This window comes from Halobacillus naozhouensis (assembly GCF_029714185.1).
In the GTDB taxonomy this organism is placed as follows: domain Bacteria; phylum Bacillota; class Bacilli; order Bacillales; family Halobacillaceae; genus Halobacillus_A; species Halobacillus_A naozhouensis.
Map to the genome: position 1 here is coordinate 173,015 of NZ_CP121671.1, position 57,671 is coordinate 230,685.

A 57,671-nucleotide genomic window follows, 5' to 3' on the forward strand; every position below is an offset into this window, starting at 1 on the left:
GAGCAGCTGCTTGGTCCTTTGAAAAAAATTCGCTTTCCGGTTCATGAGCTGGCGCTTATGATGTCAATTTCGCTTCGGTTTATTCCAACACTCATGCAGGAAACGGAAAAAATCTCAAAAGCTCAAGCTTCAAGAGGAGTAGACTTTCGCACAGGATCATTTAAAGACCGTATAAAGGCTGTTGTTCCACTTTTAGTACCTTTGTTCGTCAGCGCCTTCAAACGCGCTGAGGAGCTTGCTATGGCGATGGAGGCAAGAGGCTATAAAGGCGGGGAAGGTCGGACGAAACTGAGAGAACTTCAAATTAGCCGAACGGACTATTATATTTATATTCTATTTGCTTTAGTAGTGATTGGTTTATTTTTAACAAGGAATTAGGTGGAGGAGATCCAAATGCAGCGGTTGAAATGCAGAGTGGAATACGATGGGACAGCCTATGCCGGTTATCAAGTCCAGCCGAACGGTGTGACCATTCAGGCAAAAATTGAGAACGCACTGACCCAAATGCACAAGGGTGAAAGAGTTAAGGTTATCGCGTCAGGTAGGACCGATGCCGGTGTGCATGCAGTCGGTCAGGTCATCCACTTTGATACGAACTTACACATTCCTGCCTCTAATTGGAAAAGAGCATTAAGTTCGATGCTTCCCAGCGATATTCGTGTCGCAAATGCAGAACAGGTTTCCGAAGATTTCCATGCCCGTTACGATGCAAAAGGGAAAGAATACCGTTATTACGTATGGAATTCCCCTGAAGCTAATTTGTTTCGCCGGCTTTATACGTATCATATTAGAAAACCACTGGATATAGAATCTATGCGGGAGGCGTGCAGGTGGGTAGAAGGAGAGCATGATTTTACTTCTTTCTGTTCCCCCCGAACTGATTTGAAAGGGAGCAAAGTCCGCACCATTAGAAAAGCGGCGATTGAGCAGCAAGGGACGGAACTTGTTTTTATTTTTAAAGGAAACGGCTTTTTATATAATATGGTACGGATTCTAGTAGGCACGATTCTTGAAGTAGGACTTGGTGACCGAACGCCTGATGAGCTTAAAACGATGCTTGCAGCTGGAGACCGGAAATCAGCTGGGAAAACAGCACCGCCTCATGGGTTGTTTTTATGGAATGTAGACTATTGATCCTGGTTTTACTGAGCTGAGCTGCCTATATATGCAATTCACGATAGCTTTCGCGCAATTAAGCCGTAAAATATGCAATCATCGAAGATCCCATGAAATAATTTTAAAAAACAACGATTCCTGGTGTGCGAAGACTTGACATTGGGACAGAGAGTGTTATATTATATTCTATGGCATTTTATTTCTAGACCACGGTTAGCCCCGGAAACTAATCGTATTTGAGATAAATAATAATGAAGCTATGTGAAACTAACAATTCAGGAGGGAAACCGATATGCGCACAACTTTCATGGCAAATGAAAACAACGTGGAACGCAAATGGTTTGTTGTGGATGCTGCAGGGCAGACACTTGGCCGTTTGGCAAGCGAAGTTGCTGCGATCCTTCGCGGTAAAAATAAACCAACGTATACACCACACGTTGACACTGGTGACCATGTCATCATCATCAATGCAGGAGAAATCGAACTAACTGGTAACAAAATCAATGATAAGATTTACTATCGTCATTCTAATCACCCAAGTGGTTTGAAATCTCGTACAGCTAACGAAATGCGTACAAAATATCCTGAGCAAATGCTAGAGCTTGCTGTAAAAGGTATGCTGCCTAAAGGAAGCCTAGGACGCAAAATGGGTAAAAAACTTCATGTGTACGCTGGATCTGAGCACAAACATGAAGCACAACAACCAGAAGTTTACGAACTTCGTGGATAATTAAAGGAGGTAATCGATAGTGGCACAAGTACAATACTCCGGTACTGGACGTCGTAAAAAGTCGACAGCTCGTGTTCGCCTTGTTCCAGGAACTGGTCGTGTAGTAGTAAACAAACGTGATGCTGAAGACTTTTTCCCATATGAAACACTTCGTATGATTCTGAAACAGCCTCTTGCTGTTACAGAGACTGAAGGTAACTATGATGTTTATGTAAATGTTGATGGTGGAGGTTTCACTGGTCAAGCTGGTGCAATCCGTCACGGAATCGCCCGTGCGCTGCTTCAAGCAGATCCAGAATACCGTACACCACTTAAACGCGCAGGACTACTAACTCGTGATGCACGTATGAAAGAGCGTAAGAAATACGGTCTTAAAGGTGCACGTCGTGCTCCACAGTTCTCTAAGCGTTAATATTACTTTTCTAAAAGCCCCTTATCCTATGTCGGATAAGGGGCTTTTGTTATATAAACTTGTTTTACCTATTTGATTAAGCCATGTTTTTGCCCTTCAAGGTAAGGTTTGAGATCCTCTCATGACAGTTCATTGATATTCCCCTTTACAATGCTCACATTTTAATTCGTTATTTTTGAAGTATTTCCATAGATACCTAATACCTCATAACTCCACTCCGATCTATCGCTTTATTTTAAATGCGCCTTCCGATTTTAGGATTGCTGTGACAGCCTTTTTCATAGATGATTCCCCTTTAAGTTTTTTCTAACAGAAATAAATCGTCCAGCTATATACTTCTTGACACAATTAAATTACTAATATACACTTACTTACATAAAGTAACTAAATTATAGAAAAGGATGTAATACAAATGATAGCAAGAGGGGAAATAGGCGCCATAATTCTAAGATTATTTTTAGGCTTAACGTTCTTTATTCATGGGTTGGCTAAATTTCAAGGTGGGATTGGCAATACCGCTAGGTTCTTTGAAAGCTTAGGGATCCCGGGATTTGCTGCCTATGTGATAGCGGCCATCGAGTTAATCGGAGGTCTGGCGGTAATCGTGGGTATCGCAACAAAAGTGATATCTGTTTTATTTGCACTTATTATGGTAGGAGCTATTATGCAGGCGAAGTTTGCAGCAGGCTTTCTAGGGGGATACGAACTGGACTTAGCTTTACTAGTGATTTCCGTTTTTATTGCATTGTCGAATCGAAACATTTGGGCACTAGATAATGTGATTTTTTCCAAAAAGCAAAGTTAGATTTTTTATTCACACAGGAGGTAAGAAAGGTGGAAGTACAATTTTTTCAAGAACCCAATACATTTGTCGGACATGTCGAATTAAAAGTACAAAATTTAGAAGCATCTATTAAGTTTTATAAGGAAGTACTCGGATTTCAAATTCTAGAACAATCTGAAAGAAGAGCATCATTAACAGCTAATGGTAAAAGGCCACTACTGACAATCGAACAACCTCAGCCAGCAGGACCGAAGGAAGCTAATAGATCTGGCCTGTATCATTTTGCGATACTACTGCCTAATCGGTTAGAATTAGCGAAAATATTAAAGCACTTTGCTGAGCAGAACCAACAGCTGGGAGCATCCGACCATCTTGTGAGTGAAGCTCTTTACTTGAACGACCCCGATGGAAATGGTATTGAAATTTATACGGACCGTGAATCTTCCACATGGAACTGGCAAAACAATGAAGTGATTATGACGGTAGATCCATTAGATGCTGAAGATATTCTTGCCGAGCTTGAGGGTGAGAGCTGGGGAGGAATGCCGGAAGGGACAGTCATGGGTCATATTCATTTACATGTATCGGAATTACAGAAAACAGAAGAATTTTATAATAAAGGACTTGGCTTTGATGTAGTATGCCGATTTGGCAAGCAGGCACTGTTTATGTCTACGGGGAACTACCATCACCATATAGGCTTAAACACATGGGCTGGAGTTGGTGCTCCGGCGTCGTCAGAACAAAGTGCAGGCTTGAAAGTATTTTCTCTCGTATTTTCAAGTGAAGAAGCTAGACAAGAAGTAATTGAACAAGTGCAGCGCCTGGGGTATGAAGTTAAAAACGAAGACGGCTCTTTTGTTACGAAAGACCCTTCTGGAAATTTGATTAAGCTGACAGTTTAGAAGTGAATAATTATACAAAAACTTCCACCTCATGTCTTCCATCATTTGGATTAAAGTGGAAGTTTATACCATTAGAAAAAGGACAACCAGACTCAACTGGTTGTCCTTCTCTGTTATTTATAGAGCAGGTATTCTTCCCTTACTTTCTTAAACTCATTTAAATCCTCTTGCCATCTCTCTTGCATTTCCTCAACAGACTGACCACTTTCGATGGCTTCACGAACCCAGCCGTTTCCGATTAAGTTATCGAAGAAGGAAACGCCTGCACTGTTCTCTGCTCGGAATTCAAAGTCTTCAGGATAGAGGTCGTGTATTGTCTTAACGATGTGTAATCCCGCAATAACTGGTTTAAAAGCATCTTTATCCGTTACATGGATTTCGATGCCGTGGCTCAACGTACCACTATGCTTAGAAAACTGTGGTGTGAAAGAGGCGGCACGGAACATTACACCAGGGAGGTTTTTTTCGTTTAAGGCAGCCGCAAGCTCTGTGCTGTTAATAAACGGCGCCCCAATCAACTCGAACGGCTTGGTCGTGCCACGCCCTTCAGAGACATTTGTTCCTTCAATCAGGGCAGCGCCAGGATAAACGAGTGCCGTATCTAGTGTCGGCATATTAGGCGATGGGGCAATGAATTGCAGCGGTGTTTCATCATAGTACATGCTGCGTTTCCACTTGTTCATTTCGACAACCGTCAAATCTGCTCCGATATCAAACTCCTCGTTAAATAATTTAGCAAGTTCTCCTACCGTCATGCCATGACGAAGCGGGATAGGGTAGTTGCCGATAAATGATTTGTATTCCGGATTTAAAACCGGACCTGCTACGACCTCGCCACTCAGCGGGTTCGGACGATCTAGGACAATAAATGGAATATTATTTTCTTGGGCAGCTTCCATAGCGTAAGCCATTGTATAAATGTACGTGTAAAATCTTGTACCTACATCTTGAATATCAAATAGAAGAACGTCAATGTTCTCCAGCATCTCAGGGGTAGGCTTTCTTGTTTCACCATACAGACTATACACTGGTAATCCTGTGTTTTCATCAATATAATACTCCACATATTCTCCAGCCTGGGCACTGCCGCGGACTCCGTGTTCTGGTCCATATAAGGCTGTTAAATTAACGTCTGGATCATTGTGCAGAAGATCTACTATGCTATTTAACTCCTGGTCAACGCCAGTTGGGTTAGTAATCAAGCCAACACGTTTACCTTCTATCAGTTCTTTTTCTTCTTCTAGCAAAACTTCTACACCTAGTTTGAAGTTTTTATATTTACCTTTTTGCTTTCCGTTGTTGTCCCCTTTATCTGCAAAAACAACGGTAAAGGTTGATAGGACTAAAATGAACACGAGCAATATGATGGCAGGTTTTCTTTGCATTTCATCCACTCCCCATTTTATTTTGACCGAGGGGGAAATCATTCACCCCTCGGTTTCTCCCTAACTAATAGGATAATCCGTGACCGTACTCATAAAGAGGCTCACCATTCTCCCCAGGAATGGTTACGGGTAGCAATCCAGACGGGTTATTTTTGCCAAATAGGGTGGCAGCCGTTGCTTCAAAGCTTGCTTCCCTGAATCCGTATTGAGCTAAATATCCATCGATTTCAGGGTAGCCCATGATGTCGTATGGATTACGAATTCCAACACCAATTACAGTTACATCCAGCTCCTCAACAAGTTGATTCACTAACTGCATCTGTGAACTGTTTTCTGAGCGACCACTGACGTTATAAGTGTAAGTGCCTGCTATGATCGTATCTGCGCTTTCTAATTGATTGAGTTGTTCCATACTTAACGGCCCAGAAGCATCAATCAATTCGGTGTTCCCATGGTGGCTGAGAACAGATTGATACAGGCTGTTAATATATGTGTTTCCAATGACGACTATTTTGTCATCGGATGCAGAGTTAAGTGGTAAGCTACCATCATTTTTCACGAGAGTAATGGATTGTTCAGCGGCTTCTTTTTCAACTTGTTTGTGTGCATCGGATCCCACAACTTGCCGGGCATTTGCTAAAACCTCGTCCATATTTGTTGCGGTCTCAGATTTAATCACCCCGCGATTCAGTTTAAGGGTCAGGATTCTTTCTACAGACTCTTCGATACGATCTACACTGATTTCTCCAGATTCTACTGCTTCAAGCAATCCTTTGACGACCTGTTCAAGGCCAACAGGCATGAGCACAATGTCAGTACCTGCTTTGACTGCCCGAATGACAGCGTCTACGGAACCAAAGTGTTCTGTAATAGCATTCATGTTTAGGGCGTCAGTAATGATGACCCCATCATATCCCATGTCCTCTCGCATTAAACCAGTGAGTACTTTAGGAGAAAGCGTGGCAGGCAAGGAAATTTTTGTGCCATCCTTTTTAGAAATCACCTTGGTATCATCGATTTTCGGAAACGTAACATGTGCTGTCATAATGGCATCAATTCCAGCGTCCATTGCTTGTTGGAATGGGTATAACTCAACTTTCATTAGTCGTTCTTTATCGTAAGGAACTTCAGGAAGGCCGAGGTGAGAATCAACTGCCGTGTCACCGTGACCCGGGAAGTGCTTAGCAGTTGCAGCTACTCCTGTACTCTGAAGCCCTTCAGTGTAAGCAACACCGAGGTCAGCGACCAGCTCAGGTGATTCGCCGAAAGAACGAACACCAATAACAGGATTATCGGGATTGTTGTTAACATCTAATACGGGTGCAAGGTTCATGTTAATCCCTAAGGCACTTAATTCTTCCCCAATGGCCTGCCCAACATCATAGGAAAGTTCGCTTGATCTCGTTGCTCCGAGTGCCATATTACCAGGCATGTCTGTCCCGGATTGTAAGCGAGTTACAATGCCGCCTTCCTGATCAATGGCCATGAGTAGGCCGTATTTTTCAGCCGCTGCTTGATAATCTGCAACAAGCTTAGCTGTTTGTTCAGTCGTTACAACATTTTCACGGAAAAGTATGACCCCGCCGAGATGGTACTCTTTTACGATTTGTTCAATCTCAGGGAGCATTTCCGTAACATTTTCTCCTTCCCATTTTCTGAAATCAGGCATGAGCATTTGGCCAATCTTTTCATTGATCGTCATATTTTCAATGGCTTGCTCGATAATGTCATAGCGTTCACCTTGTTGCTTAACGACCTTTCCTTCAAAAGAAGGTTTTTGCTTTAGTGTCGGCTTAACCGGTTTATGGTCAATAGCAATTCGGTCTTTATAAACGCCGTCAGAAACGGTAATGAATGTGCGGCCATTGTGCCCAGAAAGAGTGACCTCACCATCCTCAACTACAGCTACATTTTTATTCGTGGTGGACCAGGTAAGGTCTTTTGTTACCTTTTCAAAATGACCATCTTCATAGATGTGCAGGGCCGTGAGACTTATTTTATTATCGGTAATTTGGTCTTCAACCTGCGGGACATTTTCTAGGAGTATAAGATCTTTTACTGCTGAATGATCCTCTGCAGCAACGGTGTTCGGCATAAGCGGTACCAGTAAGGCGAGTATGATCATGAGCATGGTAACGGGATTACGTATTGGCTTCATCGCATCGTCCACTCCCTTTAGAATTAGTAGCTTCGTTTCTCCCATTGGCTATTTGTAATATTTACAAGTGACGCCTCGTTATTCCCACTTGTAAGCTTTAGGTTTGTCACATACCATCCTCTTCCGTTCGTACTTCCGTCTGTCTCGTAGCGAAAGCGGACAAATTGTGTACCTTCAGGGATGGTCACCTTTTTAGACTGCCAGGAGACGCTTGTCCCTGTATAAAGCTCGTTAGTCTGCGACCAGTTTACTCCGTCGCGGGACACTTCAACCATGCCGAAATCATATCCTTGTTCGATCCGATACCAGGAATCAAAGGTTAGGGTAGCAGTTTCGTTAACAGAGACCCTGGCTGTTAATGTTCGGTTTAGCTGGTCACCATATCCTGAGAACCAAGCATCTTCTTTCGATGGCATATGGACAGGAATCGCATCAGCTACTTTTCTGGCAAATTGCCGACGTGCCGGGTTAGTCGATACAGTCTCCCGGGTAGGGTGAACCCGGTTTGTTAGTAAAATGGCTATCGTTTCATTGTTAGGGTTGAGAACTATAGATGTCCCTGTGTAACCGGTGTGTCCGATCGATGAGGCTTCAGATAAAGCGTCCATGTACCAGCCTTGGGCAAGTTCCCAGCCTAGTCCGTGCTCATTACCCGGGAACTCTGGAATTTGATTTTTTATCAGTAACTCCACAGTTTCCGGTTCGAGGATTTGCTTGTTGCCATATCGTCCCTCGTTTAAAAACATGTGTCCTAACTTGGCTAGGTCCTTTGCCGTAGAAAAAACACCAGCGTGACCTGCCACGCCTCCTAGTGACCAGGCATTCTCATCATGTACTTCTCCCCAGACGAGACCGCGGCCTGTCCAAGGCTGATATTCAGTTGCTGCAATTCGTTGTTTTAATTGTTCGGGAGGGTTATACATGGTATCCGTCATGTTGAGAGGTTCCGTGAGGTTTTCTTTGACGAAAGTATCCAGGCTCTGACCTGAAATGCGTTCAATAATAGAAGCTAAGGTAATCATGTTGAGATCACTGTAGGTGTATGTAGTTCCTGGTGGGTTAGCTAATGGATACTGATAAACATATTGCAGCCGCTCTTCTTTACTATCCCCAATCGTATACAGAGGTATCCAGGCTTTAAATCCCGATGTATGGGTCATCAGCTGTTTAATCGTTACATTTTCTTTACCGTTTTGAGCAAATTCCGGAATATATTTGGCTACCGGGTCATCTAATTCGAAAAAACCTTGCTCATAAAGCTTCATAGCTGCTGTTGTTGTGAAAATTTTGCTAAGAGAGGCGATATCAAAAATCGTATCTTTCTGCATAGCAACAGGCTCGTCCACCTTGTTGCCTTGATCATCTTTGTACAAAACTGCTTTTCCGTATGCTTCACGCTGAACGATATGCCCACGGCGGGCTACAAACGTCACTGCGCCGGGCATCACTCCATCTGCAATCATTGATTCCATGACAGAATCAATTTCTCGTAATGGGGTTACCCTCATGCCTGCTCCTTTAATGGATCCAGGATGTAAGATAGGGGAAGATGGTCCTGAATTCCCCCAGGAAAAAGCAGGATGAGCCCGTTCCTGATTCCGTTTCATTTCTTGCTTTTCAATCGTAGGTTTGTTTTTTTCGCTCGCAATCACACTCCTTTCAGAATTTGCCGGGAACATAAATGAAACAGATAACATAACTAAAATAGTCAACATCGATGTTTCCTTTTTCATATGTGCCTCCTTTCAAAACTTGTACACCCATATTGAAAAGGCTTTCATTGCTTGTTTTCATCATAAGTTAATGACAATATAGTTGTCTATACCACATAAGTCGCATTAATGGTTTGAATAGTGTGAAAACTAATAGAAAAGCAGTAGGAAAATAGTTACATGAATTCTAGTTAAAGGAATAGCGGGTTTGCATTTTATACATAACTGAATGTCTTGTCCCATATAGTTTAGATAGGTGATGTAAGGGGAGTGGGGAGATATGATACGGCGTATGAAAACAGCTGGATGGTTACTTGTAGTAGTCGGGGTTGTTTGTTTGATTTCCTATCCTGTGCAAGAGGTGAAAGATGCCTGGCAGACATGGTCTTCGCCGCTTACGGGCAAAGTGATTGTATTAGATCCAGGTCATGGAGGACCAGATGGCGGTGCAGTTGGGGAAAATGGAACCGAGGAAAAAGAAATTACGTTGCAAATCTCTGAAGATTTACGGGATTATTTGCAGCAATCTGGAGCCATTGTTTATTTAACGCGTGAGGATGGGAACGATCTATCATCTGACGAAGCAGGCAGTTTATCACGGCGTAAAGCAGAAGATATTAGAAATCGAGTTGATTTTATTGAAGATCAAGAGGCGGACTTTTTCCTAAGCTTACACTTGAATGCCATTCCCTCCCATAAGTGGCGGGGAGCTCAAACCTTTTACAATTCAAAGAATGAAAAGAGTAAAAGCCTCGCAAAGTTTATTCAGTCTGAAATCCGAACCAGTCTTGATAATACGACAAGAGAAGCGATGGGGCTGAATAACATTTATATTCTCAAACATACAGAAGCGCCCGGGGCATTAGTGGAGGCGGGTTTTTTATCGAATCCTGATGAACGGACTTTACTTGAGAGTAATGAGTATCAAAGAAAAATGGCTGAATCTATATATAGAGGAATTTTACGTTATGTCACAGAACTGGAATACCCCGATGACTCTGAAGAGTAAGCATATTGCTTAGAAAGCGGTTCATGTATGTTATACTTGCACTGATGAAACATTTCTAAGGAAGGTGACATTTTTTGCTTACACAAGAGGAAGTACTGAATATTCTCCATTCCGTCGAAGATCCGTTTTTACATAAAACGTTAGAAGAGACGGGTGGAGTTGAGGAAATAAAGATTAAGGAAGAGAAGAATCATGTCAGTGTCAAGGTTTTAATTGCTAAAACTAACACAGCGGAACAAATGGAACTGCAGCAAAAGATCGTCAATTCCCTTAAAAGTGGTGGAGCGGCTACTGTTGGACTTCGCTTTGATCAGCTGCCTGACGAAGTAATTGAGAAATTCCAGCCGGCTGCTGAAGAAGCTCAGGAAGCTTCATTGCTTGATGGGAAAACAGGCACGAAATTCATTTCGATCGCAAGCGGGAAAGGTGGCGTAGGGAAATCGACCGTAACCGTTAACCTTGCCATCGCTCTTTCGCGTCTAGGGAAAAAGGTCGGTATTATTGATGCTGATATTTATGGGTTTAGTGTACCGGATATGATGGGAGTAGAAGAACGCCCGGTTGTTCGTGGAGAAAAGATTATCCCTGTTGAACGGTTTGGTGTGAAAATTGTATCCATGGGCTTCTTTGTTGAAGACAACTCACCCATTATTTGGCGTGGCCCAATGCTTGGGAAAATGCTGACAAGCTTTTTCAAAGAGGTGGAGTGGGGAGATCTGGATTATCTCTTGCTTGACCTTCCTCCAGGAACTGGAGATATGGCGCTGGACGTACATGCTATGCTTCCATCCTCAAAAGAAATCATCGTTACAACGCCACATCCTACAGCTGCATTCGTAGCGGCTCGTGCCGGGCAAATGGCGATTAAAACAGAGCATGAGATTCTAGGCGTTGTTGAAAATATGGCTTATTTCGAAAGTAAAGAAACCGGTAATAAAGAGTTCGTCTTTGGCCGTGGCGGCGGTGCAAAATTAGCAGAAGAGCTGAAGACTGATATTCTCGGTCATGTTCCACTGCAACAGCCTTACGAAGATGAGGACGTATTTGCACCTTCTGTATATCAGTCAGATCATCCGATCGGTGTCACTTACAGAAATATGGCAGCTAAAATAGTCGATAAATATTAATAAAAAGCACGCAGCTAGTTGTTTTAAGCTGCGTGCTTCATTGATAGTTAAGCACCTTGTCCGGACCCGGATTGTGATTGCCCTTGTCCACCCTGTTTCTTCTGCCCGCCACTTTGTTCACCGGTTTTCATTTTCTCTGCAGCCTGAAGCAAAGTTTCCGTCATTTTAGCTTGAAACACAGGGCTATTTAAGGTTTCCTGAATCGTTTTCTCTAAGTGGGCCCTAAATTTCTGCCCTTTCATAACTTCGAGCATCTGTTCCATCATTTCTGGGTTTTGATAAAGCTCTATAAGTGATTTCTGATACTCAGGGTCCTTCATTAACCCCTTCATCAATGTCTTTTGCTCTTCTTCAATCACTTTGCTGAATTCCTGGACAAATTTTGGATCTGTAAAAAGCTTACCCCAGAATTTCTTACCTTTTTCTGAAAGCAGGGTTTCAATTACAGCTTGTTTGACGACTTCAGAGTCCAAAGCCATGGCCTGTTGCATCTGCTCATCGGTTAGCACCTCTGTCATCGCTTTTTTACCATCGTCTGTTTTTAATATATCCACCATCATTTTTTTAGTGGTTTCGTAATCCGCTTCCCCGCTGGCTCCCGAAGTACCGCCGCAGGCGGCTAAGAAAACAACGAGTAAAACGGGACATATCAAGCGTAATATGGACATAAATTATGTCCCCTTTCCTTTTGTTCTCCTTGCTTTACTATTTGCATTTCGACAAAAAAATATGCGGACTTGAGGAAAAATTGCACGCTTCATGATAAAATACGAAAGGGTAATTTAATGTAATTTAGGAGGACGTAAAGTGACCAGTAGAAAATGGGTGAGGATGTTTCTAACTACACTATTAGTCGGTGCAGTATTGACGTTATTCACCAGTTTTGTTGTAAAACCAGACTCCTACCTCAGGGTGCTGCAGCCACTTCAATTAAGTGAACTGTTAGGAGTGCTGTTATTTTTCCTTGGGTTTGGGCTTATTTTTAGTGTCATCAGCCAAATGGGCTTTTTTGCATACTTAACGGTTAACCAATTTGGACTAGGGGTTTTTCGAAGCTTTTGGCCGACGATTCAAGCCTTCTTGGTGGCCTTTACGCTATTTGACCTCATCTATTTCCGCTATCGCGCGGCAGAAGAAGCGTCGGTTTGGCCCTTTTTATGGACAGCCCTCACTATCCTGTTGTTTTCGTTAATTGTCGCTTGGGTAAAAGCCAAAGAAACGAATGAAAAGGCGTTCACCCCAGCGTTATTCTTTATGGTTGTCGTCACAACAGTTGAATGGGTTCCTGCATTACGTGCGGAGGGAAGCGATTACGTATGGTTAATGATTATTCCTCTGTTCGCCTGTAATGCTTACCAGCTGTTACTGCTTCACAGGTTAACCGCGAAATCTACATAAAAGTAAGCGGCCTCTGTGAGCCGCTTATTTTTCATTCCTCTTTATTTTTTGCCTGCCCACCGTTTACTAATTCCGTAATCGTAACAAATTCAAGATCTTTTTGTTTAAGTCCAGGAATGATTACTTCCAGCGCTTTGGCCGTTTGCTTAATTGAATCAGATGCATGAAGTAATATAATATCTCCCTTTGAACTATTTTCCATGACTTGATTTATGATTGCGTTTGTACCAGGATTTTCCCAATCACGCGGGTTTAGGCTCCACTGGACTGTTTCGAGCCCTTCCTTTTCAATGGCTGATAATACTTCCTGGTTTAAGTGACCGTGTGGCGGGCGCAAATAATTGATATCCTCAAACCCTAATTTTTCAAAAGCTTCTTTAGCCTTCTGGATATCTTTTCTTATTTGCTCAGGCTCCATCTTAGAATAGCTTTCATATTCATACCCCATCATAGCAATTTCATGTTTACCTTCATGGATATCTTCTACAATATCCGGATGCCGCTCTGCCCAGTTTCCACTTAGAAAAAATGTAGCCTTCGCCTGGTGGGTTTTTAATTTTTCCAAAATATCATGAACCTTTTCATTTCCCCAGCTAATATTAAAAGTTAGTGCGATAAATGGCTGGTCACCATTTCCCTTTGATAAAGCTTTAGCCTCGCCATCATTAGAAAAAACAGGGAGTTGACTTCGTTGGCCGATCCACATCATGAATGCACAAAATAAGGCAAGTATAATAATGACACTATAACGTTTGATTCGTTCTATTTTCCACGTATAAAAACTCACGCTACAGCAGCTCCTTTTTACCTCTATATAGTCCATCCTTATGAAAAATATGGACAAACTATGCTAAAAATCACAAAAACAGGGTAAAAATAAAAAGAGTTACTTGAAAGAGGTGGACGAACAATGTACGGATTGATGATAAACGATAATGAACAGCTTGAAATAGAGTACTTGTTAAAAAGGGAGATGGAGGAGATCACGTTCGATTTGGGAGATCATCGGATAGATTCTGAAATAAAGGCTGCCATGGAAGAAAGGTATGTTGTGTTGTTTCAGTTATTTAGAAGGTTTGCAAGCCGGGAAGAATGCTTGCAATACATGCCGAAGAAGAAAAAGCAGAACTAACTTTGTATGTTATATTCACGCTAATACAGAAGGGAGAGTGTGAATAGATGAAACATATAAGCACGGTCATTTTTGACCTGGATGGAGTAATCACAGATACGGCTGAACATCATTATTTGGCTTGGAGTTCCTTGGCAGAAGAATTAAACATACCATTTGACCGCGAATTTAATGAAAAGCTAAAAGGGATGAGCCGGATTGACTCCTTAAATATGATTCTTGAGCACGGCGGCCTGGAACTTAAAGAGGAAGAAAAGACACAGCAGGCCATTAAGAAGAACGAACATTATCAGAAAATGATTAAAAATATTACACCTGAAGATTTATTGCCTGGAATCATCGACTTTATGAAAGGGATAGAACAGGCTGGATTAAAAACAGCATCGGCTTCCGCCAGCCGAAATGCCAAGCTTGTTGTAGAGTGATTACAGATTATTGAACAATTGGATGCCATTGTCGATGTTTCCAGGATCACAAAAGGCAAGCCGGATCCAGAGATTTTCCTGACTGCAGCTGAACAACTAGGTGTAGATCCTAATAATTGTGTAGGCGTAGAAGACGCGCAATCGGGGGTGGAAGCTATTAAAGCAGCCAACATGTACGCAGTTGGAGTAGGTGATCCGACTTCATTACGCGCGGCTGATTGGGTCATCGCTGACACGAGGGAGTTGACGTTACCTTAGTTAAAAAAACGAGCTCTGTCATAATCATCTTCCAAACAACTCGGAGCTTACCTATCGAGTTTTTTACATAATCAATTCTCTTTATGTTTGGGTCGTTTATAAAAAAGGTAAAAGAAATAAGAGAAATTCTTAAAAAGTTATTGCGCTATCATTTCATTCTATGCTATATTATTAATCGTTGTCGGGAAAGGACGAACGGAAACAATGACGGCCTTTCAGAAACCAACAACTTCATTAAAAAAAGTTGTTGACTTTATTACACAGACGAGATACAATAATTCTTGTCGCCAAAACGACAGCATAAACATTTGATCTTTGAAAACTGAACGAACCAACCAGTACGTCAACACATTCTTTCTATTATATAGAGGGAATACAAACAAGCACATTCGGTGTGCAAAGAGTCAAAGGATCTTCAACTAGGTTCGCAACGTCCTGTTGCAACGTTGGAGGCAGTGCATCCGTGCACAAGCAAACTTAACTTTTATGGAGAGTTTGATCCTGGCTCAGGACGAACGCTGGCGGCGTGCCTAATACATGCAAGTCGAGCGCAGGAAGCAGGCAGATCCCCTTCGGGGGTGATGCCTGTGGAATGAGCGGCGGACGGGTGAGTAACACGTGGGCAACCTGCCTGTAAGATCGGAATAACTCCGGGAAACCGGGGCTAATGCCGGGTAATCTTTTCCCTCGCATGAGGGAGAAGTAAAAGATGGCCTTTGGCTATCACTTACAGATGGGCCCGCGGCGCATTAGCTAGTTGGTGAGGTAATAGCTCACCAAGGCGACGATGCGTAGCCGACCTGAGAGGGTGATCGGCCACACTGGGACTGAGACACGGCCCAGACTCCTACGGGAGGCAGCAGTAGGGAATCTTCCGCAATGGACGAAAGTCTGACGGAGCAACGCCGCGTGAACGATGAAGGTCTTCGGATCGTAAAGTTCTGTTGTTAGGGAAGAACAAGTACCGTGCGAATAGAGCGGTACCTTGACGGTACCTAACGAGGAAGCCCCGGCTAACTACGTGCCAGCAGCCGCGGTAATACGTAGGGGGCAAGCGTTGTCCGGAATTATTGGGCGTAAAGCGCGCGCAGGCGGTTTCTTAAGTCTGATGTGAAAGCCCACGGCTCAACCGTGGAGGGTCATTGGAAACTGGGGAACTTGAGGACAGAAGAGGAGAGTGGAATTCCACGTGTAGCGGTGAAATGCGTAGATATGTGGAGGAACACCAGTGGCGAAGGCGACTCTCTGGTCTGTTTCTGACGCTGAGGTGCGAAAGCGTGGGTAGCAAACAGGATTAGATACCCTGGTAGTCCACGCCGTAAACGATGAGTGCTAGGTGTTAGGGGGCTTCCACCCCTTAGTGCTGAAGTTAACGCATTAAGCACTCCGCCTGGGGAGTACGGCCGCAAGGCTGAAACTCAAAGGAATTGACGGGGGCCCGCACAAGCGGTGGAGCATGTGGTTTAATTCGAAGCAACGCGAAGAACCTTACCAGGTCTTGACATCCTTGGACCACCCTAGAGATAGGGTTTTCCCTTCGGGGACCAAGTGACAGGTGGTGCATGGTTGTCGTCAGCTCGTGTCGTGAGATGTTGGGTTAAGTCCCGCAACGAGCGCAACCCCTAATCTTAGTTGCCAGCATTCAGTTGGGCACTCTAAGGTGACTGCCGGTGACAAACCGGAGGAAGGCGGGGATGACGTCAAATCATCATGCCCCTTATGACCTGGGCTACACACGTGCTACAATGGATGGTACAAAGGGCAGCGAAGCCGCAAGGTGTAGCAAATCCCATAAAACCATTCTCAGTTCGGATTGCAGGCTGCAACTCGCCTGCATGAAGCCGGAATCGCTAGTAATCGCGGATCAGCATGCCGCGGTGAATACGTTCCCGGGCCTTGTACACACCGCCCGTCACACCACGAGAGTTGGCAACACCCGAAGTCGGTGAGGTAACACATTATGTGAGCCAGCCGCCGAAGGTGGGGCCAATGATTGGGGTGAAGTCGTAACAAGGTAGCCGTATCGGAAGGTGCGGCTGGATCACCTCCTTTCTAAGGAACTATGGAAGGCGGACACAACCTTCGGGTTGATGGATGCTGATCCATACGGAAGACGCACTGGTTGGTTGTTCAGTTTTGAGAGATCAAAAAGTATAATGATGATCCCAAATGAATGGGCCTGTAGCTCAGCTGGTTAGAGCGCACGCCTGATAAGCGTGAGGTCGGTGGTTCGAGTCCACTCAGGCCCACCATTCAATGGGGCCTTAGCTCAGCTGGGAGAGCGCCTGCTTTGCACGCAGGAGGTCAGCGGTTCGATCCCGCTAGGCTCCACCATATAAAATTTCCTAAAACACAACGATACTATTGTGTTTTAAAAGCAACCCTTTGAATGGGGGATGAACCTTGAAAACTGGATAAGATATTTCAGAACGTGTTTGATCGCAAGATCAACACGGGATGACAAGACATCAAACATCAATTTTTAAACGTCTTTTCACAGATAGTTAAGTGAATAAGGGCGCACGGTGGATGCCTTGGTACTAGGAGCCGATGAAGGACGGGACTAACACCGATATGCTTTGGGAAGCCGTAAGTAGGCTGTGCACCGAAGATTTCCGAATGGGGAAACCCCCTGCTCGTAATGGAGTAGGATCGTTTACTGAATTCATAGGTAAACGAAGGCAGACCCGGGGAACTGAAACATCTCAGTACCCGGAGGAAGAGAAAGCAAACGCGATTTCCCGAGTAGCGGCGAGCGAAACGGAATCAGCCCAAACCAGAAAGCTTGCTTTCTGGGGTTGTAGGACACTCCATTGGAGTTACCAAAAAAGAAGATAGATGAATCGATCTGGAACGATCAGCCAGAGCGGGTAAGAGCCCTGTAATCGACATCTTCTTTTCTCCGGAGTGGATCCTGAGTACGGCGGAACACGAGGAATTCCGTCGGAATCCGGGAGGACCATCTCCCAAGGCTAAATACTCCCTAGTGACCGATAGTGAACCAGTACCGTGAGGGAAAGGTGAAAAGCACCCCGGAAGGGGAGTGAAAGAGAACCTGAAACCGTGTGCCTACAAGTAGTCGGAGCCCATTGATGGGTGACGGCGTGCCTTTTGTAGAATGAACCGGCGAGTTACGACTGTATGCAAGGTTAAGCATCAGAAGCGGAGCCGCAGCGAAAGCGAGTCTGAACAGGGCGCGTGAGTATGCGGTCGTAGACCCGAAACCGTGTGATCTACCCATGTCCAGGGTGAAGGTCAGGTAACACTGACTGGAGGCCCGAACCCACGCAAGTTGAAAATTGCGGGGATGAGGTGTGGGTAGGGGTGAAATGCCAATCGAACACGGAGATAGCTGGTTCTCTCCGAAATAGCTTTAGGGCTAGCCTCAGAATAGAAAGTCTTGGAGGTAGAGCACTGATTGGACGAGGGGCCCCTACCGGGTTACCGAATTCAGTCAAACTCCGAATGCCAACGACTTTGTTCTGGGAGTCAGACCATGGGTGATAAGGTTCATGGTCGAGAGGGAAACAGCCCAGACCGCCAGCTAAGGTCCCTAAGTGTGTGTTAAGTGGAAAAGGATGTGGAGTTGCTTAGACAACCAGGATGTTGGCTTAGAAGCAGCCATCATTGAAAGAGTGCGTAATAGCTCACTGGTCGAGTGACTCTGCGCCGAAAATGTACCGGGGCTAAACACACCACCGAAGCTGCGGATTGATCCGAACGGATCAGTGGTAGGAGAGCGTTCTAAGGGCTGCGAAGTCAGACCGTAAGGACTGGTGGAGCGCTTAGAAGTGAGAATGCCGGTATGAGTAGCGAAAAAAGAGTGAGAATCTCTTTCACCGAAAGCCCAAGGTTTCCTGAGGAAGGCTCGTCCTCTCAGGGTTAGTCGGGACCTAAGCCGAGGCCGAAAGGCGTAGGCGATGGACAACAGGTTGATATTCCTGTACCGCCTCCTTTCCGTTTGAACGACGGGGGGACGCAGGAGGATAAGGAGAGCGCACCATTGGATGTGTGCGTCCAAGCAGTAAGACGGTCGAGGCAGGTAAATCCACTCGGCAACGTCAAGCTGTGATGGGGAGGGAACTAAAGTACCGAAGCTCCTGATTTCACACTGCCAAGAAAATCCTCTAGTGAGGAAAGAGGCGCCCGTACCGCAAACCAACACAGGTAGGCGAGGAGAGAATCCTAAGGTGAGCGGGAGAACTCTCGTTAAGGAACTCGGCAAAATGACCCCGTAACTTCGGGAGAAGGGGTGCTCCTCTGCCGAGGAGCCGCAGTGAAAAGGCCCAAGCGACTGTTTACCAAAAACACAGGTCTCTGCGAAGCCGTAAGGCGAAGTATAGGGGCTGACACCTGCCCGGTGCTGGAAGGTTAAGGGGATGCGTTAGCGCTTTTGGCGCGAAGCGTTGAACCGAAGCCCCAGTAAACGGCGGCCGTAACTATAACGGTCCTAAGGTAGCGAAATTCCTTGTCGGGTAAGTTCCGACCCGCACGAAAGGTGCAACGACTTGGGCACTGTCTCAACGAGAGACCCGGTGAAATTATACTATGCGTGAAGATGCGCATTACCCGCGACAGGACGGAAAGACCCCGTGGAGCTTTACTGTAGCCTGATATTGAATGTTGGTACAGCTTGTACAGGATAGGTGGGAGCCTGAGAAACCGGAGCGCTAGCTTCGGTGGAGGCGCTGGTGGGATACCACCCTGGCTGTACGGACATTCTAACCCAGGACCGTGATCCGGTTCGGAGACAGTGTCAGGTGGGCAGTTTGACTGGGGCGGTCGCCTCCTAAAGAGTAACGGAGGCGCCCAAAGGTTCCCTCAGAATGGTTGGAAATCATTCGCAGAGTGTAAAGGCACAAGGGAGCTTGACTGCGAGACTTACAAGTCGAGCAGGGACGAAAGTCGGGCTTAGTGATCCGGCGGTACCGTATGGAAGGGCCGTCGCTCAACGGATAAAAGCTACCCCGGGGATAACAGGCTTATCTCCCCCAAGAGTCCACATCGACGGGGAGGTTTGGCACCTCGATGTCGGCTCATCGCATCCTGGGGCTGTAGTCGGTCCCAAGGGTTGGGCTGTTCGCCCATTAAAGCGGTACGCGAGCTGGGTTCAGAACGTCGTGAGACAGTTCGGTCCCTATCCGTCGTGGGCGTTGGAAATCTGAAAGGAGCTGTCCTTAGTACGAGAGGACCGGGATGGACACACCGCTGGTGTACCAGTTGTTCCGCCAGGAGCATGGCTGGGTAGCTACGTGTGGACGGGATAAGTGCTGAAAGCATCTAAGCATGAAGCCCCCCTTGAGATGAGATTTCCCCTTACGCCAAGTAAGTAAGATTCCTCAGAGACGATGAGGTCGATAGGTCCGAGGTGGAAGCGTGGTGACACGTGGAGCTGACGGATACTAATCAATCGATGACTTAACTATATCAAAAAGCGGAGACGACCTTTATGGGAGTCAAAGCTAGATTATGAAACGTAAACATGATGTTTGTCTTGCCCCTCTTATCCAGTTTTGAAGGTTCACCCTTCCTAACAGAATGATGTGGTGGCGACAGCGAAGAGGTCACACCTGTTCCCATGCCGAACACAGCAGTTAAGCTCTTCAGCGCCGATGGTAGTCGGGTTGATCCCCGTGAGAGTAGGACGCGGCCACGTCATATCTTTATATTTATTCCACCGTAGCTCAGTGGTAGAGCAATCGGCTGTTAACCGATCGGTCGTAGGTTCGAATCCTACCGGTGGAGCCACTTGCTTCCATAGCTCAGTGGTAGAGCACTTCCATGGTAAGGAAGGGGTCGCCGGTTCAAGTCCGGCTGGAAGCTCTGAAGAAGTATGTAATGGCCCGTTGGTCAAGTGGTTAAGACACCGCCCTTTCACGGCGGTAACACGGGTTCGAATCCCGTACGGGTCACCACTGATTTTCACTTTTATGAACCTTGGAGGATTAGCTCAGCTGGGAGAGCACTTGCCTTACAAGCAAGGGGTCGCAGGTTCGAGCCCTGCATCCTCCACCATTCATCGCCGGCCTAGCTCAACTGGCAGAGCAACTGATTTGTAATCAGTAGGTTGGGGGTTCAAGTCCTCTGGCCGGCACCATTAACACTTGTATAACAATGGAGGGATAGCGAAGTTGGCCAAACGCGGCGGACTGTAAATCCGCTCCCATCGGGTTCGCAGGTTCGAGTCCTGCTCCCTCCACCATTTACTTTTTTAACTTTTAACGTATAAGATGTGTTAAACAGTACATACTAATTTTTGTAATGTTGGGCCATAGCCAAGCGGTAAGGCAACGGTTTTTGGTACCGTCATGCGCTGGTTCGAATCCAGCTGGCCCAGCCATTTTATCTCAATAGGGAAACAAGGCCTTTTTTATTTGCAGTAAATACATAAACGTCCTGTTACCGATTCATTAGTGAACAAGCATTACTTACAAACGCACGAGAAACACTCTTAATTACGAGCCATTAGCTCAGTTGGTAGAGCAAGCCAACTGCTTGTGTTACTTCCTTGCAGGCTTGCGAGGAGTGCAGCTTCACTGTTTATACTTGCAACACGACGAGCATCACCTAAAAAAGTACGAGAAACACTCTTAATTACGAGCCATTAGCTCAGTTGGTAGAGCATCTGACTTTTAATCAGAGGGTCGGAGGTTCGAGCCCTCCATGGCTCATCCCGAGAGACGGATATTGTATAGGCAATTCCGTCTTTCATTAATATAGGGGCCTTAGCTCAGCTGGGAGAGCGCCTGCTTTGCACGCAGGAGGTCAGCGGTTCGATCCCGCTAGGCTCCACCAATACATATAAGGTCAAGCTGATATCATGATAGATATCAGCTTTTTTTGATAGGACATATCTGAAAATTCCTTTCATAGAGGAGAGAAAACTAGTGAAAGCTATCTTTGTTGATCGTGATGGAACTATGGGTGGTTCGGATAGAATTGAGTATCCAGGTGAATTTCAGTTGTACCCGGGGGTCCAAGCCAAGTTTCGTGAGGTGCAGGAGAACGGTACAAAGTTATTCTCCTTTACAAACCAGCCTGGAATTGCTGAAGGGGAAGCAACAATGGAAAACTTCCGAAATGAATTAAACAGCTTTGGATTTGATGGAGTCTATGTCTGTCCCCACACGCCAGCAGCAAAATGCAAGTGCCGAAAACCGGGGACGAGAATGATTGAAAGGGCCTGTAAGGAGCATGGGTTACGAGCAGAGGATTGTTTTGTAATAGGTGACCGGTTGACAGATATGCTGGCAGCTACACGTGCTGGTTGTGAAGGAATCCTTGTAACTACTGGCGCTGGAGAGGAATCACTAAGACATTGGCAACAATCAGACGATCAACTAGATATAAAGTGGATTGCCGAAGATATTATTCATGCATTAGATAGGCTAATGGCGGGCAAATAACGTATATATATGCAGAAAGTTGTGCAGTTGAACCACTGGTATGAAAACGTCTACAATTAAAGAAACAAAGGAGGACACTGCTTATGAATAAACAACTATCTATTATTGGAGTACCTATGGACTTAGGCCAAATGCGCCGAGGTGTTGATATGGGACCAAGTGCTATTCGTTATGCAGGCATTGTTGAGCGCCTGGAAAATTTAAAATATACCATTGAAGATCTTGGAGATATTGATATCAAACGTCCTGCTCAAAAAGACGATAATAAGCTGGATAATCTCCGTAATTTAAATGAAGTTGCAGAAGGTAATCACCGTTTAGCCGAAACGGTAGATGAAGTTGTAGGCAAAGGGGACTTTCCACTTGTTTTAGGTGGCGATCATAGTATTGCTATGGGTTCATTAGCTGGTATTGCTAAGCATTACGATAATCTAGGGGTCATCTGGTATGATGCACACGGCGATTTAAATACAGGAGACAGTTCTCCATCTGGTAATATTCACGGAATGCCATTAGCAGTAAGCCTTGGAATTGGGCATGAAAAGCTGACTAATATTCTTGATTATCAACCGAAAATTAAACCCGAAAACATTGTAATTATTGGGGCCCGCTCTTTGGATGAAGGAGAAAGAATTCTTATTAAAGAAAAAGGCATTAAAGTGTACACCATGCATGAAGTGGATCGTATGGGAATGTCGGAAGTAGTAGAAGAAACGATTGAATACTTAAAAGAACGTACGGACGGAGTTCACTTGAGTTTAGATTTAGATGGGTTGGATCCTGAGGAAGCCCCGGGTGTCGGGACACCTGTAATGGGAGGGTTAAGCTATCGGGAGAGTCATTTAGCGATGGAGATGCTATTTCAATCCAAAATGATCACGTCAGCAGAGTTTGTAGAAGTAAACCCTATCTTAGATGAGAAAAATAAAACAGCAAATATGGCGGTGGGCCTAATGGGGTCACTTTTTGGAGAAAGTTTAAAATAATGGGAATGTTAGGAGCAGCTTATCTTTTGCGGGGTAAGTTGCTTTTGTTTTAAAGTTTCAAACTCGTTTAATAAATGATCCAATTTTACACTTATGCGAACCACCTCTGCAGATGTTAAGGCATTTTCGTCGGCTAACCTGCTCATTTCTTTCCTGCAAAATTCAATTTCCTCGAGTAAAGTGAACTCTCGTTTCATTTTCCTCACCTCCTATGGAAATTATTTCATCCATTTTTCTTATACCCATTTTACTATATAATAAACATTATACTAGGAAAAATAAACGGTTATAAAATTTTTGAAACCTTTTACTCCTCTCATTCGTATGAGGAGAACAACCGCATGGATGGCGGAGGTATAGTAAATGGAAACCATGATTATGAAAAAAATTAAAGAAGTAAAGAAGGGTGACCAGTCTGCCTTTGAAGATATCGTTTCTTTTTATCAAAATAAAGTATACCATATCTGTTATCGGATGATTGGGAATGCTTATGAAGCAGAGGATCTTGCTCAGGAAGCATTTATTAGGGCTTATACTAACATTCACACGTTTGACGAACGTAGGAAATTCTCTACTTGGTTATATCGTATTGCAACGAATTTAACGATCGATCGGATTAGAAAGAAGAAACCAGATTATTATCTCGATGCTGAGGTAAGGGGGACGGACGGATTAAACATGTACTCCCAGCTGGCGGTTGATCAGGCGTTGCCAGAGGAAGAGGTGGAAAGCCTTGAGCTGCAAAGTTACATTCACCGTGAAATTCTCGCCCTGCCCCCTAAATATCGAAGTATTATCGTACTCAGGTATTTAGATGAATTGTCCCTTCAGGAAATTGCTGAAGTATTGGATATTCCTATAGGGACGGTAAAGACAAGAATTCACAGAGGCAGGGAAGCCTTACGTAAAAGGCTTCGTCATGTGTAAAGGAGTTGAGAGGGAATGAATTGCAATAAAGAAGCTGTGGCGCTTATGCATAAGTATTTAGATGGCGACCTGATAAAAGAAGAAGAGAGACGACTGCGTGACCATTTACAAGTATGCCCAGCCTGCCAGGCTCACTTTCATGAGCTGAAGCGGTCTATCACATTAGTTAAAAATTCTGGGCCCGTGACAGCACCTTCGAATTTCACATCAAACGTAATGGCCAGCCTGCCAAAAGAGAAAAAGAGAAAAAACTATGTTCGCTGGCTGCAAAGGCATCCAATTATTACAGCAGCTGCTGTGTTTTTCATATTAATGTTTAGTGGGATTTTTTCTGCCTGGAATCAGGATCAGCAAGTAACCGTCTCAAAACAAGATGATTTAGTGATTCGTGATAATACAGTGATTGTTCCCGAAGACGTAACCGTAGAAGGTGATCTGGTTGTTCGAAACGGTAACCTTAAGGTAGATGGCAAGATTAATGGTGATATCACGCTGATTAATGGTGACCTGGTTAAAGAAAATGACCTTGACGATATTACAAATGGTAAGAAGTATCAGGCGTATGTCAGTGGTGAGATTCATGAGGTTAATCAAGTATTTGAGTGGATATGGTACCATATGAAGAAATTCACCACGGAGTTGTTCTCCTTTGACTCAGACGAGTAATGAAGGGACCACTATGAGTGTTCATAGTGGTCTTCTCTTTTAAAGTGAAAAGTTTTGCCTATCCCTTTCGGGGACTGAATAAGCAGGCTTTGGATTTTTAATTTCCCCATTCCTAGCAATATTCGTAAAAGTAAAAGTATGATATAATAACACAGGCTATGGCAATTTTTTATAAAAGGGAAGTGTAGGCATGCTTGATGGGGGAAATGATGTATTAGATTATCTATTAATAGCTATTGATATCGCCCTTGTCTGGTTTGTTGTATATAAATTAATCATGCTTATCCAAGGCACGAAGGCCGTTCAGTTGTTGAAAGGGATATTCGTTGTTCTAGGTGTATGGTTACTGAGTAATTTAACTGGACTGAGCACTCTCAGGTGGCTGATGTCACAAGCGATGACATGGGGTTTTCTCGGGATTATTATTTTATTTCAGCCCGAATTAAGAAGAGCCCTGGAGCAATTAGGGCGTGGAAGCTTCTTTAGTCGTACCACTACGGAAGAGGAAGATACAGAAAAATCAATACAGGCCATTATTAAATCCTGTAACTACATGGCTAAACGGCGCATTGGCGCATTGATTACGGTCGAACGTGAAACAGGAATGGGTGATTACGTGGAAACGGGTATTACTGTTGGCGGTCACCTGTCGAGTGAACTTTTAACGAACATATTTATTCCGAACACACCGCTCCACGATGGGGCCGTGATACTTAAGGATAATGAAATAGTTGCCGCGGCCTGTTACTTACCTCTGTCGGAAAGTCCGTTTATTTCTAAGGAACTAGGAACACGGCATAGGGCGGCGATGGGAATAAGTGAAGTAACAGATGCCCTGACAATTGTTGTTTCAGAAGAGACAGGAGCTATCTCTTGCACAAAAAGCGGCGAGCTTCATAGAGACTTAAGTCAAGAGACTTTAGAAAATATCCTTAGAAACGAATTAGATTTCGGATCCAAAACCCCTGCCTCAAAATCCTGGAATTGGAGGGGGAAAAAGAATGGATAATTTATTTAGGAATCGCTGGTTTATCCGAATTATCTCATTGCTTTTAGCTGTGCTCCTCTGGGTGTCGATTAATATTGACGATAGTATGGATTCAGAGGATCAATGGCTTAGTGAGGGATCTTCTGATATGGAAATTATGAATAACATACCGCTCGAGGTACGGTTTGATAGTGAACAATACGTTGTAAGCGGTCTGCCTCAAAACGTAGTGGTTTCCGTTCAGGGTCCACAAGGGGCCACTGCTCCTGTAGTGAGACAACGGAACTTTACCATATATGCAGACTTGACTGAGTTAGGGCCAGGCACGCATGAAGTTTCTCTGCAGCATACAGGTATAACAAGCAATTTAACTGTCAATATTGAACCCAAAACGGTGGAAGTTACGATTGAAGAAAAAGACAGTAAGGATTTTAATGTCAGTGTCGATTATATCAACGAAAGTAAGATTGAAAATGAGTATGTCATTGGGGAACCGAAAGTCGAGCCAGAAAAGGTGACCATCACCGGAGCAGCCAGTGTGATAGACCGCGTAGCCCTTGTTCAAACCATTATAGACGTAGGGTCTGCAGATGAGACAATCGAAAATCTTGAGGCTCCTGTGAAAGTTTACGATGCACAAGGGAACGAATTAAATGTTCTCTCAGATCCTTCAACAGTGGAAGTAACCGTACCGATTATGAAACCTGAAAAGACAGTTCCTATATCGGTGGTACCTCGGGGAAGCGCACCTGAAGGAGTAATTGTGGACAGCATCACCACAGAAACGAAAGAAGTAGTGATTAGTGGATCTAAGGGTATATTGAGTGAAATAAATAGTCTTGAGGAGATCCCTGTAGATATGACAAATGTTACAGAAGACCAGACAAAAGAGATCGAAATCCCGCTTCCTGAAGGGGTCGATAGTGTCGAACCAAATACAATTGAAGTAGATATAAATGTGGAGAAGCAAACGTAATCGGAATAGTAAATTACGATAAAATGATCTTTGGGGATTAGGAAAGAGAGGTTACTATATATGGGTAAATATTTTGGCACGGATGGAGTTCGAGGTGTTGCCAATAAAGAGCTCACACCTGAATTTGCTTTTAAGCTTGGCCGTTTTGGCGGTTATGTCCTGACTAAAAACGTTCAAAGACCGAAAATATTAATTGGACGAGATACGCGTATTTCAGGTGAGATGTTTGAAGGGGCTCTAGCTGCCGGACTTCTATCCATTGGAGCAGAGGTTATGCGATTAGGAGTGATCTCAACTCCAGGAGTGGCTTATCTGACGAAAGCTCTTCAGGCTGAAGCAGGAATTATGATTTCCGCCTCACACAACCCTGTGGAAGATAACGGGATTAAGTTCTTTGGCCCTGATGGATTTAAGTTAACAGATGATCAAGAAGCAGAAATAGAAGCACTGATCGATGGGGAGGAAGATAAATTACCTCGTCCAGCAGGTGCAGACCTTGGTCAGATTAATGACTATTTCGAAGGCGGTCAAAAATATATGCAATACTTGAAGCAAACGGTAGAATACGATTTTGAAGGGTTGCATATTGCCCTTGACTGTGCACATGGCGCGACGTCATCACTGGCTTCTCACTTGTTTGCTGACTTGGAAGCGGACATTTCATCCATCGGTTCTTCGCCTGATGGGCTTAATATTAACAAAAACGTTGGGTCCACTCATCCCGAAACACTTCAGAAACTTGTGATTGAAAAAGGTGCCGATATCGGACTAGCCTTTGATGGCGATGGCGATCGTTTAATCGCAGTTGATGAAAAGGGGAATATTGTCGACGGGGATAGAATCATGTACGTTTGTGCCAAATATATGAATGAAAAAGGAACATTGAATCATTCGACTGTTGTTTCAACTGTCATGAGTAACCTTGGCTTTTATAAAGCTATTGAAATCCACGGAATGAAAAGTGATAAAACAGCAGTTGGTGACCGTTATGTCATGGAAGAAATGCGCCGGGGGGGCTATAACCTTGGTGGTGAGCAGTCGGGGCATATTATTTTCCTTGATCATAACACGACAGGGGATGGCATGCTGACCGCCCTGCAGCTTGTAAATGTCTTAAAAGATACTGGGAAGCCATTGTCAGAACTTACAGCTGAAATGAAGAAATTCCCGCAAGTATTGAAAAATGTTCGTGTCATTGATAAGCAAAGGGTACAGACTCATCCTCGAATTCAAGAAGCTATTCAAGCCGTAGAATCAGAAATGGGTGAAAGTGGACGTGTGCTCGTAAGACCTTCGGGGACAGAACCACTCGTCCGAATCATGGCAGAAGCCCCAACAGAAGAACTATGTGAAGAATACGTTCAAAAAGTTGTCACGGTCGTCGAAGAAGAATTAGGAATGAAGGAATAGACTTGTATATGCGCAGGAAGCACAATGTGGCTTCCGGCGCATATGTTATTACAACCAATTAACAATCCTATAACGAAGTAAGATTTTTATTGACCAATTTATCTACTATCGGGTAGAATGAAGAATGTCTCTGAAAAATTTAACAGAGCCTGCTTGGCCTGTTAAGATTGGGACTTTATTCAAATACATGAAGGAGGAAAGCAGATAGTATTATTTCCTAAAGCGCCAGGGCTGTGTAAAGAAATGATTTGCACAGTTGACGAGGAGGAGGATCATCGAGCGTTCGGCGGATGTCTCCCGGTTGTTGCACTTCAACCGAATGTCCATGTGATAAACCAAAGAGGCGACTCTTTGTCCAAACCACATGCACAAAGTGAAAAAAATTTGTTAACGGGGAAGGGGCAATCGACTGCCCCTGAATATACGCATCGGTTGCTCCTTTCTTATAATAGGAGGACACCAATTATGTGTGGAATTGTAGGATATATTGGACAACAAGATACGAAGGACATTTTGCTAAGTGGTTTAGAAAAACTTGAATATCGCGGATATGATTCTGCAGGGATCGCTGTGCGTAATACAGAAGGGGTCCATGTTTCCAAAGTAAAAGGGCGGATTGCGACTTTAAGAGAAGCAGTAAATGAAAACGTCCATGCCACAATGGGAATTGGACACACTCGTTGGGCGACACACGGAGCACCAAGCCGTGAGAATGCACACCCTCATCAAAGCTCAACAGAGCGCTTTACAATCGTTCATAACGGAGTAATCGAGAACTACATGGACATACGTAATCAGTACTTGCAAGATGTGGAGCTTCAAAGTGAAACAGACACAGAAATCATCGTGCAACTGATAGAAGTTCTTTATAACGAGCTTAACGACGTAGCAGCAGCTTTCCGTAAAGCTATCGAGTTATTGACAGGTTCTTATGCAATTGCTCTAATCGACAGTGAAGATAGTAAAACCATTTATGTAGCCAAGAACAAGAGCCCGTTGCTAGTTGGTCTTGGAGATGGTTTTAATATGGTAGCCAGTGATTCCATGGCTGCACTCCATGTCACAGATCAGTTCCTTGAGTTAATGGATAAAGAAACTGTTATCCTTCGTCGTGAAGAAGTAGAGATTATCGATCCTGATGGGCAACAAGTAACACGTGAACCATTTACGGCTGAAATTGATGCAACAGATATCGAAAAGGGCACATACCCTCACTTTATGCTGAAGGAAATCGATGAGCAGCCATTTGTTATTCGTAAAATCATCCAAGAGTATCAGAACGAAAATGATGAAATTAAGCTGGATCCACAGATTAGGAAAGCTATGAAAACATGTGACCGCATTTATATCATTGCAGCAGGCACAAGTTATCATGCTGGTCTCTTAGGGAAGCAGTTTATTGAGAAATTGGCAAATATCCCGGTTGAAGTCCATGTAGCTAGTGAGTTTTCTTACAACATGCCACTTCTTTCTGAAAAACCATTATTTGTTTATATCTCCCAAAGTGGGGAAACCGCAGACAGCCGTTCTGTTCTAGTTCAAACGAAAAAATTAGGTCATCCAGCGTTAACGATTACAAACGTTCCTGGATCTACCCTTTCCCGAGAAGCGGATTACACCATGCATTTGCATGCAGGGCCGGAAATTGCCGTAGCCTCAACAAAAGCTTATACAGCGCAAATGGCTGTACTCGCAATTCTAGCCGTTGATACGGCACGTGCAAAAGGAATCAACTTGGATTTTGATCCTATGCAAGAGCTTGGAATTGTAGCAAATGCCATGGAGGCTTTAACAGATCAAAAAGAAGACCTTGAAGAATTGGCACGCGACTATTTGTCAGTGACACGCAACTGTTTCTTCATCGGCCGCGGCATTGACTATTATGTAGGTTTAGAAGGATCGCTTAAGTTAAAAGAAATCTCCTATATTCAAGCCGAAGGGTTTGCAGGAGGAGAGCTTAAGCACGGAACGATCGCTTTAATTGAAGAAGGTACACCTGTTATCGCACTAGCTACACAAGAAAACGTGAATTACTCTATCCGCGGAAACGTCCAAGAAGTTGAAGCGCGTGGTGCTAACAGTATGATTCTCAGCATGAAGGGCCTTGACAAAGAAGGAGATGCATTCGTCATCCCTCACGTTCACGACTTGCTTACACCGCTAGCATCGGTTATACCGCTGCAACTAATTTCCTATTATGCAGCGCTTCACCGTGATTGCGATGTCGATAAACCAAGGAACCTTGCGAAAAGTGTGACTGTTGAATAAACAATAAACTCTCGATTGACATATTTGATCCGTTACAATAGAGTTGAAATTGAAAAGGATCCTAACTTAACGGTTAGGATCCTTATTTAAAAAGGAAGATAGTATGCTCAAGGAGTAAAAATTTTTTGAATAATTGTCTCGATTTCGTAATAAATTAATTAGAATATACAATTATAAGCGACTTAAGCGTAAGAAAGGTAGTGTGAGGTCGAGTTATCGATTTAATGGATACTGCTACAATTCTTTTATTGCTTCGACAGTTGATTTCCATGCTTCATTTGATAACATTTTTAATTTGATTCAGAATAGCTGCGAATCTTATGATAAGATAAGTAGCATAGTAAATAATGACGATTGAGAAAAATGGTCAAGAGAGAAGATGTGAACTTTCTCAGAGGGGTGGAGGTATAGTGAAGAAGTTTGACTTTCCAACAGGAGAACGTAGAGAGCATTGGGTTAGGGAGCGGAATAAGAAACTTGAGGAGATGGGCCAGTATTTCCAAAGGTACTTCCATTTAACAAAAGTTAGAGAGAATGAGAGCAGCTATGAAGTCCAGGGTTACGTTTATCATCCAGGTTATGGTGAGATTAGAATGGCGTTTGAGTTTACCTATGATAATGTAGCTAAATTCACAGACTTGTTTGAGAATGTAGAGAGCGAATAATCATGTAAGAGTAAAATTGACCCCAGTTACCATTTTCATGGAACTGGGGTCATTTATTTTTTTATGCTTAAGTTGCATTCTTATCTATATCATAAAACATATAAGAAGTGACCAGTAGAAATGTCCACGAGGGCAAGTCTCTTTACGGGACTGTTCACCGAAATTGTAGCCATTTTATGGTATTACATGGTCCCGGGTGCGAATGAGAACATACTAATGAATATTGTGGTTGTGAGTTTATCGGTATTTGTAGGTGCCTTATTAGGTGCAATAATATTCCCTTACAAAAAATAGTTGTGTGAAGTACCATAATAAAAGCTAAAAATTGCTAAAGTCGATAAAAAACTTCTATAATAAAATTAGATTTGTAACCAAGTTAAAGTCACCATTTTACTCAAAAAAGGGGAATTGTACCGTGGTACTAGATCCGCAAGTGAAAGTGTTACTTGAACAACTGGAAGCAAATGGAGCACCGCCTTTGGAGAGTCTGCCTCCGGAATATGCCCGTCAGGCCTTTGAGGCTTTGGAAGGGAACGCCGGGGAAGCACAAGAGCCTGTAGAAGGGATTGAGGAGCGTTCGATTCCAGGGCCAAATGGGGCCATTGACATAAGGTTATACACTCCAAGAGGTACAGGGCCTCACCCTGCACTTATTTTCTTCCACGGTGGCGGATGGGTGGTTGGCAGTTTGGACACTCATGATAATGTTTGCCGTGCGCTGACAAACTTGGCTGATTGTGTAGTTGTTTCAGTTGATTACCGACTTGCCCCTGAACATAAATTCCCTGCAGCGGTAGATGATTGTTATACAGCCGCAAAGTGGATAGCCGATCATCCTTTCCCTTTCAATATTGACCCTTCTCGAATTGCTGTTGGAGGGGATAGTGCCGGTGGAAATCTTTCAGCGGTGATTTCCCACTTAGCTAAGGAACGGGGAACACCTAAGCTTGTTCATCAGCTTCTCATTTATCCATCCACTGATTTTACGGTTGAAACGGCATCGATGAAGGATAACTCAGAAGGGTACTTCCTTACCAGAGGCAGTATGGTTTATTTTCGCGACCATTATCTACGAACACCAGAAGATGCTCAAAACCCGTTGGCGTCACCGTTTCTCATTAACAATCTTTCAGAGTTGCCGACTGCAACTGTAATTACGGCAGAATATGATCCTCTCCGTGATGAGGGGGAAGCCTATGCAAGACGTTTAAAAGAAGCGGGTGTGCCAGTGGTTCTTAAACGATATGAAGGTATGATTCATGGATTCGTAAGTATGGCGGATAAGCTTGATCAAGGAAAGCGTGCTTTAGAGCAGGCAGCAGGCGAGTTGCGTTCTTCCTTTAAGAAATAGAGACACAGGAGGGATACTATGTTTAATCGAATCCTATTAGCATCGGATGGGTCAGATCATGCTGAACGGGCCACACATATGGCAGTGAAATTAACAGGCCCAGAAAGGCAAGGGAAGGTCACTGTAACCTACATCATTGACGGTTCTACATCAAAGGCCGATGTGTTATCAGAAGAGAACAGCGTTATTCTTCAGGCCAAGCGGAGAGAGAGGCTGCAAAAAACAGAGACCATCCTGCAAGATGAAAAGGTTAATTATGAGGTGAAAATGATTAAAGGGGATCCAGGTCCTGCGATTGTCAAGTTTGCCAATGAGAAAGGTTTTGAGGTAGTGGTGGTCGGAAGCAGAGGACTAAATAGCCTCCAGGAAATGGTTCTTGGCAGTGTCAGTCATAAAGTGGCGAAACGTGCAGAGTGCCCTGTAGTTATAGTGAAGTGAAGTATAAGGAAAATAGTACGATTCAGCAAACGTTTGTGCTCCCTTTCGATGATGAATAGTTGTTGGTCAATTTTCAAAAGCTATTCATATAAAAGGAAGGAGGAACAATCCAATGTCTACCCCTAAAGGACCGAAGCAGCAAAAACAACCGAATTTGCCCAAAAGTCCGGACCAACCTTATGGAGAACCCATGAGCGGATCCCATAAAGTTAAAAATGCCAACCATTCCCGCCAGAATCAAAAATCTCACCACGACATGTAAGATCTTAAGAGAGAGGACTAATCCCTCTCTCTTTTAAGGTTCAATAAATTGGACAGCCTATAGAACAGGGAGGTTTTGCACATTCGAAAGCACGGGCCCCGCCATTTTCGCCTCAGTCTGCATAACATTCTACATAAGCAATCCTAAACGGGTAATAACTGAATCCTGAATGAATAAAACAGAGTATGTCAACAATTAATCGTATAACCGATTGAAACGGGAGGTTAAAACATATGGGATTAATTGAAATAGCAGCCCTAATTGTAGCAGCGATATCACTCGTGCACTTATGGGTAGTACGAAAATCACACCATCATAAGGCCTTAACGATTATGGAACAAATTGAAACCGATGATAACTTGAAAAGAACTCTTGCAATGGGAATTTATTATAGGTTCAAGAATAAGGGGACAGTACAAACAGGTGAAGGAGAAGTTGTAGAGGAAAAGTACTCCAAGCTATTTATCAAGGAAGACCCGGTCAGTTTTGAGAGGTTTGTGGCAAATATTTTTGAGAAGAAATTCAATGGCACTGCCTGGGTCACGAATCCTTCCTGGGATTTTGGCGTAGATTTTGATCTTACTGTAAAGGATGAGAAATATTTAGCACAGGTAAAATGCTATAAAGACGATATGGGCTATGAACCAATTGCTTTACTTCATTCAAATGTAGTGAAAGAAGAAGCGGCAGGAGGTTACGTCATTACCACCGGGTCTTTTAACAAAAATGCGGTGAATTATGCTCATTCACTTAAGAACATCCATCTTATTAATGGAGTGGAACTGGTAGAATATTGGCTGGAAGGTGTGAAAGAAGTGGATAAGGAGTTAGTAGGTGAAATGGAAGAAGCCTAATCTGTTTTCTTTTATTTAACAACCATCCCGGTAAATGACCAAGAGTTGAAAGATTCACAACAAATGATTGACAATTAGTTCTAGGGAGTGTAAATTATAGGATAATTAAATAAAAGATATTTCTTATCCAGAGAGGTGGAGGGACTGGCCCTTAGAAGCCTCGGCAGCAGACTGCAACAGTACTGTGCCAATTCCAGCAAGCCTTAATGGTTTGAAAAGATAAGAAGAGCAAAGTGATCGGATACTTAAACCTCTTCTTATTTATGAGAAGAGGTTTTTACTTTGCCAAAGGTAAATGTCAGCTACTGGGGCTGCTAAAGGGATTACTTAGAAAAAATAAAAGGAGGATTAAATATGGCAGAAATTGATGAAAGAAAGATTAAGGATATTGTGTCGAGGTTGGAAAGGTTAGAATTCGGTTCGTTGGTGGTTACTGTACACAATGGGGAAGTGACTCAGATTGATACCACAGAGAAACAACGTTATACACTGGATAAAGGTGGGACTAGCAATAAATAACATACATAAATAAAAGAGTACCATTCTATTCGAAGTAAGCGAATAGAATGGTACTCTTTTATTTATATATGAGAGAAGAAGCTGTTATAGCAGCTTTCTTCTCTCTCGATTTTTAAAATTTATTCGCCCCTTACTGTCGACTTTCTATTTCATGTTTAAACTCCCAGAATCCAGGGGTGCTTTCAATATCGTATTGACGTATAATTTCGATCGTTCTAATTGTCAATTCTTGATAAAGATCTTCTTGTTCCTGGGGAGTAGTTTGTTTCAAAGAATATTTAATTTTAGGTTCGAATAATTCAAGGATAGCTTTCATTGCAGTTGTATCATTATTTTGAGCCTGCTTGGCCAATTCAATAAGTCTGGTCATAGTGACCTCTCCTTTCTAAGTTTTTGTGAATTCCTTGTGTACAGAGCAGAACGTAAAACCATATCAGATCGTTTTGTCTTGAACCATTAATTTAATTTTTGATAAGGCCTTCCTTCGTGTTTTTGTAATAAATTGTTGTGAAACACCCTCCTGTTCAGCGATTTCCGTATCCTTCAAGTTAAATAGATAAGCCGCTTCTAAAATGTAACGCTGGCGTGGTGTTAGCGAACGAATAGCAAAATATAGAGTGGGACTCTCAATTTGATTTTCTAACTGATTGGATTGTTCGATAACTAATTTATCGATAGGCACGGCTATGTTATCTGCTATGAGATCCAGATGTGTAACAGTATCACTGGCATAATCAAGGGGCTTATCCAAAATTAATAAATGATGTTGATTATCTTTGTTTCTTCTTTGGTCAAATCGAATAGCGTGTCGTCTTATGCTATGGGATAGTTGGCTGGTTAATCTAATCGTAGCGTAATACTGCTTGAAGGCAGTATTTAAAGCTTCGGCTGCCTTCTCAGAGTGGCAAATCGTTCTCTCAAGTAAGTATTGGTGTTCGATTTTTTGAAAGAATGATTGAACCAATCCATTGGAGAAAAAATCTTCGTTTTCCTGGATAAGCGGCACCAAATCTTGATATTTAATTTGAAAACCTTGGGAAAGGTGGCTGCGGTCCATCCTATCACTCCCCTTTCTATTGTATAAAGGCAAATTCAAAGGTAATAGTACAACCTTTTGACGAACATTTGTTCGTGTTTATTATATTAAATAATTGTTCGAAGTGCTAGAGTTAGGATGAAATTAAGTAACTTTTTTTAAAAAGGGTTGTAATTTGGGGCGATTGCTTGCCTTTATAAAGCAGCAGGACACAAATAGAGCCTGCTAGGGATCCCATCACTGAAATATTATGCAGGAGGTAGATTATGTTCTAGAAAATCTGTTTGTTAAAAATTTATTGTCAAACAGCAAGTTCATAAGAAGAAGGATTTTAAATGAGGGAAGGAGAATATGAATGAATAACAATTTTTCAAGAGGAAACGGGGAAACACTTGCATCTTTAATTAAAAGGGGACTTGCACCAGTGGATGGTACGCTGACAGCATCCAAGGCACCTGTGTTTAAAGGGAATCCGTTTCAATTAGGTGTAGCCTCTGGAGACCCGCTTCCTGACGGTGTTGTGCTATGGACAAGACTTGCGCCAGAGCCATTAGCTGAGGATGGACTAGGTGGGATGCCTGATCGTAAGGTTCCTGTACAGTGGGAAGTGTCTGAGGATCAGAATTTCCGCTACGTGGTGCAGCATGGAGTGGCATTAGCTTTGCCAGAATTGGCTCATTCAGTACATGTTGAATTGGAGGGGCTTGAACCAAATCGCTACTATTATTATCGTTTTAAAGTAGGCTCTGAAGTCAGCTCTACGGGCAGGACAAAAACAGCCCCGTCTGCAGGGACGCCGATTTCTTCTTTATCCTTTGCAGTCGCATCTTGCCAGGCTTGGTATCATGGCTATTACACGGCGTATCAACATATGACGGCAGATGATTTGGATTTTGTTCTTTTTTCAGGCGATTATATTTACGAATATGCGATAAATTCAAATAACCTCGTTCGTCCTGTAAAACTTTCGAGTGCGCACAATGTGAAAATTGTTACCCTTGATCAATATCGTCTTAGATACTCACTCTTTAAAACGGATCCTGACCTCCAAGCTGCCCATGCCGCTTTTCCTTGGATTCTGACATGGGATGACCATGAAGTAGAGAACAACTACGCAGATGAAGATTCCCAGTATGGTGCATTTACTTATCAATTTCTTCAGCAGCGGGCTGATGCTTATCAGGCTTATTATGAAAACCTTCCGCTCAGGAGTACTGCTATTCCTACGGGACCAGACATGAGACTATACCGCAAGTTTACTTTTGGAGATTTGGCTGAATTTAACGTCTTAGATACACGCCAGTACCGGGATGATTATACTTCAGTAATTGTGAGCGGGTCGGATGTGCAGCAGCGTCTAGATCCGGACCGAACCATATTAGGGGAAGAGCAGGAGCAATGGTTGATAAGTAATCTAAAATATTCACAAGCAACATGGAATGTCCTGGCTCAGCAGGTTGTCATGGCAGAAATCGATCGGGATACAGGAGAAGGTGAGGCTTATAGTATGGATCAGTGGGATGGTTTTGCGGCCGAACGTGAGCGCGTTTTTTCAGCATTAAAGGAACATAACGTTCAAAATCCAATTGTTCTCTCTGCCGATATCCACCGTCATGTGGCAGCTAATCTTAAAGAGGATTTCAAGAACCCTGATTCGGCTACTATTGGTACTGAGTTCGTAGCTACTTCCATTGCTTCTGGAAAAGACGGGGCGGAGACAGATAGTTATGGGCCCGTTTGGCTCGGGAATGAGCATGTGAAGCTGTACAACGCCCAGCGTGGATATTTACGCTGTCATGTCACTCCTGATCAATGGCGAACCGACCACCTTGTTATGCCTTATATCTCTAGTCCAGGGGCCCCTATGAACTCCTATGCTACTTTCAATGTGGAAAATGGTAAGCCTGGATTACAGGGAGATAGCATAATGAACCAAGAATTGGAAAGACAAAGCCTGGTAGATTAGATTTTGATGAAATTAGATGAGAGACTAGCAGTGTCTTTTTAAAGAAAGCTTATCAGTAAACAAAAAAAGTGGCGACTCCAGAGTGAGACGCCACTTTATTTGAAAAAGGAACCGACAAATGAGTATACAATTATCGTAGAAAATAGAATCGTTAAATGGTTTAGAGAGAAAATGAACATGGTTTTTGCCCATTTTTCAGGTGCCATTTTTCTATAACCAACAATGCTTACTACGAGCCATGCTGTACTTAATAGTAAAGCTACCAGCATAATACCTGTAGAAAGTGAAGCTAATAAGAAACTGGCGGCAATAAGGGCAACTAAATAAATATTCGTTTGAATATAGGTGCGTTTAAGTCCTTTTACCACAGGGAGCATCGGCACTTTAGCAGCTTTATATTCATCATGGCGGCGAATGGCAATCGCATAAAAGTGAGGCATTTGCCAGAGAACCATAATAACAAATAAGCCAATTATCCCAGGGTTAAGCAGGTTAGAAGAAATTGCTGCCCATCCGATCAGTGGCGGTACGGCCCCTGACAAGCTGCCGATTTCTGTATTGTAAATCGTTTTTCGTTTTGACCACATGGTGTAGGGAACAACATAAATAAATAACCCAATAAAGCCAAAGACTGCAGCAAGCGGTGACGCCAGTGCAAGAATGATAAGGCCTAACAATGTCATGGATATTCCAAGGGTGAGGGTAGATTTCAGTTCCATCCTCCCCGTTACAGTTGGGCGATTCTTGGTCCGGTCCATGATGGCATCAATATCGCGGTCATATAAATTATTAAAAGCTCCTGCTGCACCGATGACAAGAGACGAGCCAATCAAGGCAAAGATGACCTCTGGCAGCTTCGTAAGCGGGCTGATTCCATTCACATATAGAGCCAGAGCAAGACCTGCAAACATGGCAATCACATTTGATTTGACAATCCCTGTTTTAATCGTTTCAGCTAGGACTTTTGACAAAGCCTGCTTTGGTATAGGAAGAGAAGACTCTTTAATGCTTTTGTCCGTCTTTACATTACTTCTCATAGTTTCCCTCTTTTCTTTTGCATTACACTATCTAAGAGAATTCTATCATATTAATTTAGAAATAGCCTGTTAACAGGTTAAATTTCGGGAAAATGTCAAGAAGTTATGAACGATTTTTGACAAGAAGTATTAGGTAAAATCAGGGCTGCAGACTACTTTCAAGATCATATACACATTTCAAGTATGTTAAAAATTGGAACCAACAAACTGTTCAACGGCTGAGGAGGGAGAAGATGACTCAGAAGCTTGCTGTTGCTATTCTACACGGTGCCGGCACTCCAGAAAAGAACTTTGCAGAAGACATGATCGGTAAAATTTATAAAGGGTTTACTAAAGAAGTGAAAGTCGACCACCCCGAACAAGAGCTGAAGATCGAGCCAGTGTATTGGTCCTCCATATTTGAAGCAGAGGAAGCAAGGCTTTGGCGAAAATTACAAGGTAGTGCGGACCTCGATTATCTAAGACTGCGTCGATTTGCCGTTGAGTTTCTGGCAGATGCTGTGGCTTATCAACCTTCGTCTGCAGAGGATAATAATTATGATAAAGTACACGCTGTGCTGGCCCAGGCACTGAACCAATTGAAGGAGAGAGCGGGTTCAACTGCTCCGTTATGTATAATCAGCCATAGTCTTGGATCAGTAGTAGCAAGCAATTACTTTTATGACCTGCAGTTTAAACATGAGAATATAGGTATCCATACGAAAAAATACAGCAGCCAGACACCACTGGAGAAGGGGGAAACATTAGCGTTATTTTATACGTTGGGTAGTCCTATGGCCTTGTGGTCTTTGCGTTTTATTGATTTCGGTCTGCCTATTAGAGTCCCCTCTCCTATGGTCAAAAAATATTACCAGCATCTTCAAGGTGAGTGGCTTAATTTTTATGACAAGGATGATATTCTCGCCTATCCTTTAAAAGGTTTAAATGACCATTATCAAAGGGCTGTTATGAAAGATGTGCAAGTTAATGCTGGCGGGCTTTTAACAGGGTGGAACCCTTTCTCCCACAGCCGATATGATACCGATCAGAGTGTAATTGCTCCAATTGTAGAGGGATTAGTCAGAACGTGGCGGGAAGTGAATAAGCTGTAAGAGGTTTGGTTTCGTGATAATGACACACCAAAGAGAAATTCGAATAAGATAGTACATACGTTTAATACCTAATTCGGAAAAGAGGTATAGTATGATTTTACTATCGGGAAAGCCATTTCAACAAAGCGATATGTGGCCGTCTAATAGTATGGAAGATATCATCCTTGAGCGGATGCAAGGGGATCAGGTTATTTATTCTTTTTCATCCTATGACCAGTTAGCGTTTGCGCTTCAGCTGCGAAAGCAGATCATCTTAAGTGCAAAAGCAATGAACCAAAGCGAGATGGAGTTCGCAGTGTTTGCAACTTCTCGCTGTAATCCAGAGTACTGGCGTTTGACAGAATTAGGCGGGTTTCAGTTAAAGAGGGGGGTAAAACCTTCGGCGGCGATTCAGGATTTTTACGAGAATAGCTCGCTGTATGCCTTTGAGTGTGCAGGGGCAATGCTGATTATTTATTATCATGCAGTTCTTAATGCCATAGGTGACGACGCATTTAATTATTTATTCCCTGACCTTTATATTTACAGCTGGCACTCAGACTCTGATCTTGGAATTCATTCAATTTATACTCATGACTTTTTACCAGGCGATGTTGTTTATTTTAAAAATCCGGACTTTGATCCAAATGCCTCACAGTGGAGAGGGGAAAATGCTGTGGTTATGGGAGATGGAACGTATTTTGGTCATGGTTTAGGGAAACGCACAGCTGAAGAAATGATAGAGGCATTAAATAAAAATAGAAAACAGGGATCAAATCAATCAGCTTTTCTAATGAGCGCAGCTAAAAGGCTTTCATTTAAGCATTTGGCGGAGTTCTCTGTACCGCAGCGACATCATCCTAAACACAAATATAAATATCCTATTATCCCTCATAATAGGAATTCACTTCAGTTCGAAGACTATCTTCTCTTCCTTTATACCATGTGCAGTACTCCCTAACAGGAGGAGCGGATGGCAGACTGGTTATGAACTGTACTCACCTACATTCCCCGAAGAAATGGAAGGAGGTGAGTACATCTTAATTAGTTGGCAGCAAGCGGTTCCTTGTGAAATTTATGAAAGTTTAATGGTGCACTCTCCTAAGTCTTGCTCACCCCACAGCAAGGAGAAATGATCGTTGTTTGAGACAGCCCCTACCCCTTGTGGAGTGCCTGTGAAAATAACATCACCCTCGTGAAGGCCCACGTGGGAGGCACAATAATCAATTAATGTTTGTAAGTCAAAAATTAAATTCTGGATATTACCTTTTTGCACCTGTTTTCCATTTAATAAAAGCGAAAAACTTCTTTTTTGGCACTCTTCAACACCCGGGAAAGCTATAAAATGGCTCAAAACCGCTGAGTTGGGAAATCCTTTAGCTAATAACCATGGGTGGCCTTTCTTTTTCAAATTATCTTGAACATCTCGTAAGGTAAAGTCTATGCCGATAGCCATTTGATCCACAATCTCATCAACACTGATGCCTTTTTTATAAGGTTTTCCTATTTGGATGACTAATTCAGCCTCATAGTGGACGACCCCACGTTCTCGAGGCAAATAAATATCAGCCCCATTTGCCTCAGCGAGCGAATGAAGCGGTTTTGTAAACAGCAGCGGAGAGTCTGGGACTTCATTATTTAATTCCTTCGCGTGACGTACATAATTTCGGCCCACACAATAGATCGTACCTATTTGGTTCATATTATACCTCCCTTTGAAATTTGAATGTATTTAATAGAACCTTATCATATCCCATGAAAAAGTGCCGAAGTGTCGCTGTGTTGTCAGCGATGTGAATGTCATATAAGCTAAAAATTAGGGTAATAGACCTGGATAACCTCTGGAGGTGCATGGTATGAATAATGTTCAAACACTTCAAGAAAAAATTAATTACGATAAAACATTTGATTGTGTTCAATGTGGATATTGTCTGCCGGTTTGTCCGACGTATGAAACGATGGAGAGAGAAACTCATTCGCCTCGCGGACGCATTAATCTTGTGAAGCTTGTCGCAGAAGGGAAAGCATCTGTTGAGGATTTACAGGAGCCCATTGAAAAATGCCTTGGTTGCATGGCTTGTACAACGGTGTGTCCTACTAATGTTCAATACGGGCAAATTTTGGAGGGAGCGAAAGAAGTCATAGAAGATCATCAGGTGAAATCCACGTGGCAGAGGAAAACAGAAGATTTTATGTTTGGTTCTTTTTTTCCCTCTGGCAAGTGGATGGAGACATTAGGTAACTTCACCTGGTTTTATCAAAGAACTGGCATGCAGAATCTGGTGAACTCTTTATCTCTGACAAAAATAGCCCCTCTGCACCTGGATCAATTTGAACAGGTTCTTCCCACACAACCTTCCCCGAAGAAACGTTCTAAACGGTCGAAGCGCTACATACGCCATAAACCAGCAGTAGCAAAGGCGGCTTTTTTCACGGGGTGTGTAATGGATAGTGTGTTTTTTGAAACCAATGAAAACACGATCGAATTGCTGCTGCGGAGCGGTTTAGAAGTAATCCTTCCTGAGCAGCAAACTTGTTGCGGAGCTCTGCATGCGCACTCTGGAAAAGTAGAGAACTCCCGGGAATTAGCTAAACGCAATATTAGAACTTTTGAGGAAGAAAATGTTGATTATATAGTGAATAATGCTGGAGGCTGTGGAGCTCGGTTGATAGAATATCATCATTTATTTGCCACAGGAAGCTCCTGGCACGAACGAGCTAAAGTATTTGTCTCCAAAATTAAGGATATTTCAGAAGTTCTGGCAGATGTTGAAGGATTGGAATTCACCAAACCCACTCATCGAACCGTTACCTATCAACCCTCATGTCATATGACAAATGTCCAAGGTATAAAAAGTCCCCCTTTGGAGTTAATTAAAAGGTTGCCAGGAGTTACCTTAAAGGAATTAGAGCGCCCTGATTTTTGTTGCGGGTCAGCAGGTATCTATAACATGATTCATTACGATGAATCGATGGATATATTAGATTTGAAGATGAAAGATGTATGTGAGATACAACCGGAATCGATTATCACTACAAATCCGGGATGTCTTCTGCAAATGAGACTTGGAATTGAGCGTGAGGGGGTAAGTCATGCAATGGACGCTCTCCATCTCGTAGATTTATTATTAGAAGCGGATCCAAGGGTGAAAAGTGTGAGATCGTAAATCTACTGCTTCCTGCTTGTTCGGAAAATCAATCTGCCCAACATAGTGTATTAGCCCTTGCTTAAAGGGGCTTTATTTGTATAGTGTTTCCCAACTCGAAATTGAAGGAATTTCCTCATATTCCGCTGAATGGTAACAGTAACCCTAAAAAGGAGGAATTGTGATGAAGTTCAAAGTTTTAGCAACATTGTCGCTCGCTGTTTCGCTGGCCATTTTGCCGAATGTTGGGGATGTTTCTGCCGAAAGTCAGGTTAAAGTTCCGGAAAGGTCGAAGGAGGTAAACACCCAGGTTGACAAAGGTAGTTATGTCAAAGGGGAAGTCATTGTTAAGTTCAAGGATAAGAATTCTAATAAAGTACTTAAAGGTTTAAATGCGAATGTTCTTGCTGAAAAGGACCCTGTAGATTCGAACTTTAAGGTGTTAGAAGTTGGGAATGTGGAGGCAGCCGTAAAGGCTCTGAATAAAAATCCTAATGTAGAATATGCGGAGCCTAATTACAATTTTAGTGTAACGTGGACACCAAATGATTATTACTATAGCAGTGTACAATATGGACCACAGAATACTTATACTCCTTCAGCATGGGATTATACGAGAGGAAGCAGTAATCAGGAGATTGCTGTAATTGATTCAGGTGTCGATTATACACACTCTGATTTGGATGGCAAAACCATCCGAGGCTATGATTTTGTAGATGATGATTATTATCCAATGGATGAAAACGGTCATGGTACACACGTGGCAGGTACGGCTGCTGCTGAAACGAATAATTCAATGGGGATTGCGGGTATGGCTCCCAATACTAGTATTCTAGCTGTTCGCGCTTTAAATGCCAGTGGAAGCGGATCACTTGCAGATATCGCCGATGCTATTCGTTATTCTGCTGACCAAGGCGCAGAAGTTATCAATCTATCATTAGGATGTAACTGTGATACGCGAACCTTGGAAAACGCTGTGAATTATGCTTGGAATAGTGGGTCTGTCGTGATTGCAGCTGCAGGTAATGATGGGGTCTCAACTACATTTGAACCGGCTTCTTATGCCAATGTTATTGCAGTAGGTGCCGTAGACAGCCGGGATAATGTAGCTTCATTTTCTAATTATGGCACATGGGTAGACGTAACGGCTCCAGGGGTACAGATTGCATCAACTGTTCCAAATAATGGATACGCTTACATGTCTGGGACTTCCATGGCTTCACCACATGTGGCAGGCCTTGCAGGATTGTTAGCGGGTCAAGGCAAAAATAACGATCAGATTCGTGCCGCTATTGAAAATACAGCTGATCCAATTAGCGGGACAGGGTATTACTTTGAGCACGGACGCATTAACTCCTTTGATGCTGTAAGGTATTAAGAATGACTGAAGAATTTATATCATAAGCATTGAAAAAGGCTCTCCGTATCAGGAGAGCCTTTTATTTCACCATTCACTTAGTGTCGCGTTAAGTTTTATAGAATTCCGCCAAGAAGGCTATCTTCATCTTCTTCATTTTCTTCAAAATCTTGTGATTCCTCATCTTCTAAAAGATTGTCTGAATCAAGACCACTTTCCAGTAATACACCAAGGCCTGCATCAAGGTTCACACTTGAAGAATCTTCTTCGCTTTGAACAACAGCCTCAACGTTAGTTCCAGCATTTACGTCTGTATTTACATCTTCTTCTGCTGAAACTGATCCTGCGCCAGCTATTCCAAGTCCGAGTGTAAGTGCTAATCCAGTAGTTGCGATTTTGTTAAACATGATTTGATCACGCCTCCTAAATAGTTTTTCAAGCTTTATATCAGCTTGTACAAAACACTACCCGGGGTATATGGGAGGTGAAACATGGATCAGGATCTCTTAATTGTTTTGTAATCTTATTAATCTAATTGTAATAATTCCGTGTGTTTGCAGAACCTAAAGTTTTTTACAAAAAAAGAGAGGCACATGGCACTCTCTTTGTTAATAGTAAGGATAGTATGGGTAATAAGGATAATATGGACGATAGTAAGGATACAGAGCTAAACCTGCTAAAGCTGCAAGCGGGAAAGCAAGCCTTCTAAAGCGTCTTGCTCTGCGACGGCCATACCCATATCCAAAATCATCATATTGCCTGCTCTCGATTTCATCTCCGTTGCTATCCACCATAACATCCTCGCTTACGAGAACGGTGACTCCGTCATCATCGACATGCACAATAACCCCGTCAATAGTAGCTCCATCGGACAATGCAATCATGACATGATAGTATTTATACTTCTCACATTTGCTATAGGTAGGTTTCTCGTAACCATTATCATACATATTCCGTTCTTCAGTCATATAACACCCTCCCTTTACAAAATCATGATACGCACCCAGTTCATATCTGTGACAAAAAATTAGAATAAGTCATAATTCTTAAAAAAAGGTCCCATTTTTAGTAAACTGAAGGGTATCATAAAGGTGAGGTGATGGAATTGAAAAAAAGAGCGCCGATTGACCTTGGAAACCGCATTCATTTAATTGATGGGTATGACCTTAACATGCCAGGTCGGACAGGTACATATGTTATAGAGGAGGAAGACTTGACGCTGGTGGAAACAGGGCCGAGTCCCTCTGTCCCTCGAATCCTGGAAGGGTTGAAGGAAATAGGATTAGATGCAGCTCATGTGAAATACATTATCCTGACTCATATCCATCTTGATCACGCAGGGGGAGCGGGTCTGCTATTGAATGAATGCCCTGAAGCTCAGGTGGTTGTCCACAGCCGCGGGAAACGTCATCTTGCAGACCCATCAAGGTTGATCGCGGGAGCTCGTGCTGTTTATGGAGATCAATTTGATGAGTTGTTTGATCCTATTTTACCGATACCTGAAGAACGCTTACTCATCCAAGAGGATGGCGATACACTGAAAATAGGGGGAAATTGCAACCTGAAATTTCTCGATATCCCAGGACATGCCAAGCATCATTTAGGAATTTATGACCCAGTGAGTAATGGAGTTTTCACAGGGGATACAGTAGGGATTCGTTATCATCAAACAGATGATCGTGGGTTAACTTTCTACTTGCCCACGACATCGCCTAACCAATTCGATCCTGAAGCTATGCAGCAATCGATGGAGCGAATCAAAGGGATGAACGTTGACCGAATATATTTCGGTCATTTCGGCGAGTCTACAGATCCAGACCGGGTGTTTAAGCAAGTGTCAGAATGGATCCCTGTATTTGTAGAGGCTGCAGAACAGTCGTATGCGAATGGGGAGGGGGCGGCAGGTACTCAACTTCGACTCCTTGAAAAGGTTTCTGGATATCTTAGAAAACATGGAATTCCCGATGATCACCCAGTTTATGAAATATTGAAGCTTGATTTTGAAGTGTGTGCAATGGGGTTGATGGATTACTTGAGCAAAATCAAATAACCTTGCATCCTTTAGTTCAGGAATTTTAACTGCAGGTTGTGTAAATCATCAAGATTCATGGTATAATAATGGATAGATACCATATAAATAAAAAAAGGGTGCAGCTGTCACTGCAACCCTTCTAGATAATGATTCCCCCAGGGGATCAGCTATCCACTTAAGAAGTAGACCTCTCCCAATTAACATGTCAGGCTAATAGGGAGGTCTATTTTTTATTGATCATTTTAATGATCAATGCGAGCAATGCAATCAGAAACGTTCCAAATGAAAATAAAACCATCAGAACTTCATACATGCTAATAGGCATCACCCCCTCTGCCGTTGGGGCTAGCCGACCACCCTAAAAGGAATATTATCTATGTATTATTGTACCATATTCCAAATGGCAATCCTACCATAAATGCAAACATACGTTCTGTTCACTTTCTGACTCTGAATCAATTTCATAATTTAAGCCCTTTGTGCCCCAAGAGATTCAAAACGTAAAAAAGGAAGTACCTCCTAAAAGTCTAGTCAAGTAGGATGAAATAATTTTTATTAGGTTAAGGGCGGGATTACGGAATACTCGATTTCAAATATTTGTGGGTATGTTTCCGTTGCCGTGGATGGAGAAGGAGGTCCGGGAAATCACTCGCTTTCCGTGGTCCCACAGGACATGGGGTCGTTCGGCGTTGAAACAGGACGTTTCGTTTTTAATAAGGGCAATTATGAAATTTATTCACCTGAATGAATTTGGAAAGAACCGACTCTCCTCTAAAAAGGAGTCAGTTTTTCTGATTTTATTTTTAAGGCGCAAAATTAGGAAGAATCAACACTTCAACCCGTCTGTTTTTTGCTCTATTCTCCTGTGTATCATTAGGAGCGACGGGGCTGTGTTGACCATAACCTTTGGCACTGAAAAGCTGAGGATCCAGCTTTTCATTATTTAATAGCAGACTCATAAAGTTAACGGCTCGCATTACGCTCAACTCCCAGTTGGATTGGAAATCACTGTTGTTAATAGGGCGGTTGTCCGTATGGCCACTAATGACTATTTCATGCGGCTCCTTTGTGTTAAGAATCTCTGCCATATCTCTAGCAATCTCGGTACCGTCGCTTTTAACTTCTGCACTTCCCGAGTCAAAGAACACGTTATCTAAAATAACAACTAACAATCCCTTTTCTGATAAGCTGGTTGTGAGGTCACCGGTTAACTTGTTTTTTGCTATATAACCGTCTATTTCTTTTTGTAGGGATTTTAAAGGTAACAGTTGAGCCTCTTCTGTCTGAGTTTTTACTTCTGTTTCTTTTTCCTTTGCTTCTTTTTTCTCTTCTTCCTCATCACTGTTTATACTTAATGGTTCAATAGGGCTTTCCTGATGTTCCATAGGTCCTTGTCCACCACTAAATTCATTACGGAATACCTCAGAAAACTCTCTGAACTTCTGCGCATCAATCTCGCTTGAGGCAAATAATACAATAAACAATGCTAAAAGCAGCGTTAACATATCAGCATAGGGTAAAAGCCAGGATTCATCGGTGTGATTCTCCTCACGCTGTTTCTTCTTTCTCATTGGTTTCCTCCTTATCTGCCTCCGAATTCAGCTTTGCAAGGTCGGACGGTGATAAATAGGCACTTAATTTATCTTTGACCACAAGCGGGGATTCTCCCTCTGTAATCGACAGGACTCCCTCGATGATCACATCTTTATACTGTACTTCATTTTTTGATTTTTCCTTCAGCTTGTTTGCAAAGGGGTGCCATAATACATACCCTGAGAAGATCCCGAAAAGCGTGGCAATAAATGCTGCTGAAATCGCGTGGCCAAGGGCTTCCGTATCGTCCATATTCCCTAATGCAGCAATAAGTCCGATTACAGCTCCTAGTACTCCCAGTGTAGGAGCATAAGTGCCGGCCTGTGTGAAAATGGCTGCACCTTTTTGGTGTCTATGCTCCATGGCATCTACTTTTTCTACTAATACATCCCGAATGAATTCCGGGGTCTGCCCATCAATTGTTAATTGTAATCCCGATTTTAAAAACGGATCATCTAGTTCATCGATCCTTTGTTCTAACGCAAGCAATCCTTCTTTGCGGGTAAAGTCAGCTAATTCTGTAAAAAGAGTAATTAAATTATGAAAGTCATGTTCCTTTGTTTCCTTAAACAAAATCTTCATAAGTGCAGGAAGACGCTTAATTGTACTCATGGGGAAGGCAATGAATACAGTTGCTGCCGTGCCAAGAAAGATAATGAGCAGTGCGGCCGGATTGATGAGCGCAACTAGGCTGACGCCTTTTAATACCATTCCTGTCGATATTGCGATTATGCTTAAAATAATACCAATAATTGTTGATTTATCCATATCTTCACCTCTTACTTATGTTGTGGTTTATATAAAATTTTCACGGAATGAAAACTATCAGTAGGTAAGTGATTGACTCCAAACACACTGCAGTCTCCTCTAATTGCCTGTTGAATTCATCTGTACTTGTATGTAACCTGATTTTGACGGAAACTATAACTAGTACCCCTATTTATTTTATCGTTCAGTTCGTGGCATTTATAAAGTAAAAAGAGACAATCTATCAAGGGGAATTTTGATAGGAATAACTTAACCTTAGCACTCAAGCAGAAAATTTATTATAATGAATCCAGATACATTGTGAAGTATTTCACTAATTACAAACAGTTGGGAGATAGTGAGGACTATGAAACATCTAAGTCGAATGGCTTTCGGACAAAAGAATCTGATCGCACTGTTAGTCGTTTCATCTGTCTTAATCGGGGTGATGATACTTGGCCAGGCCTACTTCTTTGTTGCTATTGTCGAACGGGTTTATTTGCAAGAGCAGCTATTTAAAGGGGTGTTACCCTTACTAGCCGGGTTATTACTGGTCATTGTTGGACGTGCCTTTCTTACCCACGTTAATGGCTGGACAGGTGTGAAAATAGCGTCTGAAGCTAAACGTAATTTGAGAGAATTACTTTTAGCTAAGTTTTCTAGAAATCCTGTTCAAGCATCGCTTCGGGGCCAATCTGGACAGAAAGTAAGTGTGCTGATGGATTCGGTAGACGAAGTGGACCCGTATTTTAGCAGTTATATTCCACAAGTCATTCAATCTACAATTGTGCCAGTTATAATTTTATTCGTTGTGTTTACACAACACCTTTATTCAGGACTGATTATTGTAGTAACCGCTCCGTTTATCCCTTTTTTTATGGCGATTATCGGGATGAAAACTAAAGATAAATCTGAGGAGCAGATGGATAAACTAGCCGCTTTCTCAGGGCAGTTCCTCGATACATTACAAGGGCTGACCACTCTGAAACTGTTTGGACGCTCTTCTCATCAGAAGCAAAAAATCCGTCAGAGCAGCATCGATTTTCGTGAGGCTACCATGGAAGTTTTAAAGATTGCTTTTGTTTCTTCTTTTATGTTGGAACTCATTTCTATGCTTAGTATTGGATTAATTGCACTTGAAATCGCAATTCAGCTTGTTGTCTATGAGAATATCAGCTTTTTTACTGCGTTTTTTATTCTGATTCTTGCTCCTGAGTTTTTTGCCGGGCTAAAGGATCTCGGAAGTGCCTTCCATACTGGACGGGGAAGTGCAGGGGCAGCGAAGAAAGTACAGGATCAATTGGATGAACAAGAGGTAACCATACACTGGGGGGATCAAGATCTTCATAGCGAAGGGAGACCACCTGTTATTGAACTAGAAAATGTATCTTTCAGTTATGGCCAGGACTCGTTTGCTTTACACCACATTGACACGACAATCCCATCATTCGGGCAGATTGCAATTGTCGGGAGAAGTGGTTCTGGGAAAACAACGTTACTCCATTTACTAGCTGGGCTTATGAACCCGCAAGAAGGATCAGTGATCGTGAATGGCCAGCCTTTAGAAAATTATAAAGAACAGGCCTGGTTTGACCAGTTAAGTTATATCTCCCAACATCCGTATCTATTTTCCGGTTCGATAGCAGAAAATATTGCGATTGGCGGTAGAGGGAGCCCTTCACGCAGCAGCATTGATAAGGCTGCCCGCCAGGCAGGGCTTTCTGACCTGCTAGACTCCCTTGAGACTGGGTTGGATACGCCTGTGGGTGAAGCGGGGCGGGGGCTTTCCGGAGGTGAACAGCAGCGTGTTGCGATTGCAAGAGCTTTCCTGAAGCAACCGGCAGTCATTCTCTTTGATGAACCAACGACAGGGCTTGATCTTCGTACAGAACAAATTATGCAGCAGTCCATGAAAGAGTTAGCTCGGACTTCAACCGTCATTACAGTTGCCCATAGGCTGCACACCATTAGACAAGCAGAGCAAATTCTTTTTTTAGATCAGGGAGAATTGGCAGGTAAGGGAACGCACGAAGACTTAATCGAATCCATTGTGGAATATCGCCAGATGGTTTCTGTTCAACAGGGGAGTGATGCCAAGTGAAGGATCTTTCCATGGTAGTGAAGCTTGTGGTAAGAGAGAAAAAAGACATCTTACTATCTATTTTGTTTGGTTTCCTTGCTGGAATAACAGCCGTAGGGCTATTTGGGGCGAGCGGCTATTTGGTATCAAAGGCAGCGCTCATTCCCCCGCTGTACACACTTGTTTTAGTCGTATCTTTCGTCAAACTACTAGGGTTTATAAGAGCCATAAGCCGCTATGTGGAACGATATGTTTCGCATCGTGCTACTTTTACGATTCTAAGCCATTTACGTGTATCCTTTTACGAAAAATTGGAACCGCTCGCGCCTGGAATTTTTCAGAAGTATCGCAGCGGTGATTTGTTAGCCAGAATAGTAGGGGATGTGGAAAGTCTGCAAAACTTCTTTCTGCGTGTATTTTACCCTCCTATTGTCTTGCTGATAGTGTTTCTGTGTACGATTATTTTTACGACTTTTTACTCCTTGTCTATTGCACTCGTTCTTCTTGGCGGGTTGCTCGTTACAGCCTTAATTGTGCCCTGTCTATTCGCTATGCGGCAGCGGAAAATTGAGGGGCAACTGCGCGAAGAACGAGGGAGTCTATCAACAGAGACAACAGAATTGCTATATGGATTCCGAGACTTGAAAATATACCGAAAACTTGCGGAAAAAGAAAACCAGCTGAAAGAGTCTTCAGACTGCTACATTAAAGAACAGGAAAAGGTTGGGATACATGCTTCCTTAAGCCAAGCAATGAATTCATTGGCCTCTCTCGTTGCTTCCTGGGTTGTACTGGCCTTAGGTGCTTACTTGGTTGTCGAGGATCAGCTGGAGGGGATCTTTCTTGCTATGCTTGTCATGATATCCCTTACTGTATTTGAAAATGTTACTCCAATGGCCGTGTTTCCTATTCATTTGGAGGACAGTCGCCGAGCTGCCAGCCGGCTGTTTTCAGTAGTTCGTGATCAAAGTAGCAAGACTCAGAACCATCAAGATTCTATCCAACTTGAAGGGAACCAGTCTTTGGCCATCGAAATAGACAAGGTAAGCTTTGCCTTTCCTGGTGAAGCAAGGTCGACCTTAGAAAACGTTCACCTGCACTTACCAGCAGGATCGAAAACGGCTATCGTTGGACCAAGCGGATCAGGTAAATCCACACTGCTGCAGCTTTTATTAAAAATCCAGGCAGGGTATACAGGCAAAGTCAACTTGGGCGGAACCTCTCTGGACTTGCTCGATAAAGAAAGTCTGTGGAGTCATACAAACGCAGTGCTGCAGGAAAATCACTTTTTCTACGGTACGATAAGAGAAAACCTAATGCTTGCAGGCGATGATTTAACGGATATCCAGCTGGACGAAGCACTCGCGAAAGTGAAGCTCAATCATGTCCAACTGACAGATTCAGTTTTAGAAAAGGGCGGAAATCTCTCTGGTGGCGAAAAGCAGCGGTTAGCAATAGCTCGGGCACTTCTCAAAGCGAATCCCTTATGGGTCTTAGATGAACCTACCTCATCAGTGGATGCGCTTACGGAAAACACCATTTATCAGTATTTATTTGAAGCAGCCAAGGATGATACGCTTATCCTTGTAAGTCATCGATTAACAGGACTTGAGCGTATGGATAAAATTGTTGTGATGGAGCATGGCGAGATTATAGAAAAGGGTACTTTTAATGAACTAATGGACAAGCGTGGTTACTTCTATCAAATGAAACAGATCGAGAAAAGTGTATTTACGGCTTAGCGGGTGACATTAGATTGTTAGTAAGATAAGTGCTTTGAGCATTTAATCTAAATTATGTGCAAATAGCAAAGCCACTTGCCCAACATCGCGTGGGGCAAGTGGCTTTGCTCCTAATTATTTAACAAAAGAGGAGTCTAATGGAAGAGATTCCCCAGGTTCAAGGACGGGAACATCGACTTCGGCAGTATCAGGGTATTTAATCCCAGCTCCCGTATTAAGGACGACAACATTCTCGTCTTGTTTAATCCAGTTTTGCTCCCTTAGTCTGCGGGCAGCTAAAAATGTAGCGGCACCTTCTGGGCAAACGAAGGATCCCTCGAGTTTAGCGATTTGTTTTTGTTCTTCAAGGATCGCCTCTTCCTCTACAGCAATCGCACATCCATCCGTTTCATAAAGGGCATGAAGAATGAGGAAATCTCCGATGGCTTTAGGAACGTTTATGCCGAATGCTTGTGTCTGTGAATTTTCCCAGAATACAGATTCTGTTTTCCCTTGTTTCCAGGCATCCACAATCGGAGCACAGCCTTCTGCTTGAACTGCTACAAGCCGAGGCATATTTTGCCCCTCTAACCAACCGAGTGCCTGTAATTCCTGAAGTGCTTTATAGATGCCGATTAATCCGACACCGCCTCCTGTTGGATACAGGATCACGTCAGGCAGCTGCCAGTTAAGCTGTTCTGCTATTTCCAGCCCCATTGTCTTTTTCCCTTCAATTCGATAAGGCTCTTTCAATGTGGATACATCATATAGTCCATGCTCCTGCACAGCTTCAGCCACCATCTTTCCAGCATCACTGATCAAGCCGTTTACGAGAAAGAGGTTTGCCCCGGACAAAGCACATTCGTTCCTCGTAATAGACGGAGCATCTACAGGCATTACAATAGTTGAGCTGATACGAGCTCGAGCAGCATAGAGGGACCAGGCTGCTCCAGCGTTTCCATTCGTCGGCATGGCAAGAGCGGCGACCCCCAGTTCTTTAGCTTTTGATATTCCAACAGCTGCGCCTCTGGCTTTGAACGCCCCTGTAGGGATAATCCCTTCATCTTTCATCAATAGATTTGGCAGGTCCATCTGTTTCCCTAAATTGGGCATAGGGAGGAGTGGAGTCATGCCTTCTCCCATCGTCGTGACATGCTCTTCTGATTGAACGGGGAGCAACTCATGATAACGCCATAGGTCAGGTTTTCTTCGCTCCAGATCAGAAGGCTTCCATTCTTTCGCTAGTTGATCCAAATCATATTCAACTAGCAATGGGGCCCCACAATCACATAAATGATGGATGGCCTCTTTCGCATACGTTTGCAAGCATTTTGGACAGTAAAGATGAGAGATATAACTATAATCCAATGCAATTCCCTCCAATTATGTAAGTTTGTTTTCATAGTATCACAGTATTCAGAAAAAAATGGTCAAAAGTCCAACGGTTATTTTTGAAACAAAATGGTAAGTTGTTCCGTAAGTAATAATGGCAAGTTAAAATGCAAATAGAGGAGAGAGTGTCATGACGGGGATATTGCTAGCTACTTTACTTCCTTTTTCATTATTTTTTTTACTAACAGTTATTGCGGCTCTGCAGAATAAAAACAAGGCCAAGGCCATTATTCAGGGAGCATTCGGGTTATTTATAATTGGGTATATTATTGTTTTTATCATTACTTACATTTGGATGCCTGCCATTACAGTTCCGAACATGCTGCTAATGAATGCTGTAGTTGGCATTATATTAGGACCGGCGATGTATGTTGGATCAGGGACAGTTTTCAATAAAAACACGATCCACAAATCAACGCCTGCGATCGTGTTTTTCATTACAGCCCTGGCTATTGTAGCCATCTTTGTAGTTGGTATTTTCTCAGTGAATCAGACGTATGATTCGATTTCGAAACAGGAGGCAGGAGAAGCGAAGCCTTTAAACGAAGAGAATACACCGATATCAGTCGCACCGGAATCGGCTCGTAATAAGGTGCAGAAGTCGATGAGTGTCGTACCGAATACACAGTTTTATGACCTTGGAAAATTACAAGTTCAGGAAGTGGGCGGTGAAATTTCATATGTTGCTCCAGTGGAATTTACGAGCTTCTGGCGATACTTTCGCGGAAAAGAGACTGAGGGTTACTTTATGATTCCGGCAACAAACATTAATGCACAGCCGGAATTTATTGAAAGTAAAATGCGCTACACAAACTCCAGTTATTTCAATCACAATATACAACGCCAAGTTTATGGAGAGTTTCCACAATATTTACAGAGCGGGGAAGCGCAAATCGAGGTAGATAATGAAGGAAAACCTTGGTATGTTCAAACGATTTACAAGCCTATTCCGTTAACAAACCGACCAGATTTAGACAAAGTGAAGGTTGCTATAGTTGATCCTGTATCAGGAGAAGTTGAGGCTTATGACGTCAAAGAAGCTCCTGACTTTATTGAAGGAGCGGTCAGCTCTGAGCTTGCAACAGCTGAGAATGAATACTTTGGTAAGTATGTTCATGGCTGGTTCAACTCTATTTTTGGCAAAAAAGATGTTAAAATCCCTAATGATTCTGGGACGGAAAACAGTGTAACCCCTATCTTTGGCGACAATGGAGAGATGTATTACTTTACCGATATGGCTTCACCTAAAGAAAATATTGATTCAGCACTTGGTTACACTTTAATTGATGCAAGGACTGGAGAATTAACCTATTATAATGGGAAACAAAACAATGGGATTATGGACAGTAAAGGAGCAAGACAAATTGTAAATAAGCAATTCCCTGAGAAAAACTGGACCGGTTCCATGCCTGTTTTGTACAACGTGGATGGTCACCCTACCTGGATTGTCAATGTGTTAGACCCAAATGGGCTATTTAAGCGTTATGCGTATATTAAAGCGAATGATTCTGATTTTGCTGTTTTTGGTGAAACAGCCAAGGAGACACTAACGGCCTATCGCCTCCAGCTGGCGCAGGACCCGAGCAATGTTCAAGGGAGCGAAGGCGTTGAAACCACTGGAAAAAGCGGCGTAGTTAATCGTGTGCTTGTGACTTCGACAGATTCCCGACAAATTGTTCAATTTATCCTTGAAGGGGATACAACGATCTATACGGTTAATGTTAGTAAGGCACCGTTAGCCATCTTCCTGCGTGAGGGTGATCATGTGCAGATGCAGGTAAGGGTGCGTGAAAATGGGCCGGCAACGGTGGAGGAAATGGTCGTAGAAGAATTGAATGACTAGTTATTCCAGGGTAGGGATCTCGAAATAGAACAGTTTCGGGATCCTTGTCTAATCCTGTAAGTTTCACGTGGAACAATACTGCTTTTTGTGACATATCCTTGCATCCTGTAGAATAAGAGGATAGGTGAAAATTTTAATGGGAAAAGGTGTTTTTTGTGAAAAAGTATATTGTTATAGGTTCAGGGATACTTGGTGCCTCAACCGCCTATCATCTTGCTAAAGCAGGTGCCGAAGTGACGGTAGTTGATCGCAAGGATACCGGCCAGGCGACAGATGCTGCAGCAGGGATCATTTGTCCATGGCTGACAAAACGAAAAAATAAAGCCTGGTATCGATTAGCTAAAGCGGGGGCAAAGTATTACCCGACATTAGTGGAGGAACTGAAGGCAGATGGAGAGAAGGAGACAGGATACAAACGTGTTGGGGCGCTCCGTCTGCATACAGATGAAGAAAAACTGGATGAAATGATGGAGCGGGCTCTTGAGCGCAGGGAGGATGCACCGGAAATGGGTGAGATCACCCGCCTCACTCCCTCAGAAACGCAGGGGATGTATCCGCCAGTAGCTGACGGATATGGTGCTGTTCATATGAGCGGTGCTGCACGAGTAGACGGCCGGGCGCTCCGTGATGCTTTAGTAAATGCGGCCAAACGAAAGGGTGCTTTATTTCTAAAAGGCAATGCTTCATTAATTGTAGACAATAAGCAAATCGTCGGTGTGAAAACAGGGGAAGAACAGTTGTATGCCGATCAAGTTATTGTGGCAGCGGGGGCATGGGCAAAGGAAATGATTGAGCCATTAGGTGTGAATTTTCTCGTGCATCCTCAAAAGGCCCAAATTGTCCATTTGGAATTGCCGGAAGCAGATACAAGTGACTGGCCGGTCGTGATGCCGCCAACTAATAAATACTTGCTTAGTTTTGAGCAGGGAAGGGTTGTAGTAGGGGCAACACATGAAACGAAGGAAAAATTTGATACTCGTATTACAGCAGGGGGTCTGCATGAAATTTTTTCTAAAGTGCTGGCCATAGCTCCAGGTCTGTCACGCAGTACGCTGGTTGAGACACGAGTAGGATTTAGACCATTCACCCCTGATTCTCTCCCTGTTTTTGGAGAATTACCAAATTTCGAAGGGATCTTGTTAGCAAATGGCTTAGGAGCCTCAGGCCTTACTACTGGCCCTTATATTGGGGCGGAGTTAGCAAGATTGGCCCTTGGTAAGAATACGGAACTTCATAAAGAGGATTATCAGATCGAGCATGCCCTTCCAAAGGTAAATAAATGATCCAAAAAAGCACAACCTCTCTTAAAGGTTGTGCTTTTTACATATCTTCTTTAACGAGACGAAATCCTACTTTCTTTAAGGCCTGTTCAAGATTGCGTGTTATTCTAAGGTTTCTGTACATGGGACCCTGACTAAGATGACTCATCGCCATGTCTGGGCGAATTCCTGTAAGAATTGGGATGACTCCCATCAACTCCAATGCTTTAACTATATCCGACAGATGGCGGGTGAACAAGTCGTCAAAGCTTACCATGCCGGACAGGTCAATGATAAAGTAATCCAGGTTTTTTTGATAAATTCGTTGAAGTATAGTTTCAACCAGATGATTCGATCGGTCTTCATTCACGATCCCGACTAAGGGAAGAACTACCACACCTTCTGTTACCGGGACAATAGGTACAGACAACAAATCAATACGCTGCTGAGTCTGATCTAAGCTAATAATATAGCTGAAAACTTGCCCGACAGAACGGAGGAAGCGCGCTTCCTCTTCTGTAAATTCCCGCGGCTTTTGATCCATCACACACAGTGTCCCGAATTCTTTTCCTTCCCGGTCGTAGATTTGCACTCCCATAAAGGCTTTAACATGGACATTTACGGGCAAGTCTGCATTTTCCTTTATATAGTGCAGCGAAAGGTCATTTGAGGTGAATACTCCTTCTTCCGATTCAATAACAAATTGACAAAAAGATTGCTCATAATTTATCTGAACATCCGTACCTAAAATATGCTCGTTATCATTATAAGCGTTGATGATGTTCATATGCCCATCATCTTTCTTAGCTATGTAAACCGTATTAACATGGATAACCTTACTAACATGTTCCAGAATTTCATCAGCAGCTTCTTTGACAGAAAGGTAGTGAAGGTCATTTGAGTGATTATACATTTTTTATACTCCTATCCCAATATATCTTCATGTGTTTTCGAATCTCTAAGTGCTGTAGTAAGCGTAAATGTGTACACAATAATGACGCTAACATTTTTGTTAGTGTCAGTGTAACATGTGTCGAGACTGATTTATATGGATAAGGATTAGGATAAGAAAGACCTGAACAAGATCAGGTCTCTTAACATCTATTAGCGGCTAAGCTGATTCAT

General features: G+C 43.1%; 52 protein-coding genes, 11 tRNA genes, 3 rRNA genes, 1 pseudogene and 1 riboswitch (2 of these 68 running past the window's edge). Of the genes and pseudogenes, 49 read left to right on the forward strand and 18 right to left on the reverse strand.

The annotated features are described in order from the left end of the window. From P9989_RS01025 to P9989_RS01050, 6 genes are all read left to right on the forward strand, one after another. Positions 1–378, forward strand: the end of a protein-coding gene (locus tag P9989_RS01025; protein ID WP_283077006.1) for an energy-coupling factor transporter transmembrane component T family protein. The gene continues 420 nt to the left of window position 1, outside the view; the window shows 378 of its 798 coding nt (coding positions 421–798); its start codon lies off the left edge, out of view; its stop codon occupies positions 376–378. Between the two features lie 15 nt (positions 379–393). After that, positions 394–1,134, forward strand: a complete 741-nt coding sequence (truA, locus tag P9989_RS01030; protein ID WP_283077007.1) for a tRNA pseudouridine(38-40) synthase TruA — start codon at positions 394–396, stop codon at positions 1,132–1,134. A gap of 274 nt (positions 1,135–1,408) precedes the next feature. Further along, positions 1,409–1,846 carry a 50S ribosomal protein L13 gene (gene rplM, locus P9989_RS01035; RefSeq protein ID WP_079525190.1) on the forward strand — a complete coding sequence of 146 codons (438 nt, stop codon included), beginning with the start codon at positions 1,409–1,411 and terminating at the stop codon, positions 1,844–1,846. A gap of 19 nt (positions 1,847–1,865) precedes the next feature. Then, positions 1,866–2,258 carry a 30S ribosomal protein S9 gene (rpsI, locus tag P9989_RS01040; protein ID WP_163528039.1) on the forward strand — a complete coding sequence of 131 codons (393 nt, stop codon included), beginning with the start codon at positions 1,866–1,868 and terminating at the stop codon, positions 2,256–2,258. Positions 2,259–2,670: 412 nt separating this feature from the next. After that, on the forward strand, positions 2,671–3,063 hold the full coding sequence (locus P9989_RS01045) for a DoxX family protein (RefSeq protein ID WP_283077008.1): 393 nt from the start codon (positions 2,671–2,673) through the stop codon (positions 3,061–3,063). Between the two features lie 29 nt (positions 3,064–3,092). Beyond that, positions 3,093–3,947 (forward strand): VOC family protein, encoded by an 855-nt coding sequence (locus P9989_RS01050; RefSeq protein ID WP_283077009.1) that lies wholly within the window; start codon positions 3,093–3,095, stop codon positions 3,945–3,947. A gap of 113 nt (positions 3,948–4,060) precedes the next feature. Here P9989_RS01050 and P9989_RS01055 read toward each other — a convergent pair whose 3' ends face one another. The 3 genes from P9989_RS01055 to P9989_RS01065 form a co-directional block, all read right to left on the reverse strand. Next, entirely contained in the window at positions 4,061–5,332 is a 1,272-nt protein-coding gene (locus tag P9989_RS01055; protein ID WP_283077010.1) for an exo-beta-N-acetylmuramidase NamZ family protein, read from the reverse strand. Between the two features lie 64 nt (positions 5,333–5,396). Further along, positions 5,397–7,490: a glycoside hydrolase family 3 protein gene (locus P9989_RS01060; protein ID WP_390306665.1), complete on the reverse strand. Its 2,094-nt coding sequence runs from the start codon at positions 7,488–7,490 to the stop codon at positions 5,397–5,399. A 23-nt stretch (positions 7,491–7,513) separates the two neighbouring features. Continuing rightward, positions 7,514–9,223: a serine hydrolase domain-containing protein gene (locus P9989_RS01065; RefSeq protein ID WP_283077011.1), complete on the reverse strand. Its 1,710-nt coding sequence runs from the start codon at positions 9,221–9,223 to the stop codon at positions 7,514–7,516. 259 nt (positions 9,224–9,482) lie between these two features. Between P9989_RS01065 and cwlD the strand changes: the two genes are divergently transcribed. Both cwlD and P9989_RS01075 read left to right on the forward strand, forming a co-directional pair. Then, a complete protein-coding gene (gene cwlD / locus P9989_RS01070; RefSeq protein ID WP_283077012.1) occupies positions 9,483–10,211 on the forward strand; it encodes an N-acetylmuramoyl-L-alanine amidase CwlD in 729 nt (242 codons plus the stop codon). 74 nt (positions 10,212–10,285) lie between these two features. Beyond that, on the forward strand, positions 10,286–11,338 hold the full coding sequence (locus P9989_RS01075) for an Mrp/NBP35 family ATP-binding protein (protein WP_283077013.1): 1,053 nt from the start codon (positions 10,286–10,288) through the stop codon (positions 11,336–11,338). Positions 11,339–11,385: 47 nt separating this feature from the next. Here the strand turns inward: P9989_RS01075 and gerD are convergent, their stop codons facing one another. Then, positions 11,386–12,006, reverse strand: a complete 621-nt coding sequence (gene gerD / locus P9989_RS01080; RefSeq protein WP_283077014.1) for a spore germination lipoprotein GerD — start codon at positions 12,004–12,006, stop codon at positions 11,386–11,388. A 139-nt stretch (positions 12,007–12,145) separates the two neighbouring features. On the opposite strand from gerD, the gene P9989_RS01085 reads away from it, so the two are divergent. Further along, complete coding sequence (locus tag P9989_RS01085) at positions 12,146–12,736, forward strand: KinB-signaling pathway activation protein (protein ID WP_283077015.1); 591 nt, start codon at positions 12,146–12,148, stop codon at positions 12,734–12,736. A gap of 31 nt (positions 12,737–12,767) precedes the next feature. Here the strand turns inward: P9989_RS01085 and pdaB are convergent, their stop codons facing one another. After that, entirely contained in the window at positions 12,768–13,523 is a 756-nt protein-coding gene (gene pdaB / locus P9989_RS01090; protein ID WP_283077016.1) for a polysaccharide deacetylase family sporulation protein PdaB, read from the reverse strand. Positions 13,524–13,646: 123 nt separating this feature from the next. Between pdaB and P9989_RS01095 the strand changes: the two genes are divergently transcribed. The 18 genes and pseudogenes from P9989_RS01095 to rocF all read left to right on the forward strand — a co-directional run bounded on the left by P9989_RS01095 (position 13,647) and on the right by rocF (position 22,943). Further along, positions 13,647–13,868 carry a hypothetical protein gene (locus P9989_RS01095; RefSeq protein WP_283077017.1) on the forward strand — a complete coding sequence of 74 codons (222 nt, stop codon included), beginning with the start codon at positions 13,647–13,649 and terminating at the stop codon, positions 13,866–13,868. A gap of 47 nt (positions 13,869–13,915) precedes the next feature. After that, positions 13,916–14,551 (forward strand): annotated as a pseudogene (gene pgmB / locus P9989_RS01100) (beta-phosphoglucomutase). A gap of 483 nt (positions 14,552–15,034) precedes the next feature. Further along, positions 15,035–16,603, forward strand: a 16S ribosomal RNA gene (locus P9989_RS01105). 123 nt (positions 16,604–16,726) lie between these two features. Next, positions 16,727–16,803: transfer RNA gene (locus tag P9989_RS01110), tRNA-Ile, on the forward strand. 6 nt (positions 16,804–16,809) lie between these two features. Then, a tRNA-Ala gene (locus tag P9989_RS01115) sits at positions 16,810–16,885 on the forward strand. A gap of 168 nt (positions 16,886–17,053) precedes the next feature. Further along, a 23S ribosomal RNA gene (locus P9989_RS01120) occupies positions 17,054–19,977 on the forward strand. A 116-nt stretch (positions 19,978–20,093) separates the two neighbouring features. After that, a 5S ribosomal RNA gene (gene rrf, locus P9989_RS01125) occupies positions 20,094–20,207 on the forward strand. The 16S, 23S and 5S rRNA genes sit together here with 11 tRNA genes alongside, the layout of an rRNA operon. A 17-nt stretch (positions 20,208–20,224) precedes the next feature. Next, a tRNA-Asn gene (locus tag P9989_RS01130) sits at positions 20,225–20,299 on the forward strand. A gap of 3 nt (positions 20,300–20,302) precedes the next feature. Next, positions 20,303–20,374: transfer RNA gene (locus P9989_RS01135), tRNA-Thr, on the forward strand. 17 nt (positions 20,375–20,391) lie between these two features. Further along, positions 20,392–20,466, forward strand: a tRNA-Glu gene (locus P9989_RS01140). 24 nt (positions 20,467–20,490) lie between these two features. Beyond that, positions 20,491–20,566 (forward strand) — tRNA-Val (locus P9989_RS01145). 6 nt (positions 20,567–20,572) lie between these two features. Beyond that, a tRNA-Thr gene (locus P9989_RS01150) sits at positions 20,573–20,648 on the forward strand. Positions 20,649–20,667: 19 nt separating this feature from the next. Continuing rightward, a tRNA-Tyr gene (locus P9989_RS01155) sits at positions 20,668–20,753 on the forward strand. Positions 20,754–20,816: 63 nt separating this feature from the next. Then, a tRNA-Gln gene (locus P9989_RS01160) sits at positions 20,817–20,891 on the forward strand. A gap of 258 nt (positions 20,892–21,149) precedes the next feature. Further along, positions 21,150–21,222 (forward strand) — tRNA-Lys (locus tag P9989_RS01165). Positions 21,223–21,270: 48 nt separating this feature from the next. Continuing rightward, a tRNA-Ala gene (locus tag P9989_RS01170) sits at positions 21,271–21,346 on the forward strand. Between the two features lie 92 nt (positions 21,347–21,438). Continuing rightward, positions 21,439–21,957, forward strand: a complete 519-nt coding sequence (locus P9989_RS01175) for an HAD-IIIA family hydrolase (protein WP_283077018.1) — start codon at positions 21,439–21,441, stop codon at positions 21,955–21,957. Positions 21,958–22,040: 83 nt separating this feature from the next. Then, positions 22,041–22,943 (forward strand): arginase, encoded by a 903-nt coding sequence (rocF, locus tag P9989_RS01180; RefSeq protein WP_283077019.1) that lies wholly within the window; start codon positions 22,041–22,043, stop codon positions 22,941–22,943. Between the two features lie 8 nt (positions 22,944–22,951). On the opposite strand, the gene P9989_RS01185 is transcribed toward rocF, so the two are convergent. Beyond that, the gene (locus P9989_RS01185; protein WP_283077020.1) at positions 22,952–23,140 is read right to left on the reverse strand and encodes an aspartyl-phosphate phosphatase Spo0E family protein; all 189 of its coding nucleotides are present in this window, start codon (positions 23,138–23,140) and stop codon (positions 22,952–22,954) included. 166 nt (positions 23,141–23,306) lie between these two features. Between P9989_RS01185 and sigW the strand changes: the two genes are divergently transcribed. The 12 genes from sigW to P9989_RS01245 all read left to right on the forward strand — a co-directional run bounded on the left by sigW (position 23,307) and on the right by P9989_RS01245 (position 34,267). Beyond that, positions 23,307–23,870, forward strand: a complete 564-nt coding sequence (gene sigW / locus P9989_RS01190; RefSeq protein ID WP_283077021.1) for an RNA polymerase sigma factor SigW — start codon at positions 23,307–23,309, stop codon at positions 23,868–23,870. A gap of 15 nt (positions 23,871–23,885) precedes the next feature. Further along, positions 23,886–24,536 carry an anti-sigma factor family protein gene (locus tag P9989_RS01195; protein WP_283077022.1) on the forward strand — a complete coding sequence of 217 codons (651 nt, stop codon included), beginning with the start codon at positions 23,886–23,888 and terminating at the stop codon, positions 24,534–24,536. A gap of 190 nt (positions 24,537–24,726) precedes the next feature. After that, complete coding sequence (cdaA, locus tag P9989_RS01200; RefSeq protein ID WP_283077023.1) at positions 24,727–25,545, forward strand: diadenylate cyclase CdaA; 819 nt, start codon at positions 24,727–24,729, stop codon at positions 25,543–25,545. Further along, positions 25,538–26,500 (forward strand): CdaR family protein, encoded by a 963-nt coding sequence (locus P9989_RS01205; protein ID WP_283077024.1) that lies wholly within the window; start codon positions 25,538–25,540, stop codon positions 26,498–26,500. The genes cdaA and P9989_RS01205 overlap by 8 nt, the downstream gene beginning before the upstream one ends. A 60-nt stretch (positions 26,501–26,560) precedes the next feature. Further along, entirely contained in the window at positions 26,561–27,910 is a 1,350-nt protein-coding gene (gene glmM, locus P9989_RS01210) for a phosphoglucosamine mutase (protein WP_283077025.1), read from the forward strand. A gap of 465 nt (positions 27,911–28,375) precedes the next feature. Further along, positions 28,376–30,178 carry a glutamine--fructose-6-phosphate transaminase (isomerizing) gene (gene glmS / locus P9989_RS01215; RefSeq protein ID WP_283077026.1) on the forward strand — a complete coding sequence of 601 codons (1,803 nt, stop codon included), beginning with the start codon at positions 28,376–28,378 and terminating at the stop codon, positions 30,176–30,178. A gap of 410 nt (positions 30,179–30,588) precedes the next feature. Next, a complete protein-coding gene (locus P9989_RS01220) occupies positions 30,589–30,843 on the forward strand; it encodes a hypothetical protein (RefSeq protein ID WP_283077027.1) in 255 nt (84 codons plus the stop codon). 415 nt (positions 30,844–31,258) lie between these two features. After that, on the forward strand, positions 31,259–32,194 hold the full coding sequence (locus tag P9989_RS01225) for an alpha/beta hydrolase (RefSeq protein ID WP_283077028.1): 936 nt from the start codon (positions 31,259–31,261) through the stop codon (positions 32,192–32,194). An 18-nt stretch (positions 32,195–32,212) separates the two neighbouring features. Next, positions 32,213–32,632: a universal stress protein gene (locus P9989_RS01230; protein ID WP_283077029.1), complete on the forward strand. Its 420-nt coding sequence runs from the start codon at positions 32,213–32,215 to the stop codon at positions 32,630–32,632. Between the two features lie 112 nt (positions 32,633–32,744). Continuing rightward, entirely contained in the window at positions 32,745–32,894 is a 150-nt protein-coding gene (locus tag P9989_RS01235; protein ID WP_079525239.1) for a small acid-soluble spore protein P, read from the forward strand. A gap of 233 nt (positions 32,895–33,127) precedes the next feature. Beyond that, positions 33,128–33,748 (forward strand): restriction endonuclease, encoded by a 621-nt coding sequence (locus P9989_RS01240; RefSeq protein ID WP_283077030.1) that lies wholly within the window; start codon positions 33,128–33,130, stop codon positions 33,746–33,748. 120 nt (positions 33,749–33,868) lie between these two features. Continuing rightward, positions 33,869–33,974, forward strand: a riboswitch (SAM riboswitch). A 128-nt stretch (positions 33,975–34,102) separates the two neighbouring features. Further along, the gene (locus P9989_RS01245) at positions 34,103–34,267 is read left to right on the forward strand and encodes a DUF2292 domain-containing protein (protein WP_283077031.1); all 165 of its coding nucleotides are present in this window, start codon (positions 34,103–34,105) and stop codon (positions 34,265–34,267) included. 130 nt (positions 34,268–34,397) lie between these two features. On the opposite strand, the gene P9989_RS01250 is transcribed toward P9989_RS01245, so the two are convergent. Both P9989_RS01250 and P9989_RS01255 read right to left on the reverse strand, forming a co-directional pair. Then, positions 34,398–34,637, reverse strand: coding sequence for a helix-turn-helix domain-containing protein (locus P9989_RS01250; RefSeq protein ID WP_283077032.1), 240 nt, complete (start codon positions 34,635–34,637; stop codon positions 34,398–34,400). 63 nt (positions 34,638–34,700) lie between these two features. Next, positions 34,701–35,324 (reverse strand): sigma-70 family RNA polymerase sigma factor, encoded by a 624-nt coding sequence (locus P9989_RS01255; RefSeq protein WP_283077033.1) that lies wholly within the window; start codon positions 35,322–35,324, stop codon positions 34,701–34,703. A gap of 334 nt (positions 35,325–35,658) precedes the next feature. On the opposite strand from P9989_RS01255, the gene P9989_RS01260 reads away from it, so the two are divergent. After that, positions 35,659–37,269, forward strand: coding sequence for an alkaline phosphatase D family protein (locus P9989_RS01260; protein ID WP_283077034.1), 1,611 nt, complete (start codon positions 35,659–35,661; stop codon positions 37,267–37,269). A gap of 95 nt (positions 37,270–37,364) precedes the next feature. Here the strand turns inward: P9989_RS01260 and cyoE are convergent, their stop codons facing one another. Continuing rightward, a complete protein-coding gene (gene cyoE / locus P9989_RS01265) occupies positions 37,365–38,306 on the reverse strand; it encodes a heme o synthase (RefSeq protein ID WP_283077035.1) in 942 nt (313 codons plus the stop codon). A gap of 233 nt (positions 38,307–38,539) precedes the next feature. Between cyoE and P9989_RS01270 the strand changes: the two genes are divergently transcribed. Together P9989_RS01270 and P9989_RS01275 are read left to right on the forward strand one after the other, a co-directional pair. Next, positions 38,540–39,397 (forward strand): chemotaxis protein, encoded by an 858-nt coding sequence (locus P9989_RS01270; protein WP_283077036.1) that lies wholly within the window; start codon positions 38,540–38,542, stop codon positions 39,395–39,397. Positions 39,398–39,488: 91 nt separating this feature from the next. Further along, positions 39,489–40,337 (forward strand): protein-glutamine gamma-glutamyltransferase, encoded by an 849-nt coding sequence (locus tag P9989_RS01275; protein ID WP_283077037.1) that lies wholly within the window; start codon positions 39,489–39,491, stop codon positions 40,335–40,337. Between the two features lie 114 nt (positions 40,338–40,451). On the opposite strand, the gene P9989_RS01280 is transcribed toward P9989_RS01275, so the two are convergent. Further along, positions 40,452–41,078, reverse strand: coding sequence for a fumarylacetoacetate hydrolase family protein (locus P9989_RS01280; RefSeq protein ID WP_283077038.1), 627 nt, complete (start codon positions 41,076–41,078; stop codon positions 40,452–40,454). A 154-nt stretch (positions 41,079–41,232) separates the two neighbouring features. On the opposite strand from P9989_RS01280, the gene P9989_RS01285 reads away from it, so the two are divergent. After that, positions 41,233–42,543 carry a (Fe-S)-binding protein gene (locus P9989_RS01285; RefSeq protein ID WP_283077039.1) on the forward strand — a complete coding sequence of 437 codons (1,311 nt, stop codon included), beginning with the start codon at positions 41,233–41,235 and terminating at the stop codon, positions 42,541–42,543. A 163-nt stretch (positions 42,544–42,706) separates the two neighbouring features. Beyond that, positions 42,707–43,900, forward strand: a complete 1,194-nt coding sequence (locus P9989_RS01290) for a S8 family peptidase (RefSeq protein WP_283077040.1) — start codon at positions 42,707–42,709, stop codon at positions 43,898–43,900. 95 nt (positions 43,901–43,995) lie between these two features. On the opposite strand, the gene P9989_RS01295 is transcribed toward P9989_RS01290, so the two are convergent. Both P9989_RS01295 and P9989_RS01300 read right to left on the reverse strand, forming a co-directional pair. After that, complete coding sequence (locus tag P9989_RS01295) at positions 43,996–44,286, reverse strand: hypothetical protein (RefSeq protein WP_283077041.1); 291 nt, start codon at positions 44,284–44,286, stop codon at positions 43,996–43,998. Between the two features lie 201 nt (positions 44,287–44,487). After that, positions 44,488–44,847 (reverse strand): hypothetical protein, encoded by a 360-nt coding sequence (locus tag P9989_RS01300; protein ID WP_283077042.1) that lies wholly within the window; start codon positions 44,845–44,847, stop codon positions 44,488–44,490. Between the two features lie 137 nt (positions 44,848–44,984). Here P9989_RS01300 and P9989_RS01305 point away from each other — a divergent pair, with 137 nt between their 5' ends. Next, positions 44,985–45,929, forward strand: coding sequence for an MBL fold metallo-hydrolase (locus P9989_RS01305; protein WP_283077043.1), 945 nt, complete (start codon positions 44,985–44,987; stop codon positions 45,927–45,929). A 205-nt stretch (positions 45,930–46,134) separates the two neighbouring features. Here P9989_RS01305 and P9989_RS01310 read toward each other — a convergent pair whose 3' ends face one another. From P9989_RS01310 to motA, 3 genes are all read right to left on the reverse strand, one after another. Then, positions 46,135–46,236 carry a putative holin-like toxin gene (locus P9989_RS01310; protein ID WP_079525257.1) on the reverse strand — a complete coding sequence of 34 codons (102 nt, stop codon included), beginning with the start codon at positions 46,234–46,236 and terminating at the stop codon, positions 46,135–46,137. Positions 46,237–46,714: 478 nt separating this feature from the next. Then, positions 46,715–47,482 carry a flagellar motor protein MotB gene (gene motB, locus P9989_RS01315; protein WP_283077044.1) on the reverse strand — a complete coding sequence of 256 codons (768 nt, stop codon included), beginning with the start codon at positions 47,480–47,482 and terminating at the stop codon, positions 46,715–46,717. Next, positions 47,460–48,272, reverse strand: coding sequence for a flagellar motor stator protein MotA (motA, locus tag P9989_RS01320; protein WP_283077045.1), 813 nt, complete (start codon positions 48,270–48,272; stop codon positions 47,460–47,462). The genes motB and motA overlap by 23 nt, the downstream gene beginning before the upstream one ends. A 346-nt stretch (positions 48,273–48,618) precedes the next feature. On the opposite strand from motA, the gene cydD reads away from it, so the two are divergent. Both cydD and cydC read left to right on the forward strand, forming a co-directional pair. Beyond that, positions 48,619–50,352 carry a thiol reductant ABC exporter subunit CydD gene (cydD, locus tag P9989_RS01325; protein ID WP_283077046.1) on the forward strand — a complete coding sequence of 578 codons (1,734 nt, stop codon included), beginning with the start codon at positions 48,619–48,621 and terminating at the stop codon, positions 50,350–50,352. Beyond that, the gene (gene cydC, locus P9989_RS01330; RefSeq protein WP_283077047.1) at positions 50,349–52,073 is read left to right on the forward strand and encodes a thiol reductant ABC exporter subunit CydC; all 1,725 of its coding nucleotides are present in this window, start codon (positions 50,349–50,351) and stop codon (positions 52,071–52,073) included. The genes cydD and cydC overlap by 4 nt, the downstream gene beginning before the upstream one ends. A 114-nt stretch (positions 52,074–52,187) precedes the next feature. Here the strand turns inward: cydC and P9989_RS01335 are convergent, their stop codons facing one another. Then, positions 52,188–53,420 carry a threonine synthase gene (locus P9989_RS01335; RefSeq protein ID WP_283077048.1) on the reverse strand — a complete coding sequence of 411 codons (1,233 nt, stop codon included), beginning with the start codon at positions 53,418–53,420 and terminating at the stop codon, positions 52,188–52,190. A 154-nt stretch (positions 53,421–53,574) separates the two neighbouring features. On the opposite strand from P9989_RS01335, the gene P9989_RS01340 reads away from it, so the two are divergent. Both P9989_RS01340 and P9989_RS01345 read left to right on the forward strand, forming a co-directional pair. Next, the gene (locus tag P9989_RS01340; RefSeq protein ID WP_283077049.1) at positions 53,575–55,287 is read left to right on the forward strand and encodes a DNA-binding protein; all 1,713 of its coding nucleotides are present in this window, start codon (positions 53,575–53,577) and stop codon (positions 55,285–55,287) included. Between the two features lie 155 nt (positions 55,288–55,442). Next, on the forward strand, positions 55,443–56,570 hold the full coding sequence (locus tag P9989_RS01345) for an NAD(P)/FAD-dependent oxidoreductase (RefSeq protein ID WP_283077050.1): 1,128 nt from the start codon (positions 55,443–55,445) through the stop codon (positions 56,568–56,570). Positions 56,571–56,607: 37 nt separating this feature from the next. Here the strand turns inward: P9989_RS01345 and P9989_RS01350 are convergent, their stop codons facing one another. Continuing rightward, on the reverse strand, positions 56,608–57,459 hold the full coding sequence (locus P9989_RS01350; RefSeq protein WP_283077051.1) for a GAF domain-containing protein: 852 nt from the start codon (positions 57,457–57,459) through the stop codon (positions 56,608–56,610). Between the two features lie 191 nt (positions 57,460–57,650). Further along, positions 57,651–57,671 carry the end of a type 1 glutamine amidotransferase domain-containing protein gene (locus P9989_RS01355; protein ID WP_283077052.1) on the reverse strand. It continues 642 nt past the right edge of the window, so the window shows 21 of its 663 coding nt (coding positions 643–663); the start codon falls outside the window, past its right edge; its stop codon occupies positions 57,651–57,653.

Bases quoted from the DNA above. Each gene is read 5' to 3' on its own strand.
- truA (WP_283077007.1), top strand. From the start codon at position 394: ATGCAGCGGTTGAAATGCAGAGTGGAATACGATGGGACAGCCTATGCC.
- rplM (WP_079525190.1), top strand. From the start codon at position 1,409: ATGCGCACAACTTTCATGGCAAATGAAAACAACGTGGAACGCAAATGG.
- P9989_RS01045 (WP_283077008.1), top strand. From the start codon at position 2,671: ATGATAGCAAGAGGGGAAATAGGCGCCATAATTCTAAGATTATTTTTA.
- P9989_RS01055 (WP_283077010.1), bottom strand. From the start codon at position 5,332: ATGCAAAGAAAACCTGCCATCATATTGCTCGTGTTCATTTTAGTCCTA.
- P9989_RS01060 (WP_390306665.1), bottom strand. From the start codon at position 7,490: ATGAAGCCAATACGTAATCCCGTTACCATGCTCATGATCATACTCGCC.
- P9989_RS01065 (WP_283077011.1), bottom strand. From the start codon at position 9,223: ATGAAAAAGGAAACATCGATGTTGACTATTTTAGTTATGTTATCTGTT.
- cwlD (WP_283077012.1), top strand. From the start codon at position 9,483: ATGATACGGCGTATGAAAACAGCTGGATGGTTACTTGTAGTAGTCGGG.
- gerD (WP_283077014.1), bottom strand. From the start codon at position 12,006: ATGTCCATATTACGCTTGATATGTCCCGTTTTACTCGTTGTTTTCTTA.
- P9989_RS01095 (WP_283077017.1), top strand. From the start codon at position 13,647: ATGTACGGATTGATGATAAACGATAATGAACAGCTTGAAATAGAGTAC.
- rocF (WP_283077019.1), top strand. From the start codon at position 22,041: ATGAATAAACAACTATCTATTATTGGAGTACCTATGGACTTAGGCCAA.
- P9989_RS01185 (WP_283077020.1), bottom strand. From the start codon at position 23,140: ATGAAACGAGAGTTCACTTTACTCGAGGAAATTGAATTTTGCAGGAAA.
- sigW (WP_283077021.1), top strand. From the start codon at position 23,307: ATGGAAACCATGATTATGAAAAAAATTAAAGAAGTAAAGAAGGGTGAC.
- P9989_RS01195 (WP_283077022.1), top strand. From the start codon at position 23,886: ATGAATTGCAATAAAGAAGCTGTGGCGCTTATGCATAAGTATTTAGAT.
- cdaA (WP_283077023.1), top strand. From the start codon at position 24,727: ATGCTTGATGGGGGAAATGATGTATTAGATTATCTATTAATAGCTATT.
- P9989_RS01205 (WP_283077024.1), top strand. From the start codon at position 25,538: ATGGATAATTTATTTAGGAATCGCTGGTTTATCCGAATTATCTCATTG.
- glmM (WP_283077025.1), top strand. From the start codon at position 26,561: ATGGGTAAATATTTTGGCACGGATGGAGTTCGAGGTGTTGCCAATAAA.
- glmS (WP_283077026.1), top strand. From the start codon at position 28,376: ATGTGTGGAATTGTAGGATATATTGGACAACAAGATACGAAGGACATT.
- P9989_RS01230 (WP_283077029.1), top strand. From the start codon at position 32,213: ATGTTTAATCGAATCCTATTAGCATCGGATGGGTCAGATCATGCTGAA.
- P9989_RS01235 (WP_079525239.1), top strand. From the start codon at position 32,745: ATGTCTACCCCTAAAGGACCGAAGCAGCAAAAACAACCGAATTTGCCC.
- P9989_RS01240 (WP_283077030.1), top strand. From the start codon at position 33,128: ATGGGATTAATTGAAATAGCAGCCCTAATTGTAGCAGCGATATCACTC.
- P9989_RS01245 (WP_283077031.1), top strand. From the start codon at position 34,103: ATGGCAGAAATTGATGAAAGAAAGATTAAGGATATTGTGTCGAGGTTG.
- P9989_RS01250 (WP_283077032.1), bottom strand. From the start codon at position 34,637: ATGACCAGACTTATTGAATTGGCCAAGCAGGCTCAAAATAATGATACA.
- P9989_RS01255 (WP_283077033.1), bottom strand. From the start codon at position 35,324: ATGGACCGCAGCCACCTTTCCCAAGGTTTTCAAATTAAATATCAAGAT.
- P9989_RS01260 (WP_283077034.1), top strand. From the start codon at position 35,659: ATGAATAACAATTTTTCAAGAGGAAACGGGGAAACACTTGCATCTTTA.
- cyoE (WP_283077035.1), bottom strand. From the start codon at position 38,306: ATGAGAAGTAATGTAAAGACGGACAAAAGCATTAAAGAGTCTTCTCTT.
- P9989_RS01270 (WP_283077036.1), top strand. From the start codon at position 38,540: ATGACTCAGAAGCTTGCTGTTGCTATTCTACACGGTGCCGGCACTCCA.
- P9989_RS01275 (WP_283077037.1), top strand. From the start codon at position 39,489: ATGATTTTACTATCGGGAAAGCCATTTCAACAAAGCGATATGTGGCCG.
- P9989_RS01280 (WP_283077038.1), bottom strand. From the start codon at position 41,078: ATGAACCAAATAGGTACGATCTATTGTGTGGGCCGAAATTATGTACGT.
- P9989_RS01285 (WP_283077039.1), top strand. From the start codon at position 41,233: ATGAATAATGTTCAAACACTTCAAGAAAAAATTAATTACGATAAAACA.
- P9989_RS01290 (WP_283077040.1), top strand. From the start codon at position 42,707: ATGAAGTTCAAAGTTTTAGCAACATTGTCGCTCGCTGTTTCGCTGGCC.
- P9989_RS01295 (WP_283077041.1), bottom strand. From the start codon at position 44,286: ATGTTTAACAAAATCGCAACTACTGGATTAGCACTTACACTCGGACTT.
- P9989_RS01300 (WP_283077042.1), bottom strand. From the start codon at position 44,847: ATGACTGAAGAACGGAATATGTATGATAATGGTTACGAGAAACCTACC.
- P9989_RS01310 (WP_079525257.1), bottom strand. From the start codon at position 46,236: ATGCCTATTAGCATGTATGAAGTTCTGATGGTTTTATTTTCATTTGGA.
- motB (WP_283077044.1), bottom strand. From the start codon at position 47,482: ATGAGAAAGAAGAAACAGCGTGAGGAGAATCACACCGATGAATCCTGG.
- motA (WP_283077045.1), bottom strand. From the start codon at position 48,272: ATGGATAAATCAACAATTATTGGTATTATTTTAAGCATAATCGCAATA.
- cydD (WP_283077046.1), top strand. From the start codon at position 48,619: ATGAAACATCTAAGTCGAATGGCTTTCGGACAAAAGAATCTGATCGCA.
- P9989_RS01340 (WP_283077049.1), top strand. From the start codon at position 53,575: ATGACGGGGATATTGCTAGCTACTTTACTTCCTTTTTCATTATTTTTT.
- P9989_RS01350 (WP_283077051.1), bottom strand. From the start codon at position 57,459: ATGTATAATCACTCAAATGACCTTCACTACCTTTCTGTCAAAGAAGCT.